The sequence below is a fragment of the Stenotrophomonas chelatiphaga genome (assembly GCF_032054965.1).
Lineage (GTDB): Bacteria > Pseudomonadota > Gammaproteobacteria > Xanthomonadales > Xanthomonadaceae > Stenotrophomonas > Stenotrophomonas chelatiphaga.
On record NZ_DAMBRS010000018.1, the window covers coordinates 1 to 54,609 of the forward strand.

The 54,609-nt window shown below is 67.1% G+C and carries 57 protein-coding genes and 2 tRNA genes (1 of these 59 only partly in view); 34 read left to right on the plus strand and 25 right to left on the minus strand.

The window, feature by feature from the left end:
* Positions 1–106: 106 nt before the first annotated feature.
* Positions 107–2,209 (minus strand): phosphoglycerol transferase I, encoded by a 2,103-nt coding sequence (locus RTX79_RS16825; RefSeq protein ID WP_312684919.1) that lies wholly within the window; start codon positions 2,207–2,209, stop codon positions 107–109.
* A 210-nt stretch (positions 2,210–2,419) separates the two neighbouring features.
* Positions 2,420–4,060: an ABC1 kinase family protein gene (locus RTX79_RS16830; protein WP_057509118.1), complete on the minus strand. Its 1,641-nt coding sequence runs from the start codon at positions 4,058–4,060 to the stop codon at positions 2,420–2,422.
* A 187-nt stretch (positions 4,061–4,247) separates the two neighbouring features.
* Here RTX79_RS16830 and RTX79_RS16835 point away from each other — a divergent pair, with 187 nt between their 5' ends.
* Entirely contained in the window at positions 4,248–5,189 is a 942-nt protein-coding gene (locus RTX79_RS16835; RefSeq protein ID WP_312684922.1) for a DUF808 domain-containing protein, read from the plus strand.
* Positions 5,190–5,473: 284 nt separating this feature from the next.
* Here the strand turns inward: RTX79_RS16835 and RTX79_RS16840 are convergent, their stop codons facing one another.
* Positions 5,474–7,012 carry a GGDEF domain-containing protein gene (locus RTX79_RS16840; protein WP_312684924.1) on the minus strand — a complete coding sequence of 513 codons (1,539 nt, stop codon included), beginning with the start codon at positions 7,010–7,012 and terminating at the stop codon, positions 5,474–5,476.
* Between the two features lie 111 nt (positions 7,013–7,123).
* On the opposite strand from RTX79_RS16840, the gene RTX79_RS16845 reads away from it, so the two are divergent.
* The 3 genes from RTX79_RS16845 to RTX79_RS16855 are packed head-to-tail and all read left to right on the plus strand — an operon-like array spanning position 7,124 to position 8,921.
* Positions 7,124–7,756, plus strand: a complete 633-nt coding sequence (locus RTX79_RS16845) for an NAD-dependent dehydratase (RefSeq protein ID WP_312684926.1) — start codon at positions 7,124–7,126, stop codon at positions 7,754–7,756.
* A 10-nt stretch (positions 7,757–7,766) separates the two neighbouring features.
* On the plus strand, positions 7,767–8,474 hold the full coding sequence (locus RTX79_RS16850; RefSeq protein WP_312684928.1) for a helix-turn-helix transcriptional regulator: 708 nt from the start codon (positions 7,767–7,769) through the stop codon (positions 8,472–8,474).
* 57 nt (positions 8,475–8,531) lie between these two features.
* Positions 8,532–8,921, plus strand: a complete 390-nt coding sequence (locus tag RTX79_RS16855; RefSeq protein WP_312684931.1) for a VOC family protein — start codon at positions 8,532–8,534, stop codon at positions 8,919–8,921.
* Positions 8,922–9,025: 104 nt separating this feature from the next.
* Here the strand turns inward: RTX79_RS16855 and RTX79_RS16860 are convergent, their stop codons facing one another.
* The 4 genes from RTX79_RS16860 to pdhA all read right to left on the minus strand — a co-directional run bounded on the left by RTX79_RS16860 (position 9,026) and on the right by pdhA (position 12,914).
* On the minus strand, positions 9,026–10,420 hold the full coding sequence (locus RTX79_RS16860) for a dihydrolipoamide acetyltransferase family protein (RefSeq protein WP_123700199.1): 1,395 nt from the start codon (positions 10,418–10,420) through the stop codon (positions 9,026–9,028).
* Entirely contained in the window at positions 10,417–10,770 is a 354-nt protein-coding gene (locus RTX79_RS16865) for an SH3 domain-containing protein (RefSeq protein ID WP_057509082.1), read from the minus strand. Before RTX79_RS16865 ends, RTX79_RS16860 begins: the two co-directional genes overlap by 4 nt.
* Before the next feature lies 1 nt (position 10,771).
* On the minus strand, positions 10,772–11,758 hold the full coding sequence (locus tag RTX79_RS16870) for an alpha-ketoacid dehydrogenase subunit beta (RefSeq protein WP_428696031.1): 987 nt from the start codon (positions 11,756–11,758) through the stop codon (positions 10,772–10,774).
* Positions 11,759–11,831: 73 nt separating this feature from the next.
* A complete protein-coding gene (pdhA, locus tag RTX79_RS16875) occupies positions 11,832–12,914 on the minus strand; it encodes a pyruvate dehydrogenase (acetyl-transferring) E1 component subunit alpha (protein WP_309682760.1) in 1,083 nt (360 codons plus the stop codon).
* Between the two features lie 370 nt (positions 12,915–13,284).
* Here pdhA and RTX79_RS16880 point away from each other — a divergent pair, with 370 nt between their 5' ends.
* The 5 genes from RTX79_RS16880 to RTX79_RS16900 all read left to right on the plus strand — a co-directional run bounded on the left by RTX79_RS16880 (position 13,285) and on the right by RTX79_RS16900 (position 19,144).
* Entirely contained in the window at positions 13,285–14,139 is an 855-nt protein-coding gene (locus tag RTX79_RS16880; protein ID WP_057509085.1) for a tryptophan 2,3-dioxygenase, read from the plus strand.
* Between the two features lie 166 nt (positions 14,140–14,305).
* Positions 14,306–15,805, plus strand: coding sequence for a peptide MFS transporter (locus RTX79_RS16885; protein WP_057509086.1), 1,500 nt, complete (start codon positions 14,306–14,308; stop codon positions 15,803–15,805).
* 12 nt (positions 15,806–15,817) lie between these two features.
* Positions 15,818–16,411 carry a thioredoxin family protein gene (locus RTX79_RS16890; RefSeq protein WP_057509087.1) on the plus strand — a complete coding sequence of 198 codons (594 nt, stop codon included), beginning with the start codon at positions 15,818–15,820 and terminating at the stop codon, positions 16,409–16,411.
* A 71-nt stretch (positions 16,412–16,482) separates the two neighbouring features.
* Positions 16,483–17,616 carry a hypothetical protein gene (locus RTX79_RS16895; RefSeq protein WP_428696030.1) on the plus strand — a complete coding sequence of 378 codons (1,134 nt, stop codon included), beginning with the start codon at positions 16,483–16,485 and terminating at the stop codon, positions 17,614–17,616.
* A gap of 79 nt (positions 17,617–17,695) precedes the next feature.
* Positions 17,696–19,144 (plus strand): pentapeptide repeat-containing protein, encoded by a 1,449-nt coding sequence (locus RTX79_RS16900; RefSeq protein ID WP_312684943.1) that lies wholly within the window; start codon positions 17,696–17,698, stop codon positions 19,142–19,144.
* Between the two features lie 6 nt (positions 19,145–19,150).
* Here RTX79_RS16900 and RTX79_RS16905 read toward each other — a convergent pair whose 3' ends face one another.
* The gene (locus tag RTX79_RS16905) at positions 19,151–19,642 is read right to left on the minus strand and encodes a MarR family winged helix-turn-helix transcriptional regulator (protein WP_057509089.1); all 492 of its coding nucleotides are present in this window, start codon (positions 19,640–19,642) and stop codon (positions 19,151–19,153) included.
* A gap of 126 nt (positions 19,643–19,768) precedes the next feature.
* Between RTX79_RS16905 and hppD the strand changes: the two genes are divergently transcribed.
* Positions 19,769–20,881, plus strand: a complete 1,113-nt coding sequence (hppD, locus tag RTX79_RS16910; protein ID WP_312684947.1) for a 4-hydroxyphenylpyruvate dioxygenase — start codon at positions 19,769–19,771, stop codon at positions 20,879–20,881.
* Positions 20,882–20,944: 63 nt separating this feature from the next.
* On the plus strand, positions 20,945–22,243 hold the full coding sequence (gene hmgA / locus RTX79_RS16915) for a homogentisate 1,2-dioxygenase (protein ID WP_312684949.1): 1,299 nt from the start codon (positions 20,945–20,947) through the stop codon (positions 22,241–22,243).
* A gap of 28 nt (positions 22,244–22,271) precedes the next feature.
* Here hmgA and RTX79_RS16920 read toward each other — a convergent pair whose 3' ends face one another.
* A complete protein-coding gene (locus RTX79_RS16920; protein ID WP_312684950.1) occupies positions 22,272–22,853 on the minus strand; it encodes a hypothetical protein in 582 nt (193 codons plus the stop codon).
* Positions 22,854–22,977: 124 nt separating this feature from the next.
* Here RTX79_RS16920 and RTX79_RS16925 point away from each other — a divergent pair, with 124 nt between their 5' ends.
* Entirely contained in the window at positions 22,978–23,613 is a 636-nt protein-coding gene (locus RTX79_RS16925) for a hypothetical protein (RefSeq protein ID WP_312684951.1), read from the plus strand.
* A 113-nt stretch (positions 23,614–23,726) separates the two neighbouring features.
* Positions 23,727–24,683: a sodium:calcium antiporter gene (locus RTX79_RS16930; protein ID WP_312684952.1), complete on the plus strand. Its 957-nt coding sequence runs from the start codon at positions 23,727–23,729 to the stop codon at positions 24,681–24,683.
* A gap of 40 nt (positions 24,684–24,723) precedes the next feature.
* Here the strand turns inward: RTX79_RS16930 and RTX79_RS16935 are convergent, their stop codons facing one another.
* The 8 genes from RTX79_RS16935 to RTX79_RS16970 form a co-directional block, all read right to left on the minus strand.
* The gene (locus RTX79_RS16935) at positions 24,724–25,143 is read right to left on the minus strand and encodes a Na+/H+ antiporter subunit G (protein ID WP_057509095.1); all 420 of its coding nucleotides are present in this window, start codon (positions 25,141–25,143) and stop codon (positions 24,724–24,726) included.
* On the minus strand, positions 25,140–25,424 hold the full coding sequence (locus RTX79_RS16940; RefSeq protein ID WP_057509096.1) for a K+/H+ antiporter subunit F: 285 nt from the start codon (positions 25,422–25,424) through the stop codon (positions 25,140–25,142). Before RTX79_RS16940 ends, RTX79_RS16935 begins: the two co-directional genes overlap by 4 nt.
* Positions 25,421–25,927 carry a Na+/H+ antiporter subunit E gene (locus RTX79_RS16945; protein ID WP_057509097.1) on the minus strand — a complete coding sequence of 169 codons (507 nt, stop codon included), beginning with the start codon at positions 25,925–25,927 and terminating at the stop codon, positions 25,421–25,423. Before RTX79_RS16945 ends, RTX79_RS16940 begins: the two co-directional genes overlap by 4 nt.
* Positions 25,924–27,459, minus strand: a complete 1,536-nt coding sequence (locus tag RTX79_RS16950) for a monovalent cation/H+ antiporter subunit D (RefSeq protein ID WP_312684953.1) — start codon at positions 27,457–27,459, stop codon at positions 25,924–25,926. Before RTX79_RS16950 ends, RTX79_RS16945 begins: the two co-directional genes overlap by 4 nt.
* Complete coding sequence (locus RTX79_RS16955) at positions 27,456–27,833, minus strand: Na+/H+ antiporter subunit C (protein WP_057509099.1); 378 nt, start codon at positions 27,831–27,833, stop codon at positions 27,456–27,458. Before RTX79_RS16955 ends, RTX79_RS16950 begins: the two co-directional genes overlap by 4 nt.
* Positions 27,833–30,661, minus strand: a complete 2,829-nt coding sequence (locus tag RTX79_RS16960; RefSeq protein ID WP_312684957.1) for a monovalent cation/H+ antiporter subunit A — start codon at positions 30,659–30,661, stop codon at positions 27,833–27,835. The genes RTX79_RS16955 and RTX79_RS16960 overlap by 1 nt, the downstream gene beginning before the upstream one ends.
* Before the next feature lie 340 nt (positions 30,662–31,001).
* Positions 31,002–31,484 carry a DUF962 domain-containing protein gene (locus tag RTX79_RS16965; RefSeq protein WP_312684959.1) on the minus strand — a complete coding sequence of 161 codons (483 nt, stop codon included), beginning with the start codon at positions 31,482–31,484 and terminating at the stop codon, positions 31,002–31,004.
* A 71-nt stretch (positions 31,485–31,555) separates the two neighbouring features.
* Positions 31,556–32,482 (minus strand): phosphoribosylaminoimidazolesuccinocarboxamide synthase, encoded by a 927-nt coding sequence (locus RTX79_RS16970; RefSeq protein WP_057509102.1) that lies wholly within the window; start codon positions 32,480–32,482, stop codon positions 31,556–31,558.
* Between the two features lie 142 nt (positions 32,483–32,624).
* Here RTX79_RS16970 and RTX79_RS16975 point away from each other — a divergent pair, with 142 nt between their 5' ends.
* The 10 genes from RTX79_RS16975 (at position 32,625) to RTX79_RS17020 (ending at position 40,780) form a co-directional block, all read left to right on the plus strand.
* Entirely contained in the window at positions 32,625–32,954 is a 330-nt protein-coding gene (locus RTX79_RS16975) for a J domain-containing protein (RefSeq protein WP_057509103.1), read from the plus strand.
* A 39-nt stretch (positions 32,955–32,993) separates the two neighbouring features.
* Complete coding sequence (gene rpe, locus RTX79_RS16980; RefSeq protein WP_312684960.1) at positions 32,994–33,665, plus strand: ribulose-phosphate 3-epimerase; 672 nt, start codon at positions 32,994–32,996, stop codon at positions 33,663–33,665.
* Positions 33,666–33,724: 59 nt separating this feature from the next.
* Entirely contained in the window at positions 33,725–34,198 is a 474-nt protein-coding gene (locus RTX79_RS16985) for a GNAT family N-acetyltransferase (protein WP_312684961.1), read from the plus strand.
* A 182-nt stretch (positions 34,199–34,380) separates the two neighbouring features.
* Complete coding sequence (gene yegS, locus RTX79_RS16990; protein WP_312684963.1) at positions 34,381–35,310, plus strand: lipid kinase YegS; 930 nt, start codon at positions 34,381–34,383, stop codon at positions 35,308–35,310.
* A gap of 195 nt (positions 35,311–35,505) precedes the next feature.
* Positions 35,506–35,826 (plus strand): hypothetical protein, encoded by a 321-nt coding sequence (locus tag RTX79_RS16995; RefSeq protein WP_309682804.1) that lies wholly within the window; start codon positions 35,506–35,508, stop codon positions 35,824–35,826.
* A 196-nt stretch (positions 35,827–36,022) separates the two neighbouring features.
* A complete protein-coding gene (trpE, locus tag RTX79_RS17000; protein WP_312684966.1) occupies positions 36,023–37,513 on the plus strand; it encodes an anthranilate synthase component I in 1,491 nt (496 codons plus the stop codon).
* Between the two features lie 66 nt (positions 37,514–37,579).
* Positions 37,580–38,158, plus strand: a complete 579-nt coding sequence (locus tag RTX79_RS17005; RefSeq protein ID WP_057509109.1) for an anthranilate synthase component II — start codon at positions 37,580–37,582, stop codon at positions 38,156–38,158.
* 28 nt (positions 38,159–38,186) lie between these two features.
* Positions 38,187–39,218 carry an anthranilate phosphoribosyltransferase gene (trpD, locus tag RTX79_RS17010; protein ID WP_123700208.1) on the plus strand — a complete coding sequence of 344 codons (1,032 nt, stop codon included), beginning with the start codon at positions 38,187–38,189 and terminating at the stop codon, positions 39,216–39,218.
* A 54-nt stretch (positions 39,219–39,272) separates the two neighbouring features.
* The gene (gene trpC, locus RTX79_RS17015) at positions 39,273–40,067 is read left to right on the plus strand and encodes an indole-3-glycerol phosphate synthase TrpC (protein WP_312684969.1); all 795 of its coding nucleotides are present in this window, start codon (positions 39,273–39,275) and stop codon (positions 40,065–40,067) included.
* A complete protein-coding gene (locus tag RTX79_RS17020; RefSeq protein ID WP_312684970.1) occupies positions 40,064–40,780 on the plus strand; it encodes a haloacid dehalogenase-like hydrolase in 717 nt (238 codons plus the stop codon). The genes trpC and RTX79_RS17020 overlap by 4 nt, the downstream gene beginning before the upstream one ends.
* A 73-nt stretch (positions 40,781–40,853) precedes the next feature.
* On the opposite strand, the gene RTX79_RS17025 is transcribed toward RTX79_RS17020, so the two are convergent.
* The gene (locus RTX79_RS17025) at positions 40,854–41,615 is read right to left on the minus strand and encodes a sulfite exporter TauE/SafE family protein (protein ID WP_312684971.1); all 762 of its coding nucleotides are present in this window, start codon (positions 41,613–41,615) and stop codon (positions 40,854–40,856) included.
* 162 nt (positions 41,616–41,777) lie between these two features.
* Complete coding sequence (gene crp / locus RTX79_RS17030) at positions 41,778–42,467, minus strand: cAMP-activated global transcriptional regulator CRP (protein ID WP_309682825.1); 690 nt, start codon at positions 42,465–42,467, stop codon at positions 41,778–41,780.
* Between the two features lie 149 nt (positions 42,468–42,616).
* On the opposite strand from crp, the gene speD reads away from it, so the two are divergent.
* Both speD and RTX79_RS17040 read left to right on the plus strand, forming a co-directional pair.
* Positions 42,617–43,411: an adenosylmethionine decarboxylase gene (gene speD / locus RTX79_RS17035; protein ID WP_042614283.1), complete on the plus strand. Its 795-nt coding sequence runs from the start codon at positions 42,617–42,619 to the stop codon at positions 43,409–43,411.
* Positions 43,412–43,574: 163 nt separating this feature from the next.
* Positions 43,575–43,895, plus strand: a complete 321-nt coding sequence (locus tag RTX79_RS17040) for a DMT family transporter (RefSeq protein WP_057509114.1) — start codon at positions 43,575–43,577, stop codon at positions 43,893–43,895.
* Between the two features lie 26 nt (positions 43,896–43,921).
* On the opposite strand, the gene coq7 is transcribed toward RTX79_RS17040, so the two are convergent.
* Entirely contained in the window at positions 43,922–44,566 is a 645-nt protein-coding gene (coq7, locus tag RTX79_RS17045) for a 2-polyprenyl-3-methyl-6-methoxy-1,4-benzoquinone monooxygenase (protein ID WP_312684975.1), read from the minus strand.
* A 195-nt stretch (positions 44,567–44,761) separates the two neighbouring features.
* Here coq7 and rplM point away from each other — a divergent pair, with 195 nt between their 5' ends.
* Together rplM and rpsI are read left to right on the plus strand one after the other, a co-directional pair.
* The gene (gene rplM, locus RTX79_RS17050) at positions 44,762–45,190 is read left to right on the plus strand and encodes a 50S ribosomal protein L13 (RefSeq protein ID WP_042614286.1); all 429 of its coding nucleotides are present in this window, start codon (positions 44,762–44,764) and stop codon (positions 45,188–45,190) included.
* 2 nt (positions 45,191–45,192) lie between these two features.
* Complete coding sequence (gene rpsI, locus RTX79_RS17055; protein WP_042614287.1) at positions 45,193–45,585, plus strand: 30S ribosomal protein S9; 393 nt, start codon at positions 45,193–45,195, stop codon at positions 45,583–45,585.
* Positions 45,586–45,910: 325 nt separating this feature from the next.
* On the opposite strand, the gene RTX79_RS17060 is transcribed toward rpsI, so the two are convergent.
* Positions 45,911–45,985: transfer RNA gene (locus RTX79_RS17060), tRNA-Gln, on the minus strand.
* 51 nt (positions 45,986–46,036) lie between these two features.
* A tRNA-Met gene (locus tag RTX79_RS17065) sits at positions 46,037–46,113 on the minus strand.
* 120 nt (positions 46,114–46,233) lie between these two features.
* Between RTX79_RS17065 and RTX79_RS17070 the strand changes: the two genes are divergently transcribed.
* The 3 genes from RTX79_RS17070 (at position 46,234) to bfr (ending at position 47,747) form a co-directional block, all read left to right on the plus strand.
* Positions 46,234–46,848 (plus strand): RNA pyrophosphohydrolase, encoded by a 615-nt coding sequence (locus RTX79_RS17070; RefSeq protein WP_312684978.1) that lies wholly within the window; start codon positions 46,234–46,236, stop codon positions 46,846–46,848.
* A 116-nt stretch (positions 46,849–46,964) separates the two neighbouring features.
* Positions 46,965–47,174: a (2Fe-2S)-binding protein gene (locus RTX79_RS17075; RefSeq protein WP_057509120.1), complete on the plus strand. Its 210-nt coding sequence runs from the start codon at positions 46,965–46,967 to the stop codon at positions 47,172–47,174.
* Positions 47,175–47,276: 102 nt separating this feature from the next.
* A complete protein-coding gene (gene bfr / locus RTX79_RS17080) occupies positions 47,277–47,747 on the plus strand; it encodes a bacterioferritin (RefSeq protein ID WP_057509117.1) in 471 nt (156 codons plus the stop codon).
* 45 nt (positions 47,748–47,792) lie between these two features.
* On the opposite strand, the gene RTX79_RS17085 is transcribed toward bfr, so the two are convergent.
* The 3 genes from RTX79_RS17085 to RTX79_RS17095 form a co-directional block, all read right to left on the minus strand.
* The gene (locus tag RTX79_RS17085) at positions 47,793–49,973 is read right to left on the minus strand and encodes an ATP-binding protein (protein WP_312684980.1); all 2,181 of its coding nucleotides are present in this window, start codon (positions 49,971–49,973) and stop codon (positions 47,793–47,795) included.
* Between the two features lie 64 nt (positions 49,974–50,037).
* On the minus strand, positions 50,038–51,903 hold the full coding sequence (locus RTX79_RS17090; RefSeq protein WP_123700212.1) for an EAL domain-containing protein: 1,866 nt from the start codon (positions 51,901–51,903) through the stop codon (positions 50,038–50,040).
* Positions 51,904–51,931: 28 nt separating this feature from the next.
* The gene (locus tag RTX79_RS17095) at positions 51,932–52,546 is read right to left on the minus strand and encodes a DUF4126 domain-containing protein (protein WP_312684981.1); all 615 of its coding nucleotides are present in this window, start codon (positions 52,544–52,546) and stop codon (positions 51,932–51,934) included.
* A gap of 220 nt (positions 52,547–52,766) precedes the next feature.
* Between RTX79_RS17095 and RTX79_RS17100 the strand changes: the two genes are divergently transcribed.
* The 4 genes from RTX79_RS17100 to nudC form a co-directional block, all read left to right on the plus strand.
* Positions 52,767–53,510, plus strand: coding sequence for a DUF6776 family protein (locus tag RTX79_RS17100; RefSeq protein WP_312684983.1), 744 nt, complete (start codon positions 52,767–52,769; stop codon positions 53,508–53,510).
* A 4-nt stretch (positions 53,511–53,514) separates the two neighbouring features.
* Positions 53,515–53,985 carry a bactofilin family protein gene (locus tag RTX79_RS17105; RefSeq protein ID WP_312684985.1) on the plus strand — a complete coding sequence of 157 codons (471 nt, stop codon included), beginning with the start codon at positions 53,515–53,517 and terminating at the stop codon, positions 53,983–53,985.
* 31 nt (positions 53,986–54,016) lie between these two features.
* The gene (gene erpA, locus RTX79_RS17110) at positions 54,017–54,406 is read left to right on the plus strand and encodes an iron-sulfur cluster insertion protein ErpA (RefSeq protein ID WP_042614293.1); all 390 of its coding nucleotides are present in this window, start codon (positions 54,017–54,019) and stop codon (positions 54,404–54,406) included.
* Between the two features lie 70 nt (positions 54,407–54,476).
* Positions 54,477–54,609, plus strand: the 5' end (the start) of a protein-coding gene (gene nudC, locus RTX79_RS17115; protein ID WP_312684989.1) for an NAD(+) diphosphatase. It continues 779 nt past the right edge of the window; only the first 133 of its 912 coding nucleotides appear in the window; its start codon is at positions 54,477–54,479; its stop codon lies beyond the right edge, outside the window.

The window sequence follows — 54,609 nt, forward strand, 5'->3', positions numbered from 1 at the left end:
AGGATGCGGTCTTTGCCGTCCCCCGACCAGCCCCACCGCCCGGCCCGCCCCCAGCTGCGGCTTCAAACGAGAGCCACCCGCGAGGGGGGCCAACCCGTTAGCCCAACTACCCGCGCGGACGCCGCGAAGGCACCAGCGCGAACGTATCCACCGCCAGCTTCTCGGCATGGTTCAACCACGCCCGGATCTCCAGGTCATCCACCTCGTGGTCCAGCCCGAAGCTCAGGTTGATCCGCCCGCTGGCATCGGGCTGCACCCACTGCTGGGCCAGCACCACCTGCCGCTGCGAGGACACCGCTTCGATCCAGAAACCGCGTTGCGGCTGCGTGCTTGCCACCAGCTCCAGCATGTACTGGCCGGCGCGTGTGCGGCGGCCCTTGTCGGTGATCATGTGGGCCTGGCGCACGCTCGGGCGCGGGCCATCGAAGGCATCCAGCGCGGCATCCACCTGCACGCCGCCGCGCAGTTCGTCATCGCGGTACAACTTGATGCCGTTCTCGCGGTTGACCAGCAGCGCGCACCAGTCACCATCGGCGGAACCGTCTTCAAAGGCGGTGCAACGGTCCACGTAGGCCAGCGTGCTGTCCTTGTCGGCTTCGTCGAACTGGCGCGAGGTGTTTTCCAGATACACCGTCTTCAGCGCCCAGTCCTTGTCGTACTCCAGCAGCACCGGCGGCTGCACGTGCTGCACGCCGACGATCACCTGGTTGCCCTCGTCGATGCGCAGCTCGCGGGTGGGCTCGCCCAGCCACAGCGAACGGGCGAACGCCAGGTACTTCGGATACTCGCGGCCGTTGTCCTTGCGCGCAGCAACGCTGGCACTGGCGGGACGCTGAGGATCCAGCAGAGAACGGCCGAAGCCGATGCGCCGGATCGCCGGATCCAGCAGGCTCAGCAGGGTGGCGCCACTGTCCAGCGTGGTGGCGTCGTCCACCTGCAGCTGGCGCGGTTCGATGCCGTTGCCCACGAACAGCAGCAGGTTCTCGCGCTCCTGCTTGGCCAACACGTGGCTGAGGTCGTTGGGCATGGCCAGGTGATCGGACGACACCACGATCAGCGTGTCCTTGCCGTACGGGCTGGCCTGGATGCGCGCGACCAGCTGGGAGATCAGGCGGTCGGTGCATTTCAGGGCGTTGAGCAGGCCGATATTGCCGTGCTCGCTTTCATAGCGCTCATTCCGGCACGACACCGGCAGGTGCCCCGCAGGATGATGGGTGTCCATGGTCAGCGTGGTCAGCATGAACGGCTCTTTGCCGCGCGAGAGCTCTTCGAAGCGGCGATACGCGGTGTCCAGCAGCACGTCGTCATGCACGCCCCAGGCCGAGTAGTGGATGCGGCCGACCTTCTTCTGCTGCTTGAACCACGCCAGGTCGTGCACTTCATCGAAACCGTGGCTGGCCAGGAACTGGCCCTTGCCGGCGAACTGCCCATTGGCGCCGCCCAGGTAATGGTTGGTGTAACCCTGCTGCTTCAGGTAGTCGCCCAGGCACACCGCCTTGGGCAGGAAGCTGCCCATGCGGTCCATGCTGTTTTCATCGCCCTGGGCGGTGGTCAGCGGCACGCCGCACATCGACGCCACCAGCCCGGCGATGGTCCAGCCGCTGCCTTCCGGCGAGTCCAGCCCGCGCACATCGAGCGAGCGCGCCGCCAGTTTGTTGAGGTTGGGCATCAGGCCGGGGAAGACCTTCTCATCCAGATAGGTGCGTTCCAGGCTTTCGCCGTAGATCCACACGATGTTGCGCGGACGTTGCAGCGGCTGCGTCGGCACCTGGTACTCGGGTGCGATCCCGGCGAAATCGACCGGGCGCAGCTGGTAATACAGGCGCTGGCCATCGGCGAACAGTGGGCTGATGAATATCGCCAGCAGCCAGACACCGGCGAAGCCGACGAACAGTTTCCGGCCGTTGCGCGGCCGCTGCCAACGCTTGATGCGCACCAGCGCGAACGGCAGCAGCGAGACCAGCAGCAGGGCGATATAGCCGGCGATGACACGCTTGAAATCGGACACACCCGCGCCTTCCATGTCGGCACCGAGGTGGTACAACGTGGCCGCATTCAGGCCATCGCCGGACAACTGGTCGATCAACCACCAGCTGCTCAGTGCGATCAGCAGGACCGAAAGCAGGCCGGCCTTCCACCACAACCACTTGCTGGAAACCAGCAACAGCCAGGCGAGCACGAACAGCGTAAGCAACAGAATCCAGAGCATGGGCGTATTCGGCAGTGACGGAGGTGGTGATGGACGTCGTACCGACGCGTGTCCATCCGACCGGAACTGCCAACCACATCTGCATGACAGCCCGATGACTGGATCATGCCTGCACGAACCTGACTGAAATGTTTGTTGAAAACGACAATCACTGCGATGTCGTCAGCTTTGTGCAGCGTGCGTGAAGCGCGCTGCATTGCCAGGTTGGATCTAGCGGTGTCCGCGTTCTTCGCGTGCGCGTGCACGCCGATCAAACAGCAACGCACTGGTGATGATGCCGAGGCCGAGGAACACACCGATCAACATCAATACCATCGCAATAGCGGGATAACCGAACAGGTGCACGCCGTTGTCCACCTTCATCATCAAGGCCGATGCCAGGATCAGTGCGGCGGTGACGATGCCGGCGGACACGCGGTTGGCGATCTTCTGCAGGTTCTCCATCAGCCGCGATTCTTCCAGGCCGGTCACCTTCATCTGCAGCCGGTTTTCCGCCAACAGCGCCAGGATGTCGGTCATCTTGCGCGGACCCACGCGCAGCAGCTCCTGCACTTCCATCGCTTCGCTGGCCAGGTTGGCCGCCGACAGCGATTTCTTCAGCCGCGCGCGCATCACGTGCTGCAGCTGCTTTTCCACGATGCGCCGCGTGTCCAGCGTGGGCGACAGCAGCCGGCACACGGTTTCAAGGTTCAGCAGCGCCTTGCCGATCAGGCTCAGCTCCGGCGGCGTGCGCAGCCCGCTGGCGGTGGCGATGCGCACCATGTCCAGCACCACGCGGCCTTCGGAATAATGGTTGCTGGCGGCGTAGCGGGCGATCATCTGGCCCGTCTCGCGCAGGTAACGTTCTTCTTCGAACGATTCCAGCCGCGTGCTGATGGCGATGATCTCATCGGCCACTTCCTCGCCGCGTCCGTCGACGGCGGCAAACAGGACCTTCAACAGGCGCTCGCGCAGTCGCGGTGGCATGTGCGCGACCATGCCCAGATCGAAGATCGCCAGCCGTCCGTCATGGGTAACGCGCAGGTTGCCCGGGTGGGGATCGGCATGGATTTCGCCGTGCACGAAGATCTGGTCCAGATAGCCGCGGATCAACGCGGCCGCCAGCGGATCCATCGATTGTTCGGTACGGCGGATGTCCGGGATCATGTCCACGCGCACGCCGTCGGCCAGCTGCATGGTCAGCACGCGATGGCTGCAGTAGTCCCATACCGGCTGCGGCACCCACAACGGCTTGAACGGACGCAGGTGCTGCCCGAAGCGCTGCAGGTTCTCCGCTTCGGCCTGGTAGTCCAGCTCCTGCACCAGGGTCTTGGCGAACTCGTTGAGCCAGTCGCGCAGGCGGACACGGCGGCCGACCTGGGTCAGGTGGTCGGCGGCCAGCGCGAAGCTGCGCAGCGCTTCCAGGTCCGAACGCAGCTGGGCGGCGACTTCCGGCTTCTGCACTTTCACCGCCACTTCGCGGCCATCGCGCAGCGTTGCGCGGTGGACCTGGGCGATCGAAGCACAGCCCAGCGGCACTGGATCGAAGCTGGCAAACAGGGTCGACACCGGAGCGCCGAGTTCCTTTTCGATGATGGTGTGGATGCGTTCGACCGGGATCGGCGCGACGCTTTCCTGCATCCGCTCCAGCGCCGTGGCGAACTCCACCGGCACCATGTCCGGCCGGGTGGACAGCATCTGGCCCAGCTTGACGAAGGTCGGGCCGAGCGATTCCAGGTCGGTGACGAACTGTTCCGGATTGCCGTCCGGCGGCACGTCGGGGGCGCCGGCAGCTTCCAGGTTCATCCCGGAGAACACGCCGGAATTGCGGTAGCGCATCAGCAACCGCAGGATCTGGCTGCGGCGGTTCATGCCGGTGATCAACGGCGGGTCGGTGGGCGCGGCAGACGGGTTGTTCAAGCAGGACTCCGCGACGGTACAGGAGGCCCAGTGTGGCCGCGGCCAAGTGGTGGAGCGGTGAATCCGCGGGTGTGTTTCGGGATTCACGCCTTTTCAGTCAGAATCCAGCCTCGACCCTCCCCTACAACATGGACCCTTCATGGCCGGCGCCAGCCTGTTCACCCTGCTCGACGACATCGCCACCCTGCTGGACGATGTGGCGGTCCTGACCAAGGTCGCGGCAAAAAAGACCGCCGGCGTGCTCGGCGATGACCTGGCGCTCAACGCGCAGCAGGTCACCGGCATGAGCGCCAACCGCGAGCTGCCGGTGATCTGGGCGGTGGCCAAGGGATCGCTGGTCAACAAGGTCATCCTGGTGCCGGCGGCGCTGGCGATCAGCGCGCTGGAGGCCTGGCTGAAATCGCGTGGCTACAACGTGCCGCTGATCGTGCCGCTGATGATGCTCGGTGGTGCTTTCCTGTGCTACGAAGGCGTGGAGAAGCTGGCCCATCGCTTCCTGCACCCAGCCGAAGAAGACCAGGCCAAGCAGGCGGAGCGGCGCCAGGCGCTGGCCAACGAGCAGGTAGACATGGTGGCCTTCGAGAAGGACAAGATCAAAGGCGCGATCCGCACCGATTTCATCCTGTCGGCCGAGGTGATCGTGCTGACGCTGGGCGTGGTGGTCACCTCCGGCGCGGCGTTCACCCAGCAGCTGCTGACCTTGAGCGTGGTCGCGCTGGCGATGACCGTGTTCGTCTACGGGCTGGTGGCGGGCATCGTCAAGATCGACGACGCCGGCCTGTATCTGGCCAGGAAGGGCGGGGCGGTGGCGGCGTTCGGGCGCGGCATGGTGGCGAGTGCGCCGTGGCTGATGAAGTTCCTGTCCATCGCCGGTACCGCGGCGATGTTCCTGGTCGGTGGCGGTATCCTGGTGCACAACGTGCCGGCGCTGCACCACTGGGTGCTGGAGCATGGTGGTGAAGGGCAGTGGGCATGGCTGGTCAACGCGCTGGTGAACGTGGGCGTGGGCCTGGTGATCGGCGCGCTGGTGCTGGGTGCGGTGATGCTGGTGCAGAAGCTGCGCGGCAAGCAGGCGCACTGACAGGTAGTGACGGCCGCTGGCCGTCAACGCCGTTTGCCGCAGCCTCGGTGGGGGATGATGCCCGGTGCTGGGTGACGATGCCCGCGTTGGTGGGTGACGACCGTTGGTCGTCACGACGCTGCAGGCGAAAAGCTGTGACGACCAACGGTCGTCACCCACCGTGGGGGCGAGGTTTGACGGCCAGCGGCCGTCACTACCGGGGGGCGAGGTTTGACGGCCAGCGGCCGTCACTAATGGGGGGCAAGGTCTGACGGCCAGCGGCCGTCGCTACCGGGCCTGACGCCTCAGCCGGCCTGCACGCGATTGCGGCCCAGCCGCTTGGCCGCGTACAGCGCTTCGTCGGCACGGCGCAGCAAGGACTCGGCGCTGTCGCCGGTGCTCCACTGCGCCAGCCCGGCACTGAAATGCACCGGCACGCGCTGGTCCTGCACGTTCAACACGCGCTGGGCCAGTGAGCGCTGCAGGCGCTGCAGGGTGGACATGCTGTCCGCCCCCGGGGTGTCCGGCATGACCAGCACGAACTCGTCGCCGCCCAGCCGCGCCACGCTGTCGCTGGCGCGCAGCAGCAGCTGGCAGACACTGACGAAATGCTTGAGCACGGCATCGCCACCGGCGTGGCCGAACTGCGAGTTGGTCTGGCCGAACTCGTCCAGGTCGATCACCGCGACCGCCAGCGCGCTGCCGCCGCGTGCGGAACGGGCGAGTTCGGACTGCAGCAGCTCATCCAGTCCGCGCCGGTTGAGCGCACCGGTCAGCGGATCGGTGCGGACCAGGTCGGTCACTTCGCGCAGGTCCTGTTCCAGCTGGGCGATGCGCTGCTCGGCCACTTCCACCTCCAGGCGGGCATTGGCCAGATGGTCGCGTGCCTGCGCGGCCTGTTGCTGCACCCGCCCGGTGTCCTGCAGCACCGCCTGCAGCAGCTGGTTGAGGTCGGCGATGCTGCGTGCTTCGCGCAGCGCCAGGGCGTAGCTGCTGATGCGGTCGTGGTACTCGCCGGTGCTGTTGGCCATGCCGTCCAGCTGCTGCACGAAGTCGCCCATCAGCCCGCGCATCGCGGCCTTGGATTCGCTGATGCCCTGCTTGAGCAGGCCCTGCTTGTAGATCATCTGGCGCAGTTCGCTGCGGGTTCGTTCGACCGCCGCGGTGTCCAACGGACCGGACAACAGCTGGCGCACGGCATCGATCTGCCCGTGCAGCCAGGCACCGTCGTCGAGCAGCTCGCTGATGTTCTCCAGCAGCAGGTCGAACAGGCCCAGCAGCAGTTCATCGCGTTCCTGCCAGGCCTCGCTGCGCACGCCGATCTGGTGGCCCAGTTCGCGCTGGCCCTGTTCCAGCGCATCCAGCGGCTGGCCGGGCTGCCATTGCTTCCAGGCGGCGGCCTGCGCCACGGCCTGCTCGCGCAGCTGCGGGTCGTGCTGCAGCAGGCCCGCCACGGTGATGCCGAGCACCTGGCGCAGCTGTTCGCGCAGGCGGTCACCGTCGGGCGGCGCATCCGGGGCATGCAGTTCGATGGTGCGGATGTACTTGTCGATCAGCTGGCGCATCGCGCGGCCGTAGCGCGGCCAGTCCGCATCGGCCTGCGCTGACTGCAGGCGATCACCCATGTCGCCCAGCTCGCCGGGCAGGGTCGCCATGCCATCGGCAAAAGCCGCCAGCAGGGATTCGGGGTGTGCGGCGTGCGCGAACAGCTGCTGCAGGCTGAGTCCATTGCCGCCGCGGGTGACCGCGCGCGGGCCGTCGCTGCCCGCGGCGCCCGCACGGACCAGCGCCAGCGATCCAAGCTGGGTGCCGGGGGCGGGGCGGGAATCGCGGCGGTCCGTCATGCGGGGTGTCCGGGAGAGGCAAAGGCTGGTGACAGCATATCGGCGTGGCCGACGTTGGCTTTATACCCGTGCAGCGTTCACGATGGGGAAAATGAACCAGGGGAGAAGGCGATGCGGGTGATGTTGCTGGGCGCGACCGGACTGGTAGGGGGGCAGGCACTGGGGCTGTTGCTGGACGATCCGCGCTGCACGGCGCTGGTCGCGCCGAGCCGGCGGCCGCTGCCGGTGACCGCGCCCAAGCTGGACAATCCGGTGCTGGATTTCGAACACCTGCCCGGCACCGCGCCGTGGTGGGCGGTGGATGCGGTGATCTGCGCGCTGGGCAGCACGATGGCCCAGGCCGGCAGCCGCGATGCCTTCAAGCGCATCGACCACGACTACCCGTTGACCTTCGCCGGGCAGGCCCACGCGCATGGCGCCGGCACCTTCGTGCTGAACTCCGCGGCCGGCGCGGACGCGGGTTCGCGGTTCTTCTACAACCGGGTGAAGGGCGCGCTGGAACAGGACCTGCGCAGGCTGGAATTCGATTCGTTGACGCTGGTGCGGCCCGGGCTGATCGGCGGCCAGCGTGCGCACAAACGCACCGGCGAACACCTGGCACTGCAGGTGCTGGGCGTGCTGGGTCCGCTGCTGCCGCGCGGCTGGCGGATCAATCCGGCGGACAACATCGCCGCTGCCCTGGTGGATGCCGCGCTGGCGCCCCGGCCCGGCGAACACGTGGTCAGCGCGGCCGAGCTGGCCTGAGCACGCCGCGATGTCCCGCTCGCTGCGCCTGAACCGGCTGCTTCAGTTGTTGCGTCGCCATCGGCGACCGGTCCGCGGCCAGCTGCTCGCCGATACGTTGGGCATCAGCCTGCGCACGCTGTACCGCGACATCGCCACGCTGCAGCAGCAGGGCGCGGACCTGCGCGGTGAGGCCGGCATCGGCTATCTACTGCAGCCTGCTGACACCCTGCCGCCGCTGACCCTGCCGCCGGCGGAGATCGATGCGCTGGTGCTTGGGTTGCGCTGGGTGGCTTCGCGTGCCGATCCCGGGCTGGCCGAGGCGGCGCGTGATGCACTGGCCCGCATCGGCCACGCACTGCCGACCGAGCGCCGGCAGCAGCTGCAGACCAGTGGCCTGCGGGTCGGCCCTGCGCGGCCGATGGAGGCGGTCGTTGCGAGCTCGCTGCAGGTGGTCCGCGAGGCCATCGGTTCGCAGCAGCGCGTGGACATCGGCTACCGCGACCTGGCGGGATGCCGCAGCCAGCGGACCGTGTGGCCGTTCGCGCTGGCCTACTTCGACGAAGTTCCGATGCTGGCGGCGTGGTGCGAACTACGCGGCGGCTTCCGCCATTTCCGGCTGGACCGCATCGACTCCGCGCAGGCGCAGGACGCACGCTATCCCACGCCACGCAGCGCGCTGCTCGGACGCTGGCAGCGCGAGCAGGGCATCACGCCGGACTGGCTGGATCGCTGCTGACCGGAACTGTCAGCAGGGTGGCAGCAGGATGGACGCTCTTCCCAAGCGAGTGATCCCATGTTCAAGCCCGACGCCGTCATGCACTACGTACGCGATGTCCCTCTCAGCGCCGCTTTCTATGCCGGCATCATGGGCCGGCCGGCGAGCCAGCTTGCGCCTGGATTTGCCTTGTTCGTGGTTCCGGGCGGCCCCGCGCTGGGTCTGTGGCAACGCGAGGAGGTGCAGCCCACCGCCTTGGGCGCCCCCGGCGCGTGTGAGCTGACCATGGTGGTGGCCAGCGCTGCGGACGTTGTACGGATGCACGCGGCGTGGCTGGCGCTGGGGGTGGAGATCGCGCAGGCACCGGCAACGCTGGCGTTTGGCCATACCTTCGTTGGCCTGGACCCGGATGGGCATCGGTTGCGCGTGCACAGCCGGGCCGAAGGCCTGCCGCCGCGCGAGGCCTGAACGGAAAAGGGTCGGATCGACTGGCCTTGGCCAGGGATCCGACCCTTCCTTGACGGCCAGCGGCCGTCACTACCGTCTGACGGCCAGCGGCCGTCACTACCGCATCAGTTGGCCAGGGCCAGGTCGTCCATCATCGCGCGCAGGAAGCGCGCGGCTTCGCCGCCGGTGGCCACGCGGTGGTCGAAGGTGACCGACAGCGGGATCACCTTGTGCGCTTCCACGCCGCCCATCACCGGGGTCATCTGGTGGCGGGCACGGCCGGCGCCGACGATGGCCACGCACGGCGGTACCACCACCGGGGTGGCGTAGCGGCCGGCGAACATGCCGAAGTTGGACAGCGAGATCGTGTAGCCGCTCAGTTCCGAGGCGGCGATCGAACGCGCTTCCACCTGCTCACGCAGACGGTTGACGCCTTCGCGGATGCCGCGTGCATCGAGCATGTCGGCATTGCGCAGGGCCGGCACGAACAGGCCTTCCTCGGTATCCACCGCGATGCCCACGTCGACATGCGCGTGCAGGGTGCGGGTCAGCGCCTCGCCATCGAACCAGGCGTTCATCGCCGGAACCTTCTGGCAGGCCACCACGATCGCGCGCACCAGGCGCGCGGTGACATCGTTGCCCGGCAACCAGGCATGCAGGTCGGCGTCATCGTTCAGCGTGGTCGGAACGACCTTGCTGTGTGCATCGGCCATCACCCGCGCCATGTTGCGACGCACGCCCTTCAACTGTTCCGGCTGGCCCTTGGCGACCACGCCCGGCGGCTGGGTCCGCATCGGCTTGCCGGCGGCCGACATCGGCGCGCGCTGGCTTTCCACGCGTGCCGGTGCCGGTGCGGACACCGGCGCGGCCTGCGCTGCAGCCGCTGCAGCCGGCGCGGCGCCGACCTTGGCGCTGCCATCGGCGGCAGCCTGCTTGACGTCGGCCATGGTCACCGCACCCTCGGTACCGCTGGCGCGCACGCGCGACAGGTCCACGCCCAGCTTGCGCGCCATCGCACGCACCGCCGGCACGGCTTTGACCCCGCCGACAGCGACCGCCTGTTCGGCATGCACGGCGTTGGAGCTCTGCATCGCGCCGACCACGGTGCCGGCGTCATCGCGTTCACCACCGTCCTTGATCTCGCCGCCCTCATCGGAGGCCACCACGGCATCGGCCTGTGCCGGCGCCGGCTGCCCGGTACTCGGGGCGGCGGCCGGTGCGGCGTGGCCGTGGCTGTGGCCGGTGTCCTGGCCGTCCGCGCGCTGCGGCAGGTTCGGGTCCAGTTCGAAGCTGGCCAGCACCGCGCCGGTCGGGATGATGTCACCGGCCGCACCGGACAGCTTCAGTATCTTGCCGGACACCGGCGAAGGCACTTCGACCACGGCCTTGGCGGTCTCCATCGACACCAGCGGCTCATCCAGGCGGATGGTGTCGCCTTCCTTGACGAACCATTCGACGATGGTGGCGTCCGGCAGGCCTTCGCCGAGGTCGGGCAGGTTGAAATTCTTGGTCTGGCTCATGTGCAGTTCTCTTCCAGCAGTTCCAGTTCGTGGGCCGGCAGCCAGCCCGTCGCGCCATTCGCGCGCTCGGACCACCACCACCCCCCATGTTCATGATGCAGCCGTACCAGCTCGCCGTTTTCCACGTCCAGCTCGCTGGCGTCATAGTCACGCAGGGCTTCTGCGTGGCCATCGTCCAGCACCTGCAACCAGGCGACCGGCGCCCAGCCTGCGCCACCGTCGCGGGTGCGCACCCAGGCAAACGCCGGCCATTCCTCGTCGCGCACACCGACCTCGACGATCTGGCCGGTGCGCAGGCGGAGCGGGTTGGGGTACTGGCTGCGGTACGGGCCGAGCAGACGGGCCCGCATCTCAGCCTGCCGCAACGGCGCGCTTGGCCGCCGCCACGATCCGCTCCACGCTGGGCAGGTACTTCATTTCCAGGCGGAAAAGCGGAATGTGGGTGTCATAGCCGGTCACGCGCTCGACGGGTGCCAGCAGGTCGTAGAGCGATTCCTCGGCCAGCCGTGCGGCGATTTCCGCGCCGAAGCCCGCGGTCTTCGGGGCCTCCTGCACGATCACGCAGCGGCCGGTCTTGGCCACCGATTCGGCAATGGTGGCGAAGTCCAGCGGGCGCAGCGTGGCCACGTCGATGACTTCGGCACTGATGCCTTCGCCTGCCAGCTTGTCGGCTGCTTCCAGCGCTTCCTTGACCTGCGCACCCCAGGTCACCAGGGTCACGTCGGTGCCGTCGCGCAGCACGAAGCAGACATCCAGCGGCAGCGCTTCGCCATCGTTGACCACCACTTCCTTGTACTGGCGGTAGATGCGCTTGGGCTCCATGTAGATGACCGGATCCGGTTCACGGATCGCCGCCAGCAGCAGGCCGTAGGCGCGCTGCGGCGAGGACGGCAGCACCACGCGCAGGCCCGGCACGTTGGTGAAGATCGCTTCGTTGGCTTCGCTGTGGTGTTCCGGGGCACGGATGCCACCGCCCCACGGCACGCGCAGCACCATCGGGCAGTGCAGGCGGCCACGCGTACGCGTACGCAGGCGCGCGGCATGGCAGATGATGTGGTCGACCATCGGGTACATGAAGCCGTCGAACTGGGCTTCGGCGATCGGCTTCATGCCCTGCGCCGCCAGGCCGATGGTCAGTCCGGCGATGGTGGTTTCATCCAGCGGGGTGTCGAGGATGCGGTTGGCGCCGAAGCGCTGCTGCAGGCCGGCCGTGGCGCGGAACACGCCGCCGTTGACGCCCACGTCCTCGCCCAGCACCAGCACCGAGCTGTCGTGCTCCAGCTCCCAGGCCAGCGCCTGGGTGATGGCTTCGATCAGGGTGATGGGGGTGGTGGTCATGACCGTGTCTCCACCGGCGACAGCGGCGCTGTCGGCGGCATTGGTGCGGGAAGCAGGAGCGCCGTGCTTGATGTCATCCATGACGCTGCTCCAGGGCAATGGCGGCAGCGCGCTGGGCCAACAGGTCCGGCGGCGGATCGGCGTACAGGAAATCGAACATCGCTTCGACCGGCTGCACCGGGGTGTTGAGGTACTGGTTCACGTCCTCGTCCACGCGCGCGCCGCACTGCTCGATCCAGGCCTTTTCTTCGGCTTCGCTCCACACGCCCTGGTCGGTCAGGTACTTGCGCAGGCGCAGCATCGGTTCCAGCAGCCAGGCATCCTTCACTTCGGCGTCGTCGCGGTAGCGGCGCGCGTCGTCGGCGGTGGTGTGGTCGGACAGGCGGTAGGTCATCAGTTCCAGCACCGTGCCGCCGTTGCCGGACAGGCCGCGTTCGCGCGCCTGCTCCATCGCCGCCAGCACCGCGATCAGGTCGTTGCCATCCACCTGCAGGCAGTGCAGGCCACCGGCCAGGCCCTTCTGCGCCAGCGTTTCGGCACCGGTCTGGGCCGAACGGGGCACCGAAATCGCCCAACCGTTGTTGACGATGCACAGGATCAGCGGCAGCTTGTAGGCGCCGGCCGAATTCAGTGCCGCGTAGAAGTCGGTCTTGGAACTGCCACCGTCTCCGCACACCGCCACGGCGATCTGCTTCTCATCGTTGAGCTTGAACTTCAGCGCCGCGCCGGCCGCATGCAGGCACTGGGTGGAGATCGGCACGCAGAACGGGAAGTCCTTGGCCGCATTGCCGCCGTAGTCATTGCCGCGCTCGTCGCCGCCCCAGTACATCAGCACGTCGTACGGGCGCACGCCACGCATGAACATCGCACCGTATTCGCGGTAGCTCGGCGCGAACACGTCGCCGGGATGCATGGCCGCACCGATGCCGACGTGGGCCGCTTCGTGGCCCAGGCAGGCCGCGTACGTACCCAGCTTGCCGGTGCGCTGCAGCGCGATGGACTTGCTGTCGAAGACGCGCACGTAGAGCATCTGCTTGAACAGCGGGACCAGCACCTTGGGATCCCGCAGGGACGCGGGCAGGTCGTCGCGGACGAGCTTGCCGTCCGCGTCCAGGTATTGGAGATATTCGATCTTGAACTCAGCAGCAACTGTCATTGCGGACTGCACCTTCGACAGGAAGTTACAAATGATATGAATCGCCATGTTAAGGACGGTGTATGAAAAAGCCGTCCTGCGGCGCAGCAAGGGTTTCCCCGGTGAGGCCCCTGCCGGCGGGTAGGCGGCCCGTTGCAGCAACGTATTCAGCCGTTGCTGCAGAGCACCAGAATACGCCCGTGAAGGCGGGGATGGGACCCTCGGGAAGCGGTTCCACGCGCCGGGAAGCGGGTTTGTGCGTTCCACGAGGCCCTGTGACGACCAACGGTCGTCACCCACCGCAGCCGGCGAGGCACCAAGGTCCTCACCCGGCGCAGCCGGCGACCGACTGTCGTCCTGCTACGCTTTCTCTTTTCATCGGTCCCGCCCCATGTCCGTCGACAACAACCAACGCGATCTCGAAGCCGGCATCCTGACCGACCTGCAGGACCGGCTGACCTACGGCGGCTACCTGCGGCTGGACCAGCTGCTCAGCGCGCAGCAGCCGCTGTCCAGCCCGGCCCACCATGACGAGATGCTGTTCATCATCCAGCACCAGACGTCCGAGCTGTGGCTGAAGCTGCTGGCGCACGAGCTGGGCGCGGCGATCGGTTTCCTGCAGCGCGACCAGGTCTGGCAGTGCCAGAAGGTGCTGGCACGCAGCAAGCTGGTGCTGCGCCAGCTGACCGAGCAATGGTCGGTGCTGGAAACGCTGACCCCGTCCGAATACATGGGCTTCCGCGACGTGCTGGGTCCGTCCTCGGGCTTCCAGTCGCTGCAGTACCGCTACATCGAGTTCCTGCTGGGCAACAAGAACGCGCAGATGCTCAAGGTGTTCGAACACGACGAAGCAGGCCAGCAGCGGCTGCGCCAGGCGCTCGAGGCGCCGAGCCTGTACGAGGAGTTCCTCCAGTACCTGTCGCGCTTCGGCCACGACATCCCGGCGCAGTACCTGGACCGCGACTGGACGCAGCCGCACGTGGCCGACGATGCCCTGCATCCGGTGTTCGAGCGCATCTACCAGAACACCGACCGCTACTGGCGCGAGTACGCCCTGTGCGAGGACCTGGTCGACCTGGAGACTGCCTTCCAGCTGTGGCGGTTCCGCCACATGCGCACGGTGATGCGGGTGATCGGCTTCAAGCGTGGCACCGGCGGTTCGTCCGGGGTGGGCTTCCTGGCCAAGGCGCTGGAACTGACCTTCTTCCCGGAACTGTTCCAGGTGCGCACCACGCTGGAAGGCTGAGCGGCCGGCGTCCCCCATTCAGATTGTTGCGTTTGCAAGTTCCGCGACCCGGCGGTGACCTGCTTTGATCGGTGTGTATTTGACGTGAACGCCAGAAGTCGGTGATCCTCGCGCGTTAGCTCGGCACAGCGGACGTGCCTGTCATCCACCGAACCAGGAATCCCGCATGAGCCTGAACGCCACTGCGAATACCCCCGAACCGGCCGTGCCGGAATTCAAGACCACACTGGGCCATCCACGCCCGCTGTGGATGCTGTTCATGACCGAGTTCTGGGAACGTTTCGCGTTCTACGGCATCCGCTGGGCACTGGTGCTGTACATCGTGTCGCAGTTCTACAACGGCGACGCCGGCGGTGAAGCCGCGGCCAGCCGCACGTACGGCGCCTACCTGGCGCTGGTCTACGCAGCGGCCATCTTCGGCGGCTATATCGCTGACCGGGTGCTGGGATACCAGCGGTCGATCCTGACCGGTGCGGTGATCATGGCCGCGGGCCTGTTCATGATCTCCCTACCCAACCACCAGGTGTTCGAACTGGGACTGGCCACCATCATCGTGGGCAACGGCCTGTTCAAGCCGAACATCTCGACCATGGTCGGCAAGCTGTATCGGCTGGACGATCCGCGGCGCGATTCGGGCTTCACCATCTTCTACATGGGCATCAACATCGGCGCGATGATCGCCCCGGTGCTGACCGAATACCTGGCACGCAAGGTGTTCGGCACCAGTGCCATGCCGTCCTACAAGGTGGTGTTCATCGCCTCCGGCGTGGGCATGCTGATCAGCCTGGTGTGGTTCTACATCGGCCGCAAGGGCCTGCAGGGCATCGGCGCACCGCCGGTCGGCGCCGAAGGCTACGGCCGCATCGTGATGGTCGCGGTGGGTTCGCTGGTGGCCATTCCGGTCGCCTTCTTCCTGCTGTCCACCGGCGCCACCGCGCTGGCCTGGATCCTGCTGGTGCTGTTCATCGCGCTGGCGGTCCTGCTGCTGGTCGAAGGCATCCGCAACGGCAAGGTGGCGCGCGACCGCGTGATCGCCATGCTGATCATCTTCGCCTTCAACGTGATGTTCTGGATGTTCTTCGAACAGGCCGGCAGCTCGTTCACCTTCCTGGCCGACAACATCGTCAACCGCAACCTCGGCGGCTGGGAATTCCCGACCGCCTGGTTCCAGTCGGTGAACTCGGTGGCGATCATCACCCTGGCGCCGATCATTGCCTGGATCTGGGTGGCGATGGGCCGTGCCAACCCGTCCATCCCGCGCAAGTTCGGCCTCGGCCTGCTGTTCAACGGCGCCGCGTTCGCGCTGCTGATGTTCGCGCTGTCGCAGCTGGTCGTGGACGGCAAGATCCCGTTCTGGACCCTGTTCATGGTCTACGTGATCCAGTCCATCGGTGAGCTGTGCCTGTCGCCGATCGGCCTGTCGATGGTGACCAAGCTGGCGCCGGTGCGTCTGGTCGGCTTCGGCATGGGTGGCTGGTTCCTGTCCACCGGCATCGGCAACAACCTGTCGGGCATCTTCGCCGGCGTGGTCAGCGGTGAAGGCGGCATGACCGTGGAATCGGCACTGAAAGGGTATACCTTCGGTTTCTGGGCGTTGATCGGTTCGGGTGTGATCCTGTTCCTGCTGGCGCCGCTGATCAACAAGCTGATGCACGGCGTCAAGTAAGAGGAAGAGCGAATGCGCAAGACCGCAGGTTGGATGTCCATGGGGGTTCTGGCCGCTGCACTGGCAGCGTGCTCGCAACCCGGTCCCGATACCGCCAAGGCGCCTGCGCAGCCGCTTGATACGCGACCCACCGAGGCACCGGCCGCTGATCCCAGCGTGCCGGTGGCCTCCGGCAATACCCCGGCGGCCGCGGACATCGCGGCCATCGCGGCCCTCAACGCCTCCTTCGATCCGGCCCGCGACCCGGCCGCCGACCTGGAAACGGCCAAGGTGGAAGCGCAGCGTGGCAACAAGCGCATCATCCTGGACGTGGGCGGTGAGTGGTGCCCGTGGTGCCACATCCTGGACACCTTCGTCGAAGGCGATGCCGAAGTGCGCCGCCTGCGCGATGCGAACTACGTGTGGATGAAGGTCAACTACAGCGAAGACAACGAGAACAAAGCATTCCTGTCGCAGTTCCCGGAAGTGAAGGGCTACCCGCACCTGTTCGTGCTGGATGCCGAAGGTGGCCTGCTGCATTCGCAGTTCACCGGTGAGCTGGAACAGGGCAAGAGCTACGACCGCGCGAAGTTCCTGGCCTTCATGAAGGAATGGGCGCCGCGCTGAGCCGCGATGCCCGGCGGCGGCGCTCAATTCAGCCGCGCTGCGGCCGCTAACGCCAAGGTACCGACGCCACGATGACCGTGGCGCACGACCTGGAGCGTCCGATGCACAGCGAGCTGATCGACCATCCCCCTGCCGACACCGTGGCACTGCCTGCGGTGGATGTGCTGATGGACGATGGCGCTGCGGTTGCTGCGGCGGCGATACCGCCCGGCACGCACAAGCTGCCCGTGGTGGCCCTGCCGGACAACGCCGCGCTGGCCGCTGCGGTGCAGAAACTGGTCGAACAGAAAGAACGCCTGGACCTGCTGGCCCGTGACCCGCGGCTGGCCGGCCTGCTGCCGCCGGAATGGCTGGGGCAGGGCGGACGGGCGGTGGATGTGGCGGCCTTCGTGCAGGGCGTGCTGCCGTTCGTGCAGGTGGCCGAACGGGGCGAGACCGCGCCGATGCGCCTGCCGCTGCGGCATGTACTGGGCGACAGCGGTCGCTGGTCGGTGGCCGATGTCGCCGAGCCGCAGTCGCTGGCCTGGCTGCTGGCCAGCGATGAGCGGGCGACGGTCGGCAGCCGCGACCATGCCGATGCCTTGTTGATCGGCGCCCTGGGGCTGGCGTGGATGCAGGAAGGACGCAGCCGTCCGGGCTTCCTGCGTGCGATGGGCGTGGATACCTTGGCCGCGCGCACCACCATGCTCGGCTACCCGCCGGCCGAAGAACTGGCCCTGTACGAAGTGACCGCGCATGGCCAGCGCGAGGTCTGGTGCGTACACGGCCGGCGCCGTCTGCGGCCGCTGCCGGCGCCCTGGCTGAGCGTGCCGCTGCTGGTCGCCTACGGCGTGAAACCGCCGCAGCCGTGGCCGTCCAGCTATCCCGCCATCGAGGCGGTGGCGCGCGAACTGGCCACGGCACGGCAGGGCCGCGCGCTGCCGGAGATCAGCCTGCCGGTGGTGGTGCGGAAGATCGCCGAGGATGCCAACGGGGACATCTGGCAGCCGGTCAGCCTGCTGCAGCTCGGAACCTGGGTGCCGCGCTGGCCGTTCTTCCTGGCCATCTTCGTCGGCCTGCCGTCACTGCTGCTGGTCACCGCCGCACTGGCGCTGCCGGGGGCGATCGAAGCGGCCACGGTGGCTGCTTCGCTCGGCTTCGCTGCCGGTGCCATCGGCGCGCTTGCGGCGCCCTGGGTCTACGCCCGCCGCAAGCACCTGAGCTGAGCCTGCGGGACCTGTTTGTGCAAGCGGGCAGGCGGCGCCACGGGCACCATGCGGGCCAGTCTCTCATCCAGGATTCGGCGTGTTCCCAGCCTCCGACATCAGCGCAACCGGCGCACATACGGCGCCCCCTGTCTCCCTGCACGACCCACAGGCGCTGCCGCAGCAGGCGGCGAAGGCGGTGCTGCTGCTGGATATGATCGCCAACACCGAGGCGATCGCCGACAAGCAGTCGCGGGCGCGGGAGGCGGGATGGGAAGCGGGCCATTGCAGCGCAGGTGCGGCGGCATTGCGCTCGCGCGCCCGCGCGCAGGCACTGGTGGCGGTCGGACGGAGCCTGCGCCATGTCCACGACTTGGGTTGCAACCGCCTGGGGCGCGGGGCCGACGGGGCGCTGGTCGCCTGGCGTGGCAGCACGGCATTGCGGGGCAAGGCCGGCCAGACGGACGTGGTGGCAGCGGACTTCTGCCTGCCGGCAGCAGGCAGCACGACGACCCGCAGCGCGCTGGAGGTTCTCGGGGTCCGCGCCGCATCTCTCGATGGGCGCGCAGGGGGCTGCGTGGCCTCCCTCGGCTGGGGGCGTCCGAACGTGCAGACGGTCCTGCAGCGGGCGACCGAGGCACTGCAGGACCTGCTCGATGACGCGCCGCGGCGGGTACAGGTACTTGATGGTGTGGCGGGATTCCAACCTCTGCAGGGGCTGGACCTGCGCGGCGCCGCGCTGCCGCCGAACCTGGGGCGCGGCACGCTGGAGCGGGTCAACCTGGCCGGCGAGGACCTGACCGGCGGACCGCTGCACGGGAGCACGTTCCGCGCGGTGGACCTGCGTGGGGCACTGCTGCCCACCGACCTGCGCGGAACACGGGTGTTTGACTGCGACCTGCGCGGTGCGACGGTGCTGGCGCACGCTGCCGTACCGGCCGGCGACTGGAAGGCCGCGCCTGCCGATGCCTGCACCGCCTGGCCGGATTTCTCACCAGCGCGGCTGGACGGCGCGGTGCTGGATTTCCAGGGCATCGTCGAACAGGCCGCCCGCGACGGGCAGCAGGCCGTCGGGGTGCTGCTGGATGCCACTACCCTCGAGCCGCAGCGCAGCCTGCTGCGCAGCATCGACAGCATCAGTGATCCGGCGGTGCGGCGGGACGCTATGGAACGGCTGTTGTCGGCGGTGCATGCGCTGGATGCCCTGCCTGCCGTAGTCGACGGCGCCGGGCCAGGGGCGGGGCCGGCTGCATCCGCGGCCGCCGCTCCGGACCGCGAGCGCCTGCACTTCATCGCCTCGCTGGCGGCCCTGCTGTTCAACCCGGTCTACAGCGCAGCCGACGACGGCACGCCGGGGATCGCCCGGCTGCGCGTCGAGCTGGCCAGTGCACTGGCTGAAAACGCCCTCTACTTCAGCGCGGTCATCGAACCCGGGCGCCCGGCGACGGGCAACGCGGCCGCGCTGGCGGCGCTGGCGATCCACCAGCCGGCGTTCCCGCCGGCCATGCGCGCGCTGGCGCTGATCAACAATCCGGCGCTGGGCTGGTGAGCCCTGTCAGGCTTCGCCCATCCGCTGCAGGCCTTCACCGGCCAGTCGCAGGATCAGCTTTTCCAGCAGCTGTTCTTCATCTTCGCTGAGCACGGACATCAGCTTGCGGGTGGTTTCGATGACCAGCGGGGCGATCGTTTCGTAGACCTCGAAGCCGGCCGCCGACAGCGCCAGCACCGAGCGGCGACGGTCGTCGCCATGGGTTTCACGCTTGATGAAGCCGCGTTCCAGCAGGCGCGCCACCGCGCGGCTGACCGCGACCTTGTCCATCGCCGTGCGTTCGGACACTTCGCTGGCCGACGAGCCCGGGTACAGCGCCAGGATGGTGATCACCCGCCATTCCGGAATCGCCAGGCCGTAGCGATCGCCGTAAAGTTTGGCGATGTTGCCGCTGACCCGGTTGGAGAGCACGCTCAGCCGGTAGGGCAGGAACTGTTCCAGGTCGAGCAGGACGTGCGAGGCACGCACGCTGGTGGAGGCGGGATCGGGTGGGCTCATGCTGCGGTGCACCTTGCTGGTGGTTTCAGGTGTAACTATAAAGGGGATGTACTAGCCCTGCATTGTCGCGGGTCCCTCTGTCGCCCGCACCTGGTTTGATGCGGAAAAGATTCGGAGCCTTATGCCATGAATACCACCGTCCAGACCGCCTCGCACCCCAATCTGGGCATGCAGGTGACCACGTTTGAAAACCCGATGGGCATCGACGGCTTCGAGTTCGTCGAATTCGCCGCCCCCGCTGGCCGCGGCCAGGAGCTGCATGCCTACTTCCGCAGCATGGGCTTTTCCGCCGTGCTCAAGCACGCCACCCGCCCGATCACCGTGTATCGGCAGGGCGGCGTGAACTTCCTGGTCAACGAAGATCCGGACTCGTTCGCCGCCGACTTCGCTGAAAAGCACGGGCCGTGCGCCTGCGGTTTCGCCATCCGCTTCCAGAAGCCCGGTGCCGAGGTCTACCAGACCGCGCTGGGCAATGGCGCCGAGCCGGTCGACTTCAAGCCGGACTCCAGGGCGGTGGATGCGCCGGTCATCAAGGGCATCGGCGACTGCATGCTGTACCTGGTGGACCGCTACGGCGATGCCGGCAGCATCTACGGCGAGGACTACGTCGCGGTGGAAGGCGCCGACCCGGCACCGAAGGGCTTCGGCCTGACCTTCATCGACCACCTGACCCACAACCTGTACTTCGGCAACATGCAGCAGTGGTCGGACTACTACGAGCGGCTGTTCAACTTCCGCGAGATCCGCTACTTCGACATCAAGGGCCTGAAGACCGGCCTGGTGTCCAAGGCGATGACCGCACCGGACGGCATCGTGCGCATCCCGCTCAATGAATCGTCCGATCCGAAGAGCCAGATCAACGAATACCTGGACGCCTACAAGGGCGAAGGCATCCAGCACATCGCCTGCTTCACCGATGACATCTACGCGACCGTGGAAGCCATGCGCGAGCAGGGCGTGCAGTTCCTGGACACGCCTGACACCTACTTCGACGTGATCGACCAGCGCGTGCCGGGGCATGGCGAAGACGTGGCGCGGCTGGCCCGCAACAAGATCCTGATCGATGCCGATCCGGAAACCCACCAGCGCAAGCTGCTGCAGATCTTCACCCTGAACTGCATCGGCCCGATCTTCTTCGAGATCATCCAGCGCAAGGGCAATGAAGGCTTCGGCGAAGGCAACTTCACCGCGCTGTTCGAAAGCATCGAACGCGACCAGATGCGCCGCGGCGTACTGTAAGCGGCAGATCGCTCGGGTAAGGTAGGTGCCGGCCACGCGCCGGCACATGACGGGATGCCAGACATGACCAGCACCATCGAAGCACGCGGCTACCAGACCGGGTTCGGCAACGAATTCGCCAGCGAGGCGCGGGCCGGCGCGCTGCCGATCGGGCAGAACGCGCCGCAGACCGTGGCCCACGGGCTGTATGCCGAGCAGTTGTCCGGCACCGCGTTCACCGCCCCGCGCGGCAGCAACCGCCGCAGCTGGCTGTACCGGATCCGCCCGGCGGTGACCCATGGCGAGTTCACTGCGTTCGCGCAGGATCGCCTGCAGGGCAGCTTCCACGGGCTGCCGGCGTCGCCGAACCAGCTGCGTTGGAGCCCGCTGCCGCTGCCCGAGGCACCGACCGATTTCATCGAAGGCCTGTACACGATGGGCGGCAACGGCGGCCCGGAAGCGCATGCCGGCGTGGCCATCCACCTGTACGCCGCCAACCGTGACATGCAGGGGCGTTATTTCTACAACGCCGATGGCGAGCTGTTGATCGTCCCGCAACTGGGACGCCTGCGCCTGCTGACCGAAATGGGCGTGGTCGAGGTCGAGCCGCAGCAGATCGCGGTGATCCCGCGCGGCGTGCGGTTCCGCGTGGAGCTGCCGGACGGGCAGGCGCGGGGTTATGTCTGCGAGAACTTCGGTGCGCTGCTGAAGCTGCCCGACCTGGGGCCGATCGGTTCGAACGGACTGGCCAATCCGCGCGATTTCGAAACCCCGCACGCCGCGTTTGAAGACCTGGACGGCGAGTTCGAGCTGGTGGCGAAATTCGATGGCCAGCTATGGCGTGCGCGCATCGACCATTCGCCGCTGGACGTGGTGGCGTGGCACGGCAACTACGCGCCATACCGCTACGACCTGCGCCGTTTCAACACGATCGGATCGATCAGCTTCGACCACCCGGATCCGTCGATCTTCCTGGTGCTGCATTCGCCGAGCGATACCGCCGGCACCAGCAACATGGATTTCGCGATCTTCCCGCCGCGTTGGCTGGTAGCCCAGCACACGTTCCGGCCGCCGTGGTTCCACCGCAACATCGCCAGCGAGTTCATGGGCCTGGTGCACGGTGCCTACGACGCGAAAGCTGAAGGCTTCGTGCCCGGGGGGGCATCGCTGCACAACTGCATGAGCGGCCACGGCCCGGATGCGCCGACCTTCGACAAGGCATCGGCGGCCGACCTGTCCCGGCCGGACGTGATCAAGGACACCATGGCCTTCATGTTCGAGACCCGCGGGGTGATCCGGCCGACCGCACAGGCGCTGTCCGCCGCCCACCGCCAGGGCGACTACCAGCAGTGCTGGAACGGCCTGCGCAACAACTTCCGCTGAAAAAAGGGAAAAAAGGGGACGGAGGGAGTTAAGTCGTTTCTGGCACCGCCGGAAGTGACTTAACTCCCTCCGTCCCCTTTTTGAAGGCGTCGAGGTGGTCCCGCGGGAGGACTTCCAGCAGGCGGTCGTGGACACGCTCGGCGTAGCCGGCGGAGGTCAGCTGGGTGAGTGCGTCGAGGGCGGCCTGCATGGTGTCCACCACGTCGCCTTCCAGGCGGGCCTGCTGCAGTTCGCGGAACAGCGCGGCGGCCTGCGGGTGGCGCTGCATTTCCAGGATGCCCAGCAGGTAGATGCGCGCGGCCGCCATCGAACGCCGGCGTTCGTTGGGCGCTGACGAGGCGAGGGCGGACCCTGCGCCGGCGGGCGTGGCCGGGGTGGGCGAAAGCGTTGCGGAAGCTGACGGTTCCGGCCGTTCCGGTGTGGTCACCAGATACCCGGCCTGGACCAGCTGGATCACCATCGCCGGGGCATCCGCACCGATCATCGTGGTCAGCGCGGCGAGGTCGCGCTGGCCATCGCAGAGGATCAACAGGCGGCGCTGGCGCATGTCCAACGGGGCGCGGTGGGCCTGCAGCGCGGTTCGGGCTTGGTCGGTCTTGCGCGGGAGCATGGGCGGCTACAGAGAAGGCGGTGCAGGCCGAGCCTGAATGCCTGCCGTGAAACGCTGATGACAATGCGGCGCGTGCACACCCGCCGCGGTAGCGTTCGCGCACTGCCTTCCAGGAGATGTCCCGATGAAAGCCTTTCCCGTTGCCGGCCTGCTGGCCCTGTCCCTTGCCGCCTGCAGCCAGGGTCCGGAAGCGAGTCCGGAAGCGAGTCCGGAGGCGACTTCGCCGATGACCGAAGCCGCCACCAACCCGGCCAAGGACGCCAATGTCGCCGCAGACGCGGACATGGCCACCGCCTCGCCGGTGGACCCGCGCAGCGACAGCCCGGCGCGCTTGGATGGCTTCGGCGCGGTGGACCTGGGCGCGAGCCTGGACGATGTGCGCGGCCGATTCGGTGCGCCGCTGCAGGGCGAAGTGCCGAACGACGAATGCCATTACATCCGCCCGCAGAAGGAGTCGGCCGAAGGCCCGTTCCTGATGATCGAAGGCAACCGGCTGGTGCGCTACGACGTGCGCGGTCCGGCGATCGTCGCCCCGGGCGGCGGCCGCGTGGGGATGAGCCTGGGCGAGCTGCAGCAGTTGTATCCCGAACGCGCCGACCTGGGCCCGGACAAATACGATCCGCAGGCCCAGCACCTGCGCGTGCGTCCGGCGCAGGAAGGGCACGGCATCATCGATTTCGCGCTCGGCGCCGATGGCAAGGTCAGTGCCTGGCGGGTGGGGCTGCCGCCGCAGGTGGATTACGTGGAAGGCTGTGGCTGAGAATGCGGTAAGGAGGTGACGACAAAACTGTCGTCACCCAACAGTGGCAGTGAGCCACCGGGACGCGGGGATCCACCGTAGAATCGCCGTGACTCCCGCTCAAGGACTGCCTGATGATCGCCCTCGCCATCGCCTGGTTCGTGCTCGGCATCATCCTGCTGGGCCTTGGCGGCGACACCGTCGTCAAGGCCGCTTCGGGATTGGCTCAGCGCTTCGGTGCATCGCCCTTCACCGCCGGTCTGTTGCTGCTGGGCGTGGCGACCTCAGTGCCGGAGCTGGCGGTCAATGCGCGTGCGCTGGCGGTCGGGCAGCCGGAACTGGCGCTTGGCAACGTGGTGGGCAGCACGCTGGCCAACCTCGGCCTGACCCTCGCCCTGGCCGCACTGGCCGTGCCGCTGCTGCTGCGCGCGCGGGTGGTCGTGGTGGCTTGGTTCGGCGTACTGGCGGCGGCGCTGCTGCTGATCGTGTTCGGCCTGGATGGGCAGCTGCTGCGCTGGGAAGGCGGCGTGCTGCTGGCGGCCTTCGTGCTGTTCTTCGTGCTGCTGCTGCGCCGTGGCCGCCACGAGGCACCGGAGGTAAGGACGCTGATTGCCGATGCCGCCGTGTCACGGCCGGGACTGACCTTGAACCTGGTGCGCATGGCGATCGCCGCGCTGACCTTGTACTGGGGCGCCCGGCTGGTCGTGGCGGCTGCCGCGGACGTCGGCGCTGCGCTCGGCTGGACGCCGCTGCTGGTCGGTCTGCTGCCGGTGGCCATCGGTACCGCGCTGCCTGAAATCGCCGCCGCGGTGATGGCGGCACGACGCGGTCAGGGCGACATGGTGGTCGGCCACGTGCTGGGCTCCAGCGTGGTCAACCTGCTGCTGGTGATCGGCGTGATGGCGGTCGTGCAGCCGCTGGCCCTGCCGGCGTCGTTCGTGCGCCTGGAGCTGCCGGCGGTGCTGGCCTTCGCGCTGGTGCTGTACCCGATGCTGCGCTGCGACCTGCGCATCAGCCGCGCCGAAGGCGGTGTGCTGCTCGGCGCCTTCGTGGCGTGGGTGGGCCTGGAGCTGGCGCTGCTGGTGGCCTGAACCGGATGATGGCCGACCGACGTCGGCCCTGAACGGCCTGCTACTGCTTGCTGTCGTTGGCGGTAAAGGTTTCGTCGGTGCCTTCCAGCTGCTGCTCGCGTACCGGCTCCGGCGGCGGCAGCTGCTCTTCTTCGGCGCGTTCGTTGCCGGGCAGGCTGGGGCGGGTTTCCATCAGCAGCGACAGCGCTGCCTTCGCCATCAGGTGGGCGCTGATCGGCGCGGTGATGAACAGGAAGATGGTGATCAGCAGTTCGCGCGGCTGCGGGTCCTGGCCCAGGAAGATGTGGTACGCCACCGAGGACACAAGCACGCAGCCCACGCCCAGCGTGCTGGCCTTGGTCGGGGCGTGCAGGCGCTTGAAGAACGTGGACAGCTTCACCAGGCCCAAGGCACCGACCAGGATGAAGAAGCAGCCGAACAGCAGCACCACCGACAGCACGATCTGGATGACGGTGATCATTCGACGATATCCCGGCGCAGCACGAACTTGCTCAGCACCACGGTGCTGCCAAACCCGAGCATCGCGATGATCAGCGCGGCTTCGAAGTAGATTGCCGAATTGAGGTACATGCCGAACAGCATCAGCTGCGCGATGGCGGTCACCGACAGCGTGTCCAGGGCGAGGATGCGGTCGGGCACGGTGGGTCCGCGCAGCAGGCGCCAGGTCGCCAGCAGCATCGCAAGCCCGACCACGTGCATGCACACCACCAAGGTGTTCTGGATGACATCGAATCCGGTCATGGGAAGATCTCCATCAGCGGGGCCTCGTAACGGCGTTTGATCTCGGTGATCAGGTGCTGCTCATCGTCCAGGTTCAGCACGTGCACCAGCAGGTATTTGCGGTCGTCGCTCAGCGCGGCCGACACGGTGCCGGGGGTCAGGGTGATCATGCTGGTCAGCGCGGCGATGCCATGCACGTTGGCGATGTCCAGCGGAATCCAGACGAAGCCCGGATGGATCCTGCTTTCCTTGCCCAGTACCTGGCCGGCCACTTCGATGTTGGACACCAGGATGTCCCACAGCGTGGTCACCAGCAGTTTCGGCACCGGCCGCAGCGTCCCGATGCGGGCGAACTCGCGGTCCAGCCGCGCGGCGAACAGCGGCACCACCAGGCCCAGCAGCAGGCCCAGCGCGAGCAGGCCCACGCTGAAGCTGTCCGACATCAGCAGCCAGAACACGATGACCATGATGGTGAGCGGCAACGACGGGAAGATCCGGCGCAGCAGGGGGCGTTTGTGGTTCATGGGTGACGGATCTCCGGCTGCTCGCCGCGCACCTGGTCGACATAACCGGAAGGCTGCAGCAGATCACTGGCGATGGCATCGGCGTGGCGCATCAGCGGCGCTGCGAACACCGTCATGCCGATGCCGTAGAGCAGCAGCAGGCAGGCGGCGAGCAGTTCGATGCGGCGGGTCGGCGCCTTGCGCGGCCTGGGCGCGTCCGGGTCGACCGGCGGTACGCGCCAGAACAGGCGGATGCCGGCACGGGCCAGGCCCATGATGACCAGCAGGCTGCTGCCCAGCACGGCGGCCCACACCGGCGCGGTCAGCCACGGCGGCATGCCCTGCAGCAGCGCGGCCTTGGCCAGGAACCCGGACAGCGGCGGCAGGCCGGCGATAGAAATGGCGGCGATCAGGAACAGCACCGCCGGCGTTTCCTTGCCGGGCATCGGCGCGATGATTTCCTTGCGGTCGCTGGCGCCGCCACGGCGGCGGCGGATCAGGTCGGCGATCAGGAACAGCGCCGCGGCGACGAAGGTGCTGTGCGGCAGGTAGTACAGGCCAGCGGCCAGCACCTGTTGGTTGCCCACCGAAAACGCGATGAACAGCGTGGCGGCCGAGACCACCACCAGGTAGGAGATCAGCACGCGCAGGCGTACCGCGGCGAGCACGCCGAGTCCGCCCAGCACCAGGGTGGCGATGCCGGCCCACAGCAGCCAGTCGCGGCCGTAGCCGGCCATGGCACCGGCCTCGTCGCCGAACCACAGGGTCTGCACGCGCAGTACCGCGTACAGGCCGACCTTGGTCATGATCGCGAACAGCGCGGCCACCGCGGCCGGCGCGCGCGCATACGACTCGGGCAGCCACAGGTACAGCGGCATCAGCGCCGCCTTGGCGCAGAACACCAGCAACAGCAGGCCCATGGTGGCCTTCACCAGCACCAGGTGCGAGGGCGGCACTTCGGCGATGCGCTGCGACAGCTCGGCCATGTTCAACGACCCCAGCGAGGCGTACAGCAGGCCCAGCGCGATCAGGAACAGGGTCGAGGCCGTTACGTTGAACACCACGTAATGCAGGCCGATGCGCATGCGCAGGCCGCGCCCACCGCTGAGCAGCAGGCCATACGAAGCGATCAGCATCACTTCGAAGAACACGAACAGGTTGAAGATGTCGCCGGTCAGGAACGCGCCGTTGAGGCCGACCAGCTGGAACTGGAACAACGCATGGAAATGCGGAGCGCGCCGGTCCCAGCCCGAGCAGGCGTGCATCAGGCAGCCGATCGCCAGCAGTACGGTGGTCAGCAGCATCCAGGCCGACAGCCGGTCGGCCACCAGCGCGATGCCCAGCCGCGCCGGCCAGTCGCCCAGCAGGTACACCATCGCCGCGCCATCGGCGGTGCGGGCGAACAGCAGGACGACCGATGCCAACAGCGCGGCCAGCGCCGTCCAGGCCACCGCGCGCTGCACGCGCGGGCCGTAACGGCGGTGTTCCACGAACAGCGACAGCGATGCGCCGAGCAGCGGGACCAGGATCGGCAGGATCACCAGGTGGTTCATGCGTGGTCCTCGTCACGACGCGGCGGGGCATCCTCGTCCGGCTCGTGCGCGTCGACGTGGTCACTGTGGTTGTCGCTGCGGCTGCGGATGGCCAGCACGATGGTGACCGCAGTCATCGCGAAGGCGATCACGATGGCGGTCAGCACCAGCGCCTGCGGCAGCGGATCGGTGTAGTTGCCGAGGTTCGCGTCCAGGCCTTCCTTCAGCACGGGCGGGCGGCCGGCGACCAGTCGCCCACCGGCAAAGATGAGCAGGTTGGTGGCATAGGACAGGAAGGTCATGCCGAGGATGACGTCGAAGCTGCGTGCGCGCAGCAGCAGGTACACGCCGAGCATGGTCAGCACGCCGATGGCGCTTGCAATGGCCAGTTCCATCAGTGCATCTCCCCGGTCAGTGCCGAACGCTTCTGCGGATCGATCTCGCCGCGGCGCGCGGTGCGGGTCCGCGACGGCTTGATCGTGCCCATCATCGACAGCATCAGCATCGCCCCGCCGAACACCACCAGGTAGACGCCGGTATCGAAGCCGATCGCACTGGCCAGCGGCACATCGCCGATGACCGGCAGGTGCAGGTCCAGGTGGCCGCTGGTCAGGAACGGCACGCCGAACAGCATCGACGCCGAGCCACTGGCCACCGCGATCAGCAGGCCGATGCCGATGCAGCGGACGTAATCGAACCCGAAGCGCGACTCGACCGAGGCGGTGCCCTGGATCACGTACTGGATCAGCAGCGGCACGGCCAGGATCAGGCCGGCGATGAAGCCACCGCCGGGCGAGTTATGGCCGCGCAGGAACATGAAGATCGACACGGTCAGGGTGAGCGGGAACATGATCTGGGCCAGGTCGGCCGGTACCGGCAGCTTGATCGGCGGGCCCGGCATGATCTGCTCCGGCGCCATCCGCGAACGCCGCAGCATGGCATGCACCACCAGGGCGGCAATGCCGAACACGGTGATCTCGCCGAAGGTGTCGAAGCCACGGAAGTCGACCAGGATGACGTTGACCACATTGCTGCCATAAGCCTCCGGCAGGGAGCGGGCAAGCATCTCGCCGGCCATCGTGTTCGGGGGCAGGGTCATCGCGGTATAGGCCAACGCGGCCAGGCCCACGCCGGCCACCAGCGCGATGCCGGCATCACGGTATTTGCGCAGCGTGGAACGCTCGGTCACCGACTGGGCGGGCAGATAGTTCATGCCCAGCAGCATCAGCACCAGGGTGACCATTTCCACCAGCAGCTGGGTCAGCGCCAGGTCCGGCGCGGACAGGAACACGAAGGTCATCGCCACCATCAGGCCGACCCCGCCCACCAGCAGCACCGCCAGCAGGCGCTGTTTGTACATGCGCAGGGTGGCCATGGCACAGGCCATCATCACCGCCCACAACGCCCAGCCCAGCAGCGGCATCGGCTGCGGTGAGGGCCAGTTCGGCCAGCTCGGCGCGGCCAGCCAGGGCGCCGCACCGGCCACCACGGCCACCACCACCAGCCCCAGCAGCATGCGCTGCAGGCTGCCGTTGGCGATCGCGGCGGTCAGCCGGTTGGCGAGCGCCGACAGCAGGTCGAGCTGGCGATGGAACGCATCGCGGCCCGGCGTGGTGTTGCGCACGGCATACAGGTCGATCAGCCGGCGCAGGCCGAAGTACAGCGCGATGCCGCCGAGCACCCCGGCCGCGCTCATCGCCAGCGGCAGGTTGAAGCCGTGCCAGATCGACAGGCTGTATTCGGGCATCTGCGCACCGAGGATGGATGCCGCACCGGCATGCAGCACCGGGGCGATGGTCAGCGCCGGGGCGATGCCCACCGCCACGCAGATCACCACCAGGATCTCCACCGGCACCTTCATCCAGCGCGGGGGTTCATGCGGCACCCGGTCCAGGTCGTGCGGACCCTTGCCGAAGAAGGTGTCGTGCACGAAGCGCAGGCTGTAGGCCACGCCGAAGACACCGGCCAGCAATGCGGCGATCGACATCGCCATCTGCATCAGCTCGGGACCGCCCGCATCGAGCGCCTCGGCGAACAGCATTTCCTTGGACAGGAAGCCATTGAGCAGCGGGATGCCGGCCATCGCCAGCGAAGCGATGATCGCCAGCGCACTGGTGAACGGCATCAGCCGGCGCAGGCCGCCCAGCTTGCGCATGTCACGCGTGCCGGTTTCATGGTCGATGATGCCCGCCGCCATGAACAACGAGGCCTTGAACGTGGCGTGGTTGAGGATATGGAACACACCGGCCACCACCGCCATCGGCTTGGACAGCCCGAACAGCATGGTGATCAGGCCCAGGTGGGAGATCGTGGAGTACGCCAGCAGGCCTTTCAGGTCGTGCTGGAAGATCGCGTTCCAGGCGCCGATCAGCAGGGTCAGCGCACCGATGCCGCTGACCGTATAGAAGAACAGGTCGGTGCCTGCAAGCGCCGGGTGCAGGCGTGCCAGCAGGAACACACCGGCCTTCACCATGGTGGCCGAATGCAGGTAGGCCGACACCGGGGTGGGCGCGGCCATGGCCTGTGGCAGCCAGAAGTGGAACGGGAACTGCGCGCTCTTGGTGAAGATGCCGGCCAGCACCAGGAACAGCGCATACGGATACAGCGCGCTGGCGCGGATCTGGTCGCCGGCGGCCAGCACCACGTCCAGGTCGAAGCTGCCCACGATGCGGCCGATCAGCAGCACCCCGCCGAGCAGTGCCAGGCCACCACCACCGGTGATGACCAGCGCCATGCGGGCGCCTTCGCGCGCGTCCTGGCGGTGCGACCAGAAGCCGATCAGCAGGAACGAGCTGATGCTGGTCAGCTCCCAGAAGATCATCAGCAACAGCAGGTTGCCGGACAGCACCATGCCGAGCATGGCCCCCATGAACAGCAGCAGGTAGCAGAAGAAGCGGTGCGCGTTGTCCTGCGGGCTCAGGTAATAGTGGGCGTACAGCACCACCAGCGCGCCGATGCCCAGCACCATGCCGGCAAACATCCAGGCCAGCCCGTCCAGGCGCAGGGTGAAGTCCAGGCCGATCTGCGGCAGCCATTGGCCACTGCTGCGCAGCACCTCTCCCTCCAGGACGGCGGGGGTGAGCGTGGCGAGGATGGTGAGGCCCGCCAACGGCGCGGCCGCGGCCAACCAGGCGGCCGTGCTGCGGGAACTTCGGGAGAAAGCGGCAACCGCCACGGCCAAGATGAAGGGCAGGGCGAGCAGCAGGATCAGGCTTGGGATCATGCAGGGAATACGCGATTCACGAGCAGGTCATGCAGTCTAACAGGCCGGCATTTGCCGCCGATACCCACGAATACGCCACCAACTGCAGGGAACGTGTGCTGATTCATTTTTTTCCCTTTGGAGGTCTTGCCGCTGGCGCTTGACCAGGACCGGCCACGACACTTTGCCGTATCTGTCGCGAATGACATGTGCAGCCCCAAGGTGCCCGTACGGCAGGGGCTGCAAAGGGATGGTGCGGCAGGATCGGCGCCCCCGATCGCGCCTGGATCGGAATTCGGCGCCCAGGCAGGGCTGCAACGGCCGGCGCAAACAGCGCGCCCGCCCGTTCAGGTAAAACAGGTCAGTAACGCCACTCGAGGCGACGATAGACCTTGGCCAGCACCCAGGCCGGGCCGATCAGCAGGTAGGTGAGGTCGGTGAGGAAGCTGGGCTTGCGGCCTTCGAGCTTGTGGCCGAAGAACTGCGCGATCCACGCCAGCACGAACACCGCGCCGGCCAGCCGGGCCAGGTTGCCCAGGCCGATCTCCGCTTCCAGCAGGCGGCAGGTACAGCCGATCACGAACAGCACGGCCAGCATGCCCAGCCCCAGCGGGCGCGACAGGCGGTTGTAGAAGCACCACGCGCCGAACATCGCCAGGCCCGCCCAGATACCGTTCTGGAACCAGGTGATCAGCGGCGGCAGGCACCACAGCAGGGCCACCACCGACCACAGGATGGCCGGTACCGCGACCACGTGGATGCGCTGGTTGGTGACGTTGCGGTGGTCGTCGGAATAGCTGGCGAAATAGCGGTCTACGGGGCGGGCAAGCGACGTGCTGGACATGGTGCCTCCGATCGGGCCGGCGCGTGGCCGGCGAGCTTTCCAGAGGAGGGCGGGCAGCGCCCGCCGCCCCCTCAATCGACGCTGATGCCGGCCAGTCGCTGCAGGGCCTCGGCGTACTTGGCACGCGTGCGCTCGATCACTTCCGCCGGAATGGACGGGCCCGGTGCGGTCTTGCCCCAGTCCAGCGTTTCCAGGTAATCGCGGACGAACTGCTTGTCGTAGCTCGGCGGGCTGGTGCCCACTTCGTACTCGTCGGCCGGCCAGTAGCGCGAAGAATCCGGGGTCAGCATCTCATCCATGATGTACAGGCGGCCGTCTTCATCGGTGCCGAACTCGAACTTGGTGTCGGCCAGGATGATGCCGCGCTCACGCGCGTAATCGGCGGCGAAGGCGTAGATGCGCAGGGTCGCATCGCGCACGCGCTCGGCCAGGTCCACGCCGACCGCCTTGACCATCGCATCGAAGTCGATGTTCTCGTCGTGGTCGCCGACGGCGGCCTTGGTGGACGGGGTGAAGATCGGCTCGGGCAGCTTTTCGGCCTGGCGCAGGCCGTCGGGCAGTTCAATGCCGCTGACCTTGCCGGTGCGCTGGTAGTCCTTCCAGCCGCTGCCGATCAGGTAGCCGCGGGCGATCGCTTCCACCGGCACCGGCTTGAGTTTCCGGGTGACCACCGCGCGCTTGGCGTACAGCGCCGCGTCCACGCCTTCGGGCAGCACGCTGGCCACGTCGATGCCGGTCAGGTGGTTGGGCATCAGGTGCGCGGTCTTGGCGAACCAGAAATTGGACACCTGGCAGAGCATTTCGCCCTTGCCCGGGATCGGGTCGGGCAGCACCACGTCGAAGGCCGACAGGCGATCAGTGGCTACCATCAGCAGGTAGTCCCCCGGCGGCGTGCCTTCGGGCAGGCGCTCGCGCGGAATATCGAAAACGTCACGCACCTTGCCGCGATGGCGCAAGGGCAGGCCGGGAAGATCGGATTGCAACAACGTGGTCGGCACGGGCACTCCTGGGGGCTTCGTCGATACGAGCTGCCCAGGGACCCGGAGGGCCCGCCGGCCAGCGGGCGGCCTAGTGTAAAGCCGTCCGGGGCGGCTGTGACGTAAAATGGAAAGCCAATTGGCCAAATCTGCCCGGAGCGCCATGCGCTGGTACGGAAAACTGCTGGGTTTCATCGCCGGGGCCCTGCTGTTCCGGCCCAATCCCTTGTTTGGCGCGGTGCTGGGCCTGCTGATCGGCCACGCGTTCGACGCCGACTGGTTCCGCCTGAACAAGGAAAACCCGTATCGCGAGCTGGGACTGACGTCTTCAGCAACGGAGGCGGAGATCGACCTGGCCTACCGCCGGCTGATGTCGCAGTACCACCCCGACAAGCTGGTCGGCGCCGCGCCGGAACTGCTCAAGCAGGCCGAGGCCAAGAGCCGCCGCGTGAATGCCGCCTACGACCGCATCAAGACCCTGCGCAAGCGCTGAGTCCTGACCCTTTTTCTTCCTGCTCCGAAGGCCCTGGCCATGTCCAATTGCATCATTGCCCCGTCCATCCTGTCGGCCGACTTCGCCCGCCTCGGCGAAGAAGTCGACAACGTCCTCGCCGCCGGCGCGGACTGGGTCCACTTCGATGTGATGGACAACCATTACGTGCCCAACCTGACCATCGGCCCGCTGGTCTGCCAGGCGCTGCGCAAGCATGGCGTCACCGCACCGATCGACGTGCACCTGATGGTGGAGCCGGTGGACCGGATCATCCCGGACTTCGCCGAGGCCGGCGCGACCTACATCAGCTTCCACCCCGAGGCCAGCCGCCACCCGCACCGCACCATCCAGCTGATCCGCTCGCTGAGCTGCAAGCCGGGCCTGGTGCTCAATCCCGGCACGCCGGTGGATATCCTGGACTGGGTGCTGGACGACCTGGACCTGGTGCTGCTGATGTCGGTGAACCCGGGTTTCGGCGGCCAGGCCTTCATTCCGTCGGCGCTGGACAAGCTGAAAGTGGTGCGGCAGAAGATCGATGCCAGCGGCAAGGACATCCGCCTGGAGATCGACGGCGGGGTGAAGGCCGACAACATCGGTGCGATCGCCGCGGCCGGTGCCGATGCCTTCGTGGCCGGCTCGGCGATCTTCAACGCGCCGGATTACCAGCAGGTGATCAGCGCGATGCGCGCCAACGTCGCCGCCGCCCGCTGAGAAAAAAGGGGACGGAGGGAATTAAACTCGTTTAATTCCCTCCGTCCCCTTTTCTGCCCATGAACATCCGTCCGGCCACTGTTGCTGATGCAGGTCTGATCCTGCGCTTCATCCGCGAACTGGCGATCTATGAGAAGGCCGAATCGTCGGTGCAGACCGACGAGGCGGGGATCGCGGCCAGCCTGTTCGGGCCTGACGCCAGCGCGCAGGCGCTGGTCTGCGAAGCCGACGGCGAAGCGATCGGCTTCGCGGTGTACTTCTACAACTACTCCACCTGGCTGGGCCGCAAGGGCATCTACCTGGAAGACCTGTACATCAGCCCGGAAAAGCGCGGATCCGGTGCCGGCAAGGCGTTGCTGAAGCACATCGCCCGGCAGGCCGTGGCCGAGGGCTGCGGGCGTTTCGAATGGTCGGTGCTGGACTGGAACCAGCCTGCGATCGATTTCTACGTCGCCGCCGGCGCCAGGCCGCAGGACGAATGGACCGTCTACCGACTGCAGGGCGAGGCCCTGGCCGACTTCGCCGCGTCCTGAAAAAAAAGGCCACGCCGCTGCCGGCGTGGCCCTGCTGAAACAATCGGAGGCTGATCCTGCCTCCATCCGTCTTCCCTGCTATGGCCTTCCATGTTCCGGGGCATCGGTGACAGGCCGATGACATTCACCGGCAAAGAACGCGCGACTGCTAGCCTGTGCCGCCCCCACCCCCGGAACCCCCCATGAGCCTTGCCCGCTGGCGCCTGATCCTGAACGGAAAATCGGCCGGGGACGTCGATGTGCGCGAGGCGGTCAAGGCCTGGCGCGAGCGCGGGATCGATCTGGAAGTGCGGGTCACCTGGGAAAGCGGGGATGCCGAGCGCTATGTCGCCGAGGCCATCGACAACGGCGTGGAGGTGATCATCGCCGGCGGTGGGGATGGCACCTTGAGCGCGGTCGCCGAGACCCTGGCGCATAGGGAAGAACCGGCCGATGCGCTGCCTTCGCTGGCCCTGCTGCCACTGGGCACGGCCAACGATTTCGCCACCGCCGCCGGTTTCCCGGAGAGCCCCGCCGAGGTGCTGGACTTGATCACCGCGCAGGCACCCCGCGCCATCGACCTGCTGCGCATCGACGCCGATGGCAAGGTCTGGTGGTGCGCCAACGTCGCCAGCGGTGGCTTCGGCACGCAGGTGACGGTGGAAACCGATGAAGGCCTGAAGAAGGTGCTGGGTGGCCTGGCCTACGTGCTGACCGGCATCTCCAAGCTGGGCCGGATCGAGCCGATCCTGGCGCGCGTGCACGGCCCCGGCTTCGACTGGGAAGGCGGCTTCATCGCACTGGGCATCGGCAACGGCCGCCAGGCCGGTGGTGGCCAGGCGCTGTGCCCGCAGGCGGTCATTGACGATGGCCAGCTGGACGTCACCATCATTCCGGAACTGACCGGCGAAGTCGGCGCGATGCTTGGCCAGCTGGTGACCGGGGGCAAGGAAGCCGCGCTTGAGCGCGTTGCCACCCGCACCCGCTTGACCCGCGTGGAGATCCGCGCCGAAAAGCCGCTGACCCTCAACCTGGACGGTGAGCCGGTGGAAGCACGGCACTTCCGCATCGAATGCGTGCCACGCCGCGTGCGCATGCATCTGCCTGCGGCGTGCCCGCTGCTGTCCCACTGAGCCTGCGCGGGCGTCGTTACCGGCCCGCGTGGCGCCGCCTTGGGCGACGTTCAAAGCGCTTAACGAGGCACTCAGTGAGACGGCCAGCGCAGTATGGTGCGACGGCGATGGCGTGCTGCCTGCGTGCGGCCCAGCATCCTTGGCCCGACGCAGTCGTGCGTCAGGGAGCTGTTCCGCCCACCAGGAGATACCTCAATGAAAATCGCCGCCGCCATCGCCGTGTCATGTGCACTGGGCCTCGCGGGTTGCTCCGCCATCGCCGCCAAGACCAACGTGCTGAGCGATACGAAGATCATCTCGTCTTCGGCCGGCGTGCTGGGCCTGGAGCCCTCGCAGTTGACGCTGGTCAGCAAGCGCGTGGACGGCACCAACACCTATGCGAACCTGAAGGCGGCCGGGGGCAGGGAGTACACCTGCGTCATCAATGGCGGCAACCTGCTGAGCATGGGAATGACCAATGCGCCCATGTGCAGCAGGAAGGGTGAGCCGGTGAATGCGCAACCCTTCCAGCGCTGATCAGGGGCTGAAGCGCCCCGGGCTGCATCGAGCAGTCCGGGCATCAGGCTTCCGCCTGGCCGGAACCTGCGCTAAAGTCGCCGGGTGTCCATCCTGACGACCCCGCGATCCGTTTCTTCCGCACGCCGTAGCTGGCGATGGTGGCCCGTAGCCGTCGTCCGCCCAGAAAACGCCGTATCCCGGAAGGAAAGTCGTGTTGAACACCCCCGCCCAGTTCCAGCAGCAGGCCGCTGAAGGCCACACCCGCATCCCCGTCGTCCGTGAAGTGCTGTCCGACCTGGACACCCCGCTCTCGGTCTACCTGAAGCTGGCCGACGGGCCGCACACCTATCTGTTCGAATCGGTCGAAGGCGGTGAGCGCTTCGGGCGCTATTCCATCATCGGCCTGCCGGCGCGCCGTGTGTACACCTTCCGTGGGCACACCCTGACCATCGCCGAGCACGGCCAGGTCGTGGAAACCCGCGACGTGGCCGACCCCTTCGCCGAAGTCGAGGCCCTGCGCAGCGCGCATTCGGTGCCCAAGCTGGACGGACTGCCCGGATTCACCGGCGGCCTGGTCGGCTGGTTCGGCTTCGAGTGCATCGGCTACATCGAACCGCGCCTGGCGCCGCCGGCCGGGCGCGATGAGCTGGGTACGCCGGACATCCTGCTGATGCATTCCGAAGAGCTGGCGGTGTTCGACAACCTGAAGGGCCGGCTGTACCTGATCGTGCATGCCGACCCGCGCCAGCCCGGTGCCTGGGACGAGGCGCAGGCGCGGCTGGACGCGCTGGCCGGCAAGCTGCGCGCCCCCGGCGCCGGCTATCCCGCGCCGCTGCACAGCGACGTGCTGGACGAGGGCGACTTCATCTCCGGCTTCACCCGCGAAGGCTTCATCGACGCGGTGGAGCGCAGCAAGGACTACATCCGTTCCGGCGACATCTTCCAGGTGGTGCTGAGCCAGCGCCTGAGCGTGCCGTTCAAGGCGCGGCCGGTGGATGTGTACCGCGCGCTGCGGGCGCTCAACCCTTCGCCGTACATGTATTTCCTGGATGTCGGTGACATGCAGGTGGTGGGCTCGTCGCCGGAGATCCTGGTACGCCTGCAGCATGATGCCGACGGCGTGGGCCATGTCACCGTGCGGCCGATCGCCGGCACCCGTCCGCGTGGCGCCACGGTGGAAGAGGACAACGCGCTGGAAGCCGAACTGCTGGCCGATCCGAAGGAGCGCGCCGAACACCTGATGCTGATCGACCTGGGCCGCAACGATGCCGGCCGGGTCTCCCGCGCGGGCACGGTGGAGGTCGGCGAGCAGTTCGTGATCGAGCGCTACAGCCACGTGATGCACATCGTCAGCGAGGTGACCGGGCAGCTGCAGCCGGGCCTGAGCTACGCCGACGTGCTGCGCGCCACGTTCCCGGCCGGCACGGTCAGTGGCGCGCCGAAGATCCGCGCGCTGGAAGTGATCCGCGAGCTGGAGCCGATCAAGCGCAACGTCTACGCCGGCAGCATCGGCTACATCGGCTGGCACGGCGATGCGGACACCGCCATCGCGATCCGCACCGCGGTGATCAAGGACGGTCGCCTGCACGTACAGGCCGGCGCCGGCATCGTCTACGACTCGGACCCGCAGAAGGAATGGGACGAGACGATGAACAAGGGCCGCGCGCTGTTCCGCGCGGTCGCCCAGGCCGCCAAGGGCCTGTAACGCGCGCCATTCCGCTGGCGCGCCCGCGTGCGCGCCTGTCTCCCTACGAAGCCTGGAACCTGATCCATGTTGTGGATGATCGACAACTACGACAGCTTCACCTACAACCTCGTGCAGTACCTGCAGACGCTGGGTGCCGAGGTCAAGGTGGTGCGCAACGATGCGATGACGGTCGATGAGATCGCCGCGCAGAAGCCCGGACGCATCGTGATTTCGCCCGGTCCGTGCACGCCGAACGAGGCGGGCATTTCGCTGGAGCTGATCCAGCGGCTCGGCCCGACCACGCCGATCCTCGGTGTCTGCCTGGGCCACCAGGGCATCGGCCAGGTGTACGGCGGCACGGTGATCCGCGCGGGCAACATCATGCATGGCAAGACCTCCCCGATCCGCCATGAAGGCAAGGGCGTGTTCGCCGGCCTGCCGGATCGCTACCAGGCCACGCGCTACCACTCGCTGGTGGTGGACAAGACGCGCCTGCCGGCGTGCCTGGAAGTCACCGCCTGGACCGAGAACGAGGACGGTTCCGTGGAAGAGATCATGGGCCTGCGCCATCGTGAGCACCCGGTCGAAGGCGTGCAGTTCCATCCCGAATCCATCCTTACCGAGCACGGCCACGCGCTGCTGCGCAACTTCCTGCAGCGCTGAGCTGCACGCCGAACCCAGGAGTCCATCGATGCGCTTCTCCCCCCAAGAAGCCCTGCAACGCACCATCGAACACCGCGAAATCTTCTTCGAGGAGATGGTCGACCTGATGCGGCAGATCATGCGCGGCGATGTGTCGCCGATGATGACCGCCGCGATCCTGACCGGGCTGCGGGTGAAGAAGGAAACCGTCGACGAGATCGCCGCCGCCGCGACCGTGATGCGTGAGTTCGCGCTGCCGGTGCCGGTGGCCGATACCCGCCACATGGTCGACATCGTCGGCACCGGCGGCGATGGCTCGCACACCTTCAACATCTCCACCTGTTCGATGTTCGTGGCCGCCGCTGCCGGTGCGCGCGTGGCCAAGCATGGCAACCGCAGCGTGTCCTCCAAGTCCGGCAGTGCCGATGCGGTGGAAGCACTGGGCGCGGTGATCGAACTGCAGCCGGCGCAGGTGGCGCAGGCCATCGAACAGACCGGCGTGGGCTTCATGTTCGCCCCGATCCACCACCCGGCAATGAAGGTCGTGGCGCCGGTGCGGCGCGAGATGGGGGTACGTACCATCTTCAACATCCTCGGCCCGCTGACCAACCCGGCCAGTGCACCGTCGGTGCTGATGGGCGTGTTCCACCCGGACCTGGTCGGCATCCAGGCGCGCGTGCTGCGCGAACTGGACACCCAGCGCGCGATGGTGGTGTGGGGCCGCGACAACATGGACGAGATATCGCTCGGCGCCGGCACGCTGGTTGGCGAGCTGCGCGATGGCAAGGTCCGCGAGTACGAGATCCATCCGGAAGACTTCGGCATCGCCATGTCGGCCAGCCGCAACCTGCGCGTGGACGGGCCCGAACAGTCCATCGCCATGCTGCGCGCCGTGCTCGACAACGAGCCGGGCCCGGCGCTGGATATCGTGGCGCTGAATGCGGGCGCCGCCCTGTACGTGGCCGACGTGGCCAGCGACATCGGCGATGGCCTGGCGCGTGCGCGCGCGGCGATTGCCGATGGCAGTGCCCGCGCCCGGCTGCAACAGTACGTGGACATCACCCACGTGCTGGCAGGCTAGGCGCGCGGCGGTGCATGACCTGATCCCCTCCATTCCCTTTTTTCTGTGAGCACCATGAGCGACATCCTGCAGACCATCCTGGCCCGCAAGGCCGAAGAAGTGGCCCAGCGCCGCGCCGCCGTGCCGCTGGAACAGCTGCAGGCCCGGCTGGCCGATGCGCCACCGGTGCGCGGGTTCGTGCGTGCGCTGCAGGCGGCGATCGCCAACGGCGACCCGGCGGTCATCGCCGAGGTCAAGAAGGCCAGTCCGTCCAAGGGCGTGATCCGTCCGGACTTCCATCCGGCCGATATCGCGGTCAGCTATGAGTTCGGCGGCGCCAGCTGCCTGTCCGTGCTGACCGACGTGGATTTCTTCCAGGGCAGCGATGCCTACCTGCAGCAGGCACGCGAGGCCTGCACGCTGCCGGTGCTGCGCAAGGACTTCGTGGTCGATCCCTACCAGGTGGTCGAAGCGCGCGTGCTGGGGGCGGACTGCATCCTGCTGATCGTGGCCGCGCTGGAAGATGCCCAGCTGGCCGCGCTGTCCGAGCTGGCGATCAGCCTGGGCATGGATGTGCTGGTGGAAGTGCACGACATCGATGAACTGGAGCGCGCGCTGCAGGTGCCGGCGCCGATGATCGGCATCAACAACCGCAACCTGCGTACCTTCGAGGTATCGCTGCAGACTACGCTGGACATGCGCAACGCGGTGCCGAAGGATCGCCTGCTGGTGACCGAAAGCGGCATCCTGGGACCGCAGGACGTCGGCCTGATGCGTGATGCGGGGGTCAACGCCTTCCTGGTGGGTGAAGCCTTCATGCGCGTGGAGGAACCAGGCGAGGGCCTGCGTCAGCTATTCTTCGCTGCATGAGCACGATCTATCCAACCCCGCAGGACAGTGCGCCGCTGGTGGTGTTCGATTTCGACCACACCCTGTATGACGGCGATTCCGGCAGCCATCTGTTTGCCACCCTGATCAAGCGCAATCCGCTGCGGTTGCTGGCCGCGCTGCTGGTCACGCCTATCGCGGGCCCGCTGGTGGCGATGCTGCCTACACGGCGCGCCGGCATCTCGATCTACGTGTGGATCGCCACCTTCGGCATGCACCGCGCGCGCGAGTTCAACCGCGTCATCGATGCCTATGTGCTGAAGCACGAACCGACACTCCGCGCGAAACTGCTGCCGCAGGCGCTGGAGGTGTTCGCAGCGCACCGTGCCAACGGCGACCGCGTGGTGGTGGCCACCGGTGCGCCGCCGGAGCTCGCAAGGGCGATCCTGGCCTTTGTCGCGCACGTGGACGTGCCGGTGATCGGCAGCGAAGTGGGGCCGCGTTTCGGTGCGGTTGGCGCCACCCGCCACTGCCACAACGAAGAGAAGATGCGCATGCTGCGCGAGCGCGGCTACGGCAACATCGACGTGGCCTACTCCGACAGCACCGCCGACCTGCCGCTGCTGGTCGCGGCAAAGGCACCGGTGGTGGTCAATCCCAAGCGCGGCAGCGTGGACTTCTTCCGTCGCGTCCTTCCGGAAGGCACGCGCATCCTCAACTGGGGCTGCCTGGACCGCGGTGGCGACACGCCCTGAGGGCAGTGACGGCCACCGCACCCGGTGGTGACGGCCACCGCACCCGGTAGTGACGGCCGCTGGCCGTCAGCCGCTACCGCCCCAGCAGGCCGAACACCGTGTGACCGATCTGGTACAGGCTGATCGCCAGCACCAGCACGCCTACCGCTACCAGCACCCAGCGTTCCTTGACCCGCTTCACCAGCACCGCCGCCAACGGCGCGGCCATCATGCCGCCGATCAGCAGGCCGGCGACGATCTGCAGGTGGTGCAGCCCCATCGACAGCAGGAACGTCGCCGAGACCGTCAGCGTCACCACGAACTCTGCCGCATTGACCGTGCCGATGGTGGTCCGCGCCTGCCCGCCACGCGCCAGCAGCGTGGAGGTGGCCACCGGCCCCCAGCCACCGCCGCCGGTGGCATCCAGGAAGCCGGCGACGGCGCCCAGCAGCGGCACGCGCTTGATGTCGCCCTTGGGCATCAGCCGCCCTGCCGCACGCAACAGGATGACGATGGCAAGCACCAGCAGGTACAAATAGATCAATGGCCGGATGACGTCCCCGGGCAGCTGGGTAAGGCCGTACGCGCCGATCGCCCCGCCGATCGCGCCAGGGATGGCGAGACGCACGAACAGGCGACGGTCCACGTTGCCCGCCACCAGATGGGACACGCCGGAGGCGCCGGTGGTGAATACCTCGGCGGTGTGCACGCTGGCGCTCACCTGTGCCGGCGGCAGGCCCATGCTGAGCATGACCGAGGACGACACCAGGCCGAACGCCATGCCCAGCGCGCCGTCGACCAGCTGCGCGCCCAGGCCGATCAGGATGAACCACCAGAATTCGCTGCTCAGCTCCATCTCATCATCCTGCAGGGCTGCCGTGCACCGGCAGGTGATGGCGGGCGCGACGCAGTGACGACCAACGGTCGTCACCCACCAGGGGCATCGTCACCCGCCAGGGGAGCAGCACCCAACAGGTGAGCGGCACCCATCAGGGCCGCGGTACGGGTCGGGCGACCCTCAGCGCGTGCCGTACAGCACCACGGTCTTGCCGCGGGCATGCAGCAGGCCGTCCACCTGCAGCTTCTTCAGCACCCGGCCGGCCATCTCGCGCGAGCAGCCGACCAGCCGGGCCAGCTCCTGCCGCGATACCCGCAACTGGCTGCCCTGCGGGTGGGTCATCGCTTCCGGCTCTTCGGCCAGGTCATGCAGGGTGCGCACGATCCGGTCGGTGACGTCCAGGAAGGCCAGGCGGCTGGCCTTGCGGCTGGTATCCAGCAGACGCTTGGAGATCTGCTGGCCCAGCGCATACAGCAGGCGCGGGGCGTCGCTGGACAGCGGCCCCAGGAACAGCTGGTGCAGGCGTTCGTAGCTGATTTCGGCCAGCTCGCAGGCGGTACGGGTGCGCAGGATGACCTCGCGGCGGTCCGACTCCACGAACAGGCCCATCTCCCCCACGAACTCGCCGGTGCCGAAGTAGCCGAGCACCAGCTCGCGCTCCTCGTCCTCTTCAGCAATTATGGAAACCGATCCACTGATCACGTAGTACAGGGTCCCGGCCGGGTCACCGGGGCGGAACACATCGGTTCGGGCAGGGTAGCGGCGCCGATGGCTGTGGGCCAGGAAGCGGTCGATGGTAGCGATGTCCAAAGCCAAAGGACTGGTAGCAAGGCGCACGGTTGACACGATGGTGGCGCTCCCTCTGCGCATGAACGGATTCACGGGGTGGCGAGCAGCTTAGCGGAGCTGAAATGTTAAGAGCAAACAATTAGCTGTTCACGGCAGCCCGTTCAGGTCCCCCCTCGGGGAACAATTGCCTCATAATTGATCCTTTCCCCGCTCTTACAGGATCGCCGCCCGTGGTCAAGCCGTTGCCTCGCCTGAGGTTGCAAGGTTTCAACAACCTCACCAAGGCGCTGAGCTTCAACATCTATGACGTCTGTTACGCCCGCACCGAAGAGGAGCGTCAGCGCTACATCGACTACATCGATGAAGAGTACAACGCCGACAGGCTGACTCAGATTCTCACGGACGTCGCCGAGATCATCGGTGCGAACATCCTCAACATCGCGCGCCAGGATTACGATCCGCAGGGTGCGTCGGTGACGATCCTGATCTCCGAAGAACCGGTGATCGACAAGAAGCAGGCCGGCAAGGAGCTGATCTCCGATGCCGTGGTCGCGCACATGGACAAGTCGCACATCACCGTGCACACCTATCCGGAAACGCACCCGCAGGAAGGCATCGCCACCTTCCGCGCCGACATCGACGTGGCTACCTGCGGCGTCATTTCGCCGCTGAAGGCGCTGAACTACCTGATCGAGAGTCTGGAATCGGACATCGTGATCATGGATTACCGCGTCCGTGGCTTCACCCGCGACGTGAAGGGCAAGAAGCACTACATCGACCACAAGATCAACTCGATCCAGAACTTCCTGGCCAAGAACATCAAGTCGCGTTACGAGATGTTCGACGTCAACGTCTACCAGGAAAACATCTTCCACACGAAGATGCACCTGAAGGATTTCGATCTGGACCAGTACCTGTTCGAAGAGAAGGCCAAGAACCTTTCCTTCAAGGAACGCATGAAGATCGAGGCGCTGCTGCGTCGTGAGATCGAAGAGCTGTTCCACGGGCGCAACCTGTCCGAGTAATACCGGCAGGGTCCTCCGGGGCCATGCTTATGAAGGCGGGACGTCCCGCCCCGTGGAACCCCGATCTGCGCAGATCAGGGTTTCACGGCAGTTGACCGACCCACGGCCCGGTGTGAAGACACTGGGCCGTTTTGTTTCCGTTTAAAAAGTTGAGGAGTCCCCCATGCCTTGGATCTATCTGCTGCTGGCGGGCATTTTTGAAATCGGCTTTGCCATCGGCATGAAATATTCCGATGGCTTCAGCAAGCCCCTGCCGACCGCGGCCACCGTGGGAGCGGCCCTGATCAGCCTGTACCTGATGAGCCAGGCGATGAAGACGATCCCGGTGGGTACGGCCTACGCCATCTGGACCGGCATCGGCGCGCTGGGCGTGGCGGTGCTGGGCATCTTCCTGTTCAACGACAGCGCCTCGCCGGCCCGGCTGGGGTGCGTGGCACTGATCGTGGCCGGGGTGATCGGCCTGAAGCTGGTGTCCACGCCCTGACCGACACAGCCACGCCCGGCGGTCCCTCAGAACCGGTACGCGATGGTCTTCATCACCTTTGATGCCAGCGCCATCGCGCCGGGAATCGGGAACGGCAGGCGGCGCGCACCGGCCTGTTCGGCGTGCTCGGCATGCCGCGCTTCGTCTTCCTTCATCACCTTGATCACCGCACGGCTGCGCAGGTCGGCTGGCGGCAGCGTCTCGAGGTGCTCGTCAAGATGGGCTTCCACCTGGCGTTCGGTTTCCACCACGAAGCCGAGGTTCCAGCCGTCACCGCGCAGCCCGGCCAGCGTGCCGATCGCATAGCTGCCGGCGTACCAGACCGGATTGAAGCGGCTGGGGCGGCTGTCCAGCTCTCCCAGCCGGATCGCACACCAGGCCAGGTGGTCGGTTTCTTCCTGCGCCGCCTCCAGCAGGTGCGCGCGGGTGGCTGGATCCTGCGCCACCGCCGCCTGGCCGAAGTACAGTCCCTGCGCGCAGACCTCGCCGACATGGTTGATCCGCATCAGGCCGGCGGCGTGCCGCCGTTCGCCACGGCTCATGCCGGGTTCGGCGGCGTCGGTGGCGGGGTAGGGGCGTTCTGCCGGCGGATTGCCGAACACCGTGTCCAACGCACGCTGTGCCTCGGTCAGCAGGTGGTCCAGCGGGGTGGTCTGGCGGAGCGCGCTCATGGTGGGGCCGGTGACGTCAGGGGAGCCCTGATTCTCGCCGCCCGTCGCGCGCCTGCCAACCCATGGCGGGGGTGAACTTGCGCTCCGGGGCGAAGCTGGGTAAAATCCCGCCTCTTGCGTTTCACCTTCACAACGCGTGGCAGAGTTCCGGCCCTCCTGGCCGCAATGAGCCCGACGACCTACATAGAGTTCTTCATGAGCACTTTCACCGCTAAGAACGAGACCGTCCAGCGCGACTGGTACCTCGTTGACGCCGAGGGCAAGACCCTGGGCCGTCTCTGCACCGAGCTGGCCCGCCGTCTGCGTGGCAAGCACAAGCCGGTCTACACCCCGCACGTTGATACCGGCGACTACCTGGTCGTCATCAATGCAGAAAAGATTGTCGTCACCGGCAAGAAGCTGCAGGACAAGATGTATCACCGTTTCACCGGTTACATCGGCAACCTGAAGACCGAATCCCTGGCCCAGGCGCTTGAGCGCCACCCGGAGCGCGTGATCGAGATCGCCGTGAAGGGCATGCTGCCGAAGGGTCCGCTGGGTCGCCAGATGTACCGCAAGCTCAAGGTCTACGCAGGCACTGAGCATCCGCACGCCGCACAGCAGCCGCAGGTTCTGGATATCTAATCATGGCTATCACTCAAAACTACGGCACTGGCCGCCGCAAGTCCTCCACTGCCCGCGTGTTCCTGCGCAAGGGCTCTGGCAAGATCACCGTCAATGGTCGTCCGCTGGACGAGTTCTTCGGTCGTGAGACTGCGCGCATGATCGTGCGCCAGCCGCTCGAGCTGACCAAGAACACCGAAAGCTTCGACATCCTGGTCACCGCCGCTGGCGGCGGCACCACCGGCCAGGCCGGTGCGATCCGCCTGGGCATCGCCCGCGCGCTGGTCGAGTACGACGAAACCCTGAAGTCCGAGCTGCGCAAGGCTGGCTTCATGACCCGTGACGCCCGTGAAGTCGAGCGTAAGAAGGTCGGCCTGCACAAGGCACGTCGCGCTACGCAGTTCTCCAAGCGCTGATCCACCGCGCCAGCAGAACAAGAAAAGCCCGGCTTTCGCCGGGCTTTTTTTTGTTCCGCTGGGCGCAGTCGGTGCGCATTTTTCCTTGACCCCGCGCCGTTGGCGCGCCCCCCTTCAACAAGAAGGGGGGGGGGCTTTTCTCCAGACGTGCAATGGGGGATTCAGGGCAATGTGGCCTGTTCCCCAAGGGCGCAGAATTTTCACTGGAGTGGAGCCCCCTTGCTGTTCAAGGGGGCGCGCCGACAGGCGGGGGGATGAGGTGGAATGCGCGACCAAATAAATGACAAAAGGCCTGATCTTTCGATCAGGCCTTTTGTCATTTATTTGGCTGCCCCGGATGGATTCGAACCACCGAATGCCTGAGTCAGAGTCAGGTGCCTTACCGCTTGGCGACGGGGCAAAATAGGTGAAGCAATTGTCTCACTTTCCAAGTCGAAAACCAACCTCGACATGGTGGCTATGGGTGGACTCGAACCACCGACCCCAGCATTATGAGTGCTGTGCTCTAACCGGCTGAGCTACATAGCCTTGGGTGAGCCGGCTATTCTGGGCATGTGTACGAAACATGTCAATAGTTTTGTGTGCTGCTTGTGGGCCGACAGACGGCATGGGATAGTCCCTGTCAGTAGATTTCTAGGAGTCCGCATCGTGATCGATCCGGACGGCTATCGACCGAACGTCGGCATCGTGTTGATGCGCCAGGACGGTCAGGTGTTCTGGGCACGTAGAGTGCGCCGGGACGGCTGGCAGTTCCCACAGGGCGGCATGAACACCGATGAGACGCCCGTCGAGGCCATGTATCGTGAACTGCAGGAAGAGACCGGCCTGCTGCCCGAACACGTTGAAGTGCTCGGTGCTACCCCCGGTTGGCTGCGTTACAAGCTCCCTGCGCGCGCGATCCGCCGCAATGAGCGACAGGTGTGCATCGGCCAGAAGCAGGTCTGGTTTCTGCTGCGCCTGACCGGTGATGAGTCGCATGTGCAGCTGGACTTGACCGACACGCCGGAGTTCGACAACTGGCGCTGGGTGGATTTCTGGTATCCGGTCGAGCACGTGGTGATGTTCAAGCGCGGCGTGTACGCGCGTGCGTTGCGTCACCTCGCACCGATGGCGCGGGGCGTCGCCGGCGCCGGCGTGACGCAGATGCCGACGGGGGCGCAGGAAGCCTGGATGCCAGGCCATGCGGCCGGTCATGATCGGCCGCGCAAACGTCCGACCAAGCGGGGTTACTGGCCCAAGAAAGTGCAGGGCGATCCAACCTGACGATCGCTTGAGGCTGAACTTCATCGAGAATGATTCAGGTTGTTAATTGACAACCATTCGCGTTTGAAGTGGAATATCGGCAGGCCAGCATCGGCCTGCCAGACCTGACCGCCACCGTGTACGTCTGTATCTGCAACGGAGTCACCGACCACCAGATCCGCGAAGCCGCGGTGGATGGCTGCATGACGGTGGCCGAACTGACGATGCGCACCGGATGTGGCGCCACCTGCGGGTCCTGCCTGGACATGGCGGCCGACCTGCTGGCCAAGGCACGCAACACCCACGATCTGCCGCTGCCGGTTCTCGGCGGCCTGCAGGCGGCCTGACCACGCGCGCGGCAACGCGCAACTGAGCACGATTCGCGTTCCTTCATGGCCGGCGTAAAGCCGCTACAGTGCCTGCGTTTTCAGCGTGCAGGAGCACCCCCCATGAAAGGCGACGCCAAAGTCATCCAGTACCTCAACAAGGTGCTGTACAACGAACTGACTGCGATCAACCAGTACTTCCTGCACGCCAAGATGCTGAAGAACTGGGGCATCAAGGAACTCGCCGAGCACGAGTACAAGGAATCGATCGAAGAGATGAAGCATGCCGACATGCTGTCTGATCGCATCCTGTTCCTTGAAGGACTGCCGAACTTCCAGGCGCTGGGCAAGCTGCGCATCGGCGAGAATCCGACGGAAATCCTGCAGTGCGACCTGGCGCTCGAGAGCGAGGCCGTGGACGTGCTGCGCGAAGCGGTTGCCCATGCCGATTCGGTTGGCGACTACGTCAGCCGCCAGCTGTTCACGAAGATCCTGGATTCCGAAGAAGAGCACATCGACTGGCTGGAAACCCAGCTGGAACTGATCGGGCGCCTCGGCGAGCCGAAGTATCTGCTGAGCAAGCTGGAAGACTGAGCGGGGGTCATGGGTGCCGACCCGGGTCGGCACTACGGCCCGGTATTACCGGGGCTGCCAGCCGGCCAGCGCCATGCGCGCGCGCGCGAATTCCGCCACCACCCGCGCGGCGGCGACCGTCGGCACCTCCAGCGTGCCATTGCGCGCTTCCAGTTCGATGCGCCGTGCGGCGGTCGACAAGGCCATCGCCCCGACATTCGCGCTGGATGACTTCAGGCTGTGTGCCAGCGCGCGCAGCCGGTCCTGGTCGCCTTCCTGCGCCGCCGCCTGCAGCTGCTGCACCGCGATCGGTGTGTCGTGCAGGAACGCATCGATGATCGCCTGCGTGCTTGCCCCGATCACCTCGTGCAGTTCATCCAGCACGGTCGGGTCCAGCGCGGACTGCGAAGACGCCGCATCTTCGTCCGCTGCCACCACCTGGTGGTGCGCCTGCGTGCTGCCGATGTCCTGCGCGCCCAGCGTCCAGCGCTTCAGCATGCTGCGCAGCACCGAAAGCTCCACCGGTTTGGACAGGTAGTCATCCATTCCGGCGTGCAGGCAGCGCTCGCGGTCACCGGCCATGGCGTTGGCGGTCATGGCGATGATCGGCACCCGGGGACGCGTGGAGACCGCTTCCTGCGCGCGCCACTGGCGGGTGGCCGCGTAGCCATCCAGCACCGGCATCTGGCAATCCATCAGCACCACGTCGATGCCGCCCGCCTGCAGCTCGCCCAGCGCCTGTTCGCCATCGTGGGCGGTGCGCACCGTGCAGCCCATGACTTCCAGAACGCGCTCGGCCACCATCAGGTTGACCATGTTGTCTTCCACCAGCAGCACGCGCAGGTCCAGCCTGTCCTGTGCCTTGGCTGCGGTGGGGGCCAAGGTCGCATCGCCCAGCAGCGCGGCAGGGCGCGCCGAGCGCGTGGCCAGCGGCACCAGCACCGCGTGCAGCGCCGCGTCGGCCGCCAGTTCGTCCACCCAGTGCTGGCCATTGCGCGCCGGTGCGTTGCCCAGGTGCAGCCAGAGCACCTGCGGGGCCTCCGCGCCGCGCTCGGCCAGGGCCCGCTGCACGGAGGCATCGCCGTTGCGCAGCAGGCGGCCATCGACCACCAGCCACGCCAGTGCCCGGCTGGTCGCGCGGACCGCTTCCAGCGCCACGGCCAGCGTCTGCACCGCCTGTACCTGCAGGCCATGCTGCGCACCGACGCGATGCACGCGCTGCTGCAGCAGCGGATCATTGCTGAGCAGCAGCAGGTTGCCGAGTTCCGGACCGTGCCCGCTGCGGGTATCGCCCAGTGCCTTCAGCAGGGGAATCTCGAACCAGAACAGGGCGCCCTGCCCGGGCGTGGAATGCACGCCGATCTGCCCCTGCATCAGCTCGATGATGCGGCGGCAGATCGCCAGCCCCAGGCCGGTGCCGCCGTAGACCCGCGTGGTCGAGGCGTCGGCCTGGCTGAAGGACTGGAACAGGCGTGACTGCTGTTCCTGGTCGATGCCGATGCCGGTGTCCAGCACTTCGAAACGCAGCTCGTGCCGGAACGGGGTTTCACCCAACCGGCGGACCTTCAACGTTACCTGGCCGCGGGCCGTGAACTTGATCGCATTGGCCAGCAGGTTGCTGAGTACCTGGCGCAGCCGTACCGGGTCGCCGCGCACCGACAGCCGCACCGCAGGATCCAGCTCCAGCACGATGCGCAGGCCCTTCGCTTCGGCCGCACGCTGCATCAGTTGCACCACGCCTTCCAGCAGTTCGCGCAGGTTGAAGGTGGTGGTCTCCAGCACCAGCGCATTGGCTTCCAGCCGCGAGTGGTCGAGGATGTCATCGACGATGCGCAGCAGTTGCTGCGAGCTGGTGACTGCCGTGCCGAGCATCTGCCGCTGGTCCGGTTCCAGGCTGCCACGCCCGATCAGGTCCAGCATCGGGATGATGCCGTTGAGCGGGGTGCGGATCTCGTGGCTCATGGTGGCCAGGAATTCGCCCTTGGCCAGCACCGCCGCTTCGGCGGCCTGTTTGGCCAGCAGCAGCTGCTGCTCCAGTTGTCCCTGCTGGTCGTGAAGGCGCTGCAGGCGGTCCAGCTCCTGCTGCAGCTGGCGCAGGCGCTGTTCGCCCTCGGCCTGGGCTGCCCGGTGCGCGCCGTGCCGCTGCGCCCGCAGCGGCCACAGCAGCAGCGCCACGCAGGCCGCCGCCAGCCCCAGCCAGGGCCACGGGCCGTTCCAGTGCAGTGCCACCGCCAGCAGGCAGCCCACGCTGATGGCCGCCGCTGCGAGCCCCGCCCGGTGGATCCATCGGCCCCGTCCGTGGGTCACCGGGTCAGAGCACCGCGTTGAGGAAATCGAAATCCAGGTCGCTGCCGGCCGACTGCACCATGTTGCCCTGGATGAAATCCACGCCGCCGACCCACATCGCCGCGGCCGCCTGCGGATCCTCGATCTGCTGCCCGATGATCAGCAGGTTGGCACGGTGGGCGACGTCGATCGCCCCGCGCATCTCATCGCGCGTCTGCGGATTGGCGTGGCTGCTGCTGAAGCGTCCGGCCATGCGCACGAACGACAGCGGCAGCTGGGTCAGCAGGGCATTGGCTTCCGGACCGGGCTCGAACTGGCTCAGGCAGAAGCGCACGCCCAGCGCGCTCACCCGCATGCAGAACTGCTGCAGGGTGACGGTATGGATCAGTGCATCGGGCAGGCGTACGTCGATCACCAGCGCACTGCCGTCCAGCCGCCGCTGCTGCAGCGATTCGATCAGCCAGTCGGCGAAGGCATCACGCGCCAGCGTGCGCAGCGACTGCGATACGAACAGGTGCAGTGGCGGCGTGGCATGCCGGTAGTGGTCGAGCAGGCCGAGTGCGTGGTCGATGACCTGCTGGTCGAGGTCGGCGATGCGGCCGGCCGCTTCGGCAGCGGGGATCACCTGCCCGGCGGTCAGCACGCTGCCATCGGCCTGGCGCAGCCGCAGCAGCACCTGGTACTGCGCGTTGCCGCCACCGGCCACCGCGACGATCGGCTGGTAGGCCAGTTCCAGCTGGCCGTCCAGCATCGCCAGGTGTTCATCGCTGCTGGTCTCTTCGTGCGGGACGAACCCGGCCACGCCGGCGCTCAGCAGGCGTGCCTGCAGCGTGGTGCGCTCGATCGCCTCCAGCGCGCTGCCCACGTCCGGGAAGCCTGGCGAAAGGGCCGCGAAACCGATCACCCCGCGCAGGTGCACCGACTCGTCATCGCGGATCACGAAGGCGCGGGCGGACAGCTGCTCGCGCAGCGACTGCGCGGTGGCGTCCAGCTGCTCTTCGTCCACGCCGCGGGCGAGGGCGAGGAAGCTGTTGTCGTTCAGGCGTGCCAGCAGGTGCGGCTGCGCCGCTTCGGCCAGGCGCTGGCCGGCCTGCACCATCAGGCGCTCGAAGGCGGCATAGCCGTAGCGTTCGCGCAGGCCCAGCGCGCTGGCGATTTCGATGAAGAACAGGCCACCGCGGTCGCGGTGACCGAGTGCGGCAGACAGCTGCTGCAGCAGGTGGTGGCGGGTCGGCAGCCCGGTTTCCGGATTGTTGAGCAGCGGACCGCCGCGCTCACCGGTCTGCGCAGCGGCCTGCGCGCGCGCCCGCCTGATGCGGTTGGAGACCGCCGCGATCAGGTGGCGCGGACGGATCGGCTTGCTCAGGTAATCATCGGCACCACTGTCGAGGACTTCGAACTGGCGTTCCGGATCGGGATCGCCGCTGAGGAAGACGATCGGCAGCATCTGCAGGCCGGGCAGCTGGCGGATCATCGCGGTCAACCGCATGCCGTCCAGTCCGGGCAGGTGCAGGTCCATCAGGATCAGGTCCGGCGCGTGTTCCTTCAGGGCCGGCTGCACGCTTTCCGCATCACCCACCACGATCGCTTCCATGCCGGCACCGTGCAGCACGCTCTGCGCGAACAGTGCCTGCGCGCGGTCGTCTTCCACGACCAGGATCCGGTACGGCGCATCGCTGGGGATCAGCCCGTGGGGCAGGTCGTCCTGTGCATCCGCAGCGGCGTGCAGCGGCGGAGGGGTTGCCCCGGGCAGGGCGACGACATTGTCGTCTGCCGCCGTCGTCGGCGCTGCGCTGGAGGCCTTTTCGGAAGGCGTGCTGGCCCATCGCTGCCAGTGGTCGGCAGGCGGGGTTTCTGCACGCAGGTTGCGTGGCGGGTAGGTGTCGTTCACGGAGTCGCCGGCAAGGGGGATAGGGAGATTATGCGGCAGGCCCGGTGCGGGGCGCGTCGCGATCGGTTCGGGTCAGCCAGCGCACGCTTCTCCACAGGGCACGCCAGACCAGCCAGACCGCCAGCGCGCCGGCCAGGCTGCAGCCCAGCACTACGCCCAGCGCAAGCCAGGGATGGGCCAGCGCCAGCGCCAGCCCGCCGACCACCACGGTGTCCTCGGCGGCCGAGGCGACCCAGTTGCTGGCCGGCTCGGGCGACGTGTTCAACAGTGCCCGGGTACCGGACTTGAGGCCGTGGCTGGCCAGCGCAACGCCGGCCCCGGCCAGCAACGTCCCGGTGCCCAGGTCGCCATCGGGCGACAGCGTGGCGGCGGCCAGGAAGGCGCCTGCAGGGACGCGGGCCAGGGTCTGCAGCAGGTCCCACGCCGAATCCACGCCGGGGATCTTGTCGGCGAAGAATTCGGCGACGGCCAGCACCGCCGAGGTCCCCAGCACCCACCACGATTCGGTGGCTTGCAACGCCGGTGGCAGGTCGACCCAGCCCAGCAACCCGGCCAGTCCGACGCCGAACACGGTGAGGTAGACACGGATGCCGGCCAGCCAGGCCAGCAGGATGCCGATCACGAACAGGTGGGCGTCGGTCATGGCGCAGGCTCCGGTCAGGAACGTGATCACGCCGGCGGCAGGGGGACCGCCGGCAGGTACGCACGCTCGAAGGCTGCACTATCGGTGATGGAGAGGCTGAATGCCACAGGCCGGATCGGGGGCCGCGGCCGGTGTCGCCTGCGTCCTGAACTACAATGGCCCCGACTGATCCGCCGAGGCCGAGCCTGCATCGCATTGACCGATGCTCCGGAGACCTGCCATGAACAACCGTCCGCCTTCGCGCGTCCAGATCCGCATGCCCGGCCAGGGCGCCGCGCCGCATGACCGTCGCCGCCTGTGGATCCTGGTCGCTGCTGCCCTCGTCGCGCTGCTGCTGGCCGGCCTGCTCGGCTTCTGGCTGGGCCGCCCCGGCGGTGAACTGGGCGATACCCTGGAAGGGGCGCAGCAGCGTGCTGAAAGCCTGCAGGCGCAGCTGGTCGAACTGCGCCAGAAGCAGGCCACGCTGGAAGCGTCCGACCGCATCAGCCGGGCGGCCAACAACGAGGTGCAGGCCTCGCTGGCCGAACGGGACGAGGAAATCGCCGGCCTGCGCGCCGATGTCGCGTTCTATGAGCGCCTGGTCGGTGCCACCAGCCAGCGCAAGGGCCTGAACACCCATTCCATCGAATTCCGCCCGGAGGCGGCGGGCACCTGGCAGTACGCGCTGGTGCTGACCCAGAACCTCAACCGCGGGGCGATCAGCCAGGGCCAGATGCGCTTCACCGTGGAAGGAGTGAAGAACGGACGCCTGGCCACGGTCAGCTGGGATGAGCTGCACCAGCGCAGCAACGTGCCCGGCCAGGAGTACTCGTTCCGGTACTTCCAGCAGCTGGGCGGCAGCGTGATCCTGCCGGCGGACTTCACCCCGCAACGGGTTAAGGTCACACTGGGCAGTGGAACGGGGGGTTCCACACAGGTATTTGACTGGAAACAGGCCGGCGCACCGGCCGCGAACGGGGAGTAGGCAGATGTTTGGAAGCAGCAAGTCCAGCCGTGACGGACAGCTGGTGGTCGATGCGTTGATCGGCAGCCAGGTGGTGATCCGCGGCGACGTCGAATTCAGTGGCGGCCTGTATGTGGAAGGCCGCATCCACGGCAAGGTGATTGCCCAGGAAGGTGCCAGCTCCGCCAACATCACCCTGTCCGACAACGGCGTGGTGGAAGGCGAGATCCGCGCCCAGGTGGTGGTGATCAGTGGCCGCATGGACGGTGACGTGCACGCCAGCGAGCGGGTCGAACTGACCCCGAGCGCCCGCGTTAACGGCAACATCCATTACCAGGTGGTCGAAATGGCCGCCGGCGCGCAGCTGAATGGCCGCCTGATCCACGCCAGCGCCCCGATGGCCGCGCTTCCGCCGCCGGAAGGCGCCGCAGAGGAGGCCGGTACCGGCAAGGGCGATACCGCCGCGCGCCGCAAGCTGGCCGAGGCGATGGCTTGAAAGCCGGTCCGGGCGGCCCCATGCTGACCGCATGAGCACGCTGATTTCACTACCCGGTACCGCTGAAGCGGCGCCGGGCTACCAGTCCCTGGACCGCCCGTTGAACTTCACCGAGTCCGCTGCGGCGAAGGTGCGCGAGCTGATCCAGGATGAAGGCAATGCCGAACTGGCGCTGCGCGTCTACATCGAGGGCGGTGGCTGTTCCGGCTTCCAGTACGGCTTCGAATTCGACGAGAACCGCGCCGAGGACGACCTGGCCGTGCAGACCAGCGGGGTCACCCTGCTGGTGGATCCGCTGAGCCTGCAGTACCTGATGGGCGCGGAGGTGGATTACACCGAAAGCCTGACCGGTGCGCAGTTCGTGATCCGCAATCCGAACGCCAAGACCACCTGCGGCTGCGGCAGCAGTTTCAGCATGTAAGCGGCTTCGGGCAGCGCCTGGCGTGCTGCCGAGGCTTGCCAGCAACCGCCGGTGCGGGCAGGCTTGCCGCATGTCTACCCATCTTTCGCCGCTGTCCGGTTTTTCCTTCGTTGGCGAGCCGCTCGAGCGCGCCGATGCCCTGCGTGCAGACCCCGATGCCCTGGCACGGCTGTGGCCCGACGCCCGCCTGCTGGTGCTGGACC

Bases quoted from the DNA above. Each gene is read 5' to 3' on its own strand.
- RTX79_RS16825 (WP_312684919.1), bottom strand. From the start codon at position 2,209: ATGCTCTGGATTCTGTTGCTTACGCTGTTCGTGCTCGCCTGGCTGTTG.
- RTX79_RS16830 (WP_057509118.1), bottom strand. From the start codon at position 4,060: ATGAACCGCCGCAGCCAGATCCTGCGGTTGCTGATGCGCTACCGCAAT.
- RTX79_RS16835 (WP_312684922.1), top strand. From the start codon at position 4,248: ATGGCCGGCGCCAGCCTGTTCACCCTGCTCGACGACATCGCCACCCTG.
- RTX79_RS16840 (WP_312684924.1), bottom strand. From the start codon at position 7,012: ATGACGGACCGCCGCGATTCCCGCCCCGCCCCCGGCACCCAGCTTGGA.
- RTX79_RS16845 (WP_312684926.1), top strand. From the start codon at position 7,124: ATGCGGGTGATGTTGCTGGGCGCGACCGGACTGGTAGGGGGGCAGGCA.
- RTX79_RS16850 (WP_312684928.1), top strand. From the start codon at position 7,767: ATGTCCCGCTCGCTGCGCCTGAACCGGCTGCTTCAGTTGTTGCGTCGC.
- RTX79_RS16855 (WP_312684931.1), top strand. From the start codon at position 8,532: ATGTTCAAGCCCGACGCCGTCATGCACTACGTACGCGATGTCCCTCTC.
- RTX79_RS16860 (WP_123700199.1), bottom strand. From the start codon at position 10,420: ATGAGCCAGACCAAGAATTTCAACCTGCCCGACCTCGGCGAAGGCCTG.
- RTX79_RS16865 (WP_057509082.1), bottom strand. From the start codon at position 10,770: ATGCGGGCCCGTCTGCTCGGCCCGTACCGCAGCCAGTACCCCAACCCG.
- RTX79_RS16870 (WP_428696031.1), bottom strand. From the start codon at position 11,758: ATGACCACCACCCCCATCACCCTGATCGAAGCCATCACCCAGGCGCTG.
- pdhA (WP_309682760.1), bottom strand. From the start codon at position 12,914: ATGACAGTTGCTGCTGAGTTCAAGATCGAATATCTCCAATACCTGGAC.
- RTX79_RS16880 (WP_057509085.1), top strand. From the start codon at position 13,285: ATGTCCGTCGACAACAACCAACGCGATCTCGAAGCCGGCATCCTGACC.
- RTX79_RS16885 (WP_057509086.1), top strand. From the start codon at position 14,306: ATGAGCCTGAACGCCACTGCGAATACCCCCGAACCGGCCGTGCCGGAA.
- RTX79_RS16890 (WP_057509087.1), top strand. From the start codon at position 15,818: ATGCGCAAGACCGCAGGTTGGATGTCCATGGGGGTTCTGGCCGCTGCA.
- RTX79_RS16895 (WP_428696030.1), top strand. From the start codon at position 16,483: ATGACCGTGGCGCACGACCTGGAGCGTCCGATGCACAGCGAGCTGATC.
- RTX79_RS16905 (WP_057509089.1), bottom strand. From the start codon at position 19,642: ATGAGCCCACCCGATCCCGCCTCCACCAGCGTGCGTGCCTCGCACGTC.
- hppD (WP_312684947.1), top strand. From the start codon at position 19,769: ATGAATACCACCGTCCAGACCGCCTCGCACCCCAATCTGGGCATGCAG.
- hmgA (WP_312684949.1), top strand. From the start codon at position 20,945: ATGACCAGCACCATCGAAGCACGCGGCTACCAGACCGGGTTCGGCAAC.
- RTX79_RS16920 (WP_312684950.1), bottom strand. From the start codon at position 22,853: ATGCTCCCGCGCAAGACCGACCAAGCCCGAACCGCGCTGCAGGCCCAC.
- RTX79_RS16925 (WP_312684951.1), top strand. From the start codon at position 22,978: ATGAAAGCCTTTCCCGTTGCCGGCCTGCTGGCCCTGTCCCTTGCCGCC.
- RTX79_RS16930 (WP_312684952.1), top strand. From the start codon at position 23,727: ATGATCGCCCTCGCCATCGCCTGGTTCGTGCTCGGCATCATCCTGCTG.
- RTX79_RS16935 (WP_057509095.1), bottom strand. From the start codon at position 25,143: ATGATCACCGTCATCCAGATCGTGCTGTCGGTGGTGCTGCTGTTCGGC.
- RTX79_RS16940 (WP_057509096.1), bottom strand. From the start codon at position 25,424: ATGACCGGATTCGATGTCATCCAGAACACCTTGGTGGTGTGCATGCAC.
- RTX79_RS16945 (WP_057509097.1), bottom strand. From the start codon at position 25,927: ATGAACCACAAACGCCCCCTGCTGCGCCGGATCTTCCCGTCGTTGCCG.
- RTX79_RS16950 (WP_312684953.1), bottom strand. From the start codon at position 27,459: ATGAACCACCTGGTGATCCTGCCGATCCTGGTCCCGCTGCTCGGCGCA.
- RTX79_RS16955 (WP_057509099.1), bottom strand. From the start codon at position 27,833: ATGGAACTGGCCATTGCAAGCGCCATCGGCGTGCTGACCATGCTCGGC.
- RTX79_RS16960 (WP_312684957.1), bottom strand. From the start codon at position 30,661: ATGATCCCAAGCCTGATCCTGCTGCTCGCCCTGCCCTTCATCTTGGCC.
- RTX79_RS16965 (WP_312684959.1), bottom strand. From the start codon at position 31,484: ATGTCCAGCACGTCGCTTGCCCGCCCCGTAGACCGCTATTTCGCCAGC.
- RTX79_RS16975 (WP_057509103.1), top strand. From the start codon at position 32,625: ATGCGCTGGTACGGAAAACTGCTGGGTTTCATCGCCGGGGCCCTGCTG.
- rpe (WP_312684960.1), top strand. From the start codon at position 32,994: ATGTCCAATTGCATCATTGCCCCGTCCATCCTGTCGGCCGACTTCGCC.
- RTX79_RS16985 (WP_312684961.1), top strand. From the start codon at position 33,725: ATGAACATCCGTCCGGCCACTGTTGCTGATGCAGGTCTGATCCTGCGC.
- yegS (WP_312684963.1), top strand. From the start codon at position 34,381: ATGAGCCTTGCCCGCTGGCGCCTGATCCTGAACGGAAAATCGGCCGGG.
- RTX79_RS16995 (WP_309682804.1), top strand. From the start codon at position 35,506: ATGAAAATCGCCGCCGCCATCGCCGTGTCATGTGCACTGGGCCTCGCG.
- RTX79_RS17005 (WP_057509109.1), top strand. From the start codon at position 37,580: ATGTTGTGGATGATCGACAACTACGACAGCTTCACCTACAACCTCGTG.
- trpD (WP_123700208.1), top strand. From the start codon at position 38,187: ATGCGCTTCTCCCCCCAAGAAGCCCTGCAACGCACCATCGAACACCGC.
- trpC (WP_312684969.1), top strand. From the start codon at position 39,273: ATGAGCGACATCCTGCAGACCATCCTGGCCCGCAAGGCCGAAGAAGTG.
- RTX79_RS17020 (WP_312684970.1), top strand. From the start codon at position 40,064: ATGAGCACGATCTATCCAACCCCGCAGGACAGTGCGCCGCTGGTGGTG.
- RTX79_RS17025 (WP_312684971.1), bottom strand. From the start codon at position 41,615: ATGGAGCTGAGCAGCGAATTCTGGTGGTTCATCCTGATCGGCCTGGGC.
- crp (WP_309682825.1), bottom strand. From the start codon at position 42,467: ATGCGCAGAGGGAGCGCCACCATCGTGTCAACCGTGCGCCTTGCTACC.
- RTX79_RS17040 (WP_057509114.1), top strand. From the start codon at position 43,575: ATGCCTTGGATCTATCTGCTGCTGGCGGGCATTTTTGAAATCGGCTTT.
- coq7 (WP_312684975.1), bottom strand. From the start codon at position 44,566: ATGAGCGCGCTCCGCCAGACCACCCCGCTGGACCACCTGCTGACCGAG.
- rplM (WP_042614286.1), top strand. From the start codon at position 44,762: ATGAGCACTTTCACCGCTAAGAACGAGACCGTCCAGCGCGACTGGTAC.
- rpsI (WP_042614287.1), top strand. From the start codon at position 45,193: ATGGCTATCACTCAAAACTACGGCACTGGCCGCCGCAAGTCCTCCACT.
- bfr (WP_057509117.1), top strand. From the start codon at position 47,277: ATGAAAGGCGACGCCAAAGTCATCCAGTACCTCAACAAGGTGCTGTAC.
- RTX79_RS17095 (WP_312684981.1), bottom strand. From the start codon at position 52,546: ATGACCGACGCCCACCTGTTCGTGATCGGCATCCTGCTGGCCTGGCTG.
- RTX79_RS17100 (WP_312684983.1), top strand. From the start codon at position 52,767: ATGAACAACCGTCCGCCTTCGCGCGTCCAGATCCGCATGCCCGGCCAG.
- RTX79_RS17105 (WP_312684985.1), top strand. From the start codon at position 53,515: ATGTTTGGAAGCAGCAAGTCCAGCCGTGACGGACAGCTGGTGGTCGAT.
- erpA (WP_042614293.1), top strand. From the start codon at position 54,017: ATGAGCACGCTGATTTCACTACCCGGTACCGCTGAAGCGGCGCCGGGC.